We start from the raw sequence: 55,543 nt of genomic DNA on the forward strand, positions 1-55,543 counted from the left end.
CTTGTCGGGGTGTACTGAGATCAAATGCCATGTCACGGTTTCCTTTTTGGAGCGAGCCATCGGGGCGAGTCCACCTTCGGCCGCCACTGTGTGTCATCTACGACACACACTTAGTTCCATGACAGCCGACATATCGTGTATGCGCCATTCGGAACAGTCCGGCGTCGCACGATCGGAGCATCGCCTCGTCGCCTCATCGGCTCGTTGCACCGCGGCACCGCGGCACCGGCACCGGCGCCGGTGATCGCGCGGGCGGGTGCGCGGCCGTACGCGGGCGCCGTCAGGAGGCGGGCGCCTGCCGCAGTCCCCGCAGGAGCAGTCCGACCAGTCGGCGGGGGTCGTAGCGGGGATCGCCGTCCCGTCCGATGCAGAGGTTGCCGATGCCGCGCATCAGCTCGTAGGCGTGCGTACCGGGGGCGATCTCGCCGGCCGCGACGGCGGCGTCGAGCAACTGCGTGCAGACGGGCACCAGGCGGTCGAGGAAGTAGCTGTGGAGCGCCTCGAAGCCGCTGCTGTCCGAGTGCAGGGCGTTGGCGAGTCCGTGCTTCGTGACAAGGAAGTCGACGAAGAGGTCGACCCACCGACAGAGCGCCGGGTACGGCGAGTCGGCATCCGCCAGCAGGGTCGGACCGGCCTCGGCGCAGGCCTCGACCTGGTGGCGGTAGACGGCGACGACCAGGTCCGCCCGGGTCGGGAAGTGCCGGTAGATCGTCCCCATCCCGACACCGGCCCGCGCGGCGATCTCGCGGATGGGCGCGTCGACGCCGGAGCTGACGAACACCGCGGCGGCGGCGTCGAGCAGCGTCTGGTGGTTGCGCCGCGCGTCGGCCCGCTTGCTGCGGGCCGGCACCTCCCCGGAGGGGCTTGCAGTGGGCACCGCGCTCTCCTTCAGCCGTCGTTGACAAAGCGGAACAGCGCTCCGTATATTAATCGGAACGACGCTCCGCTTCGAGTCTAGCCGAAGCGGGACGCCTCACACCGCCTCGCCCCGCCGGTCCCCCGGGACCCCTCGCCGAGGCCATCGAAGGGATACCCGCCATGAGTGCATCAACCGCGCCGACCGCCCGCACCGCCCCGCCCGCGCCCGTCCTCTCGGTCGCCCCGGTCGTACTGCCGGCACCCGGCCGCGCCGTGGACCTGCAGCTGCGTGTCTCCGCGCCCGTGACCGGGGACGACCTGCCGGTCATCCTCCTGTCGCACGGCCAGGGGCACTCGCACCACCTCTCCTCGCTGAACGGCTACGCCCCCCTGGTCAACTTCTGGGCGGCGCACGGCTTCGCGGTCATCCAGCCCACCCATCTGAGCTCCACGACGCTGACCCTGGACCCCGCTACCCCCGGCGCGCCGATGTACTGGCGTTCGCGCGCCGAGGACATGACGCGCGTCCTCGACCACCTCGACGCGATCGAGACCGCCGTCCCGGCCCTGCGCGGGCGCCTGGACCGCGACCGGGTCGCCGTGGCCGGGCACTCGATGGGCGGAAACACCGCGAGCCTGCTGCTGGGCGCCCGGCTCACCGATCCGGAGACCGGAACCGAAGTGGACCTGACCGAACCCCGCATCAAGGCGGGGGTGCTGCTGGCCGCGCCCGGCCGCGGCGGTGACGCCCTCACCCCCGCCATGGCCGAGCTCTTCCCCTTCCTCCTGACGCCGGACTTCTCCCGGATGACGACCCCCGCGCTCGTCGTCGCCGGCGACAAGGACGCCTCGGCGCACCTGACGGTCGCGGGTCCCGAGTGGCACACCGATCCCTACGTCCTCGGCCCCGGCCCCTCCTCCCTGCTCACCCTGTTCGACGCGGAGCACGGGCTGGGCGGGATCTCGGGCTACGACGTCGCCGAGACCACGGACGACAACCCCGACCGCGTGGCGGCGGTCCAGCAGCTCACCTGGGCCTACCTCCGCACCCAGCTGCACCCCGGCGACCCCGCCTGGCAGACGGCGTGCGACGCCCTGGCGGCGGCCCCCGCCCCCTTCGGGCGCGTCGAATCCAAGTAGCCGAAACCAAGTAGGGGCCGAGTCGGTTCCGAGCAGATCCCGGTCAGACGCGCCCGCCCCCGGTCTCAGGCCGAGGGAACGGCGGTCGGCCGCCGGGGCGCCGCCTCCGGCATCGCGGGCTCGTCCAAGGTGCGCAACAGGAGCCAGCCCAGGGCCGGCAGGGCGATCAGCGGCGTGAGGGCGATCCGCAGGGACGTCGCGTCGGCGAGGGCGCCGATGAACGGGCCCGCGACGCCGCCGGTGCGCTCGCGCACGAACAGGGAGATGAACGCGCTGAGGCCGACGAGGACGACCGAGCGGCACACGATGGCCCCCGTCAACTTCGTGAAGGACGCCCAGTCGTCCCCGCCCCGGACCGCCCGTGCGGCCGCCGCCCCGGCACCCACCTCCGGCCCTGAACCGGGCGCACACCGGGGTGCGCCGCCGGGGCGCGGGTCCGTGCGTCAGCGGTGTCCGGCGAGCCAGGTCGCGATCGCCCCAGCGGGAAGCCGGTTGACGGCCGCCGGCCTGGACGGCACCGGTATTCTGCGGGCCATGATCAACACAACGGGGGACCTGGACGACGCCGCGGTGGCGGCAGCCGCGGCGCGGGCCGGCGCGGACGTGGTGCGCGAGCTGTACGGCCGGCGGCTCACCCGCGTCGACAAGGGCGGCGGGGACTTCGCCACCGCGGCCGACCTCGAGGCTGAGAAGGCGATCCTCGACGTCATCCGTTCCGCCCGGCCCGACGACGCGGTGCTCGGCGAGGAGGGCGGGCAGCAGGGCGCCGCCGGGGCGGCCCGCCAGTGGCTGGTGGACCCCCTGTGCGGCACGCTGAACTACGCGGTCGGCACCATGCTGGTGGCCGTCAACGTGGCCCTGCGCGACGGGCCGGCGGCCGTGGCCGATCCGTTCAGCGGCGAGGTCTTCCGCACCGACGGGGCGACCGCCTGGGTGCGGCGGGACGGGACCGACGTAGCGCTGACGCCCACGTCCGCGACCCGGCTGGTGGACGTCAACCTCGATCCGCCGTTCCCCGGCGCGCCCGGCTTCCGGGCCGTGGACCTGCTGGCCCACCCCGGGTTCGTCGAACGCTTCCGGCCCCGCGTGGTGTCCACGACCCTGGCGCTGGCCTGGGTCGCCGCGGGCCGGCGGGCCGCGTACGTCACCGACGGCGGCGACCTGTCGGAAAGCGTGCACTTCGCCGCCGGCATCGCTCTGTGCCGGGCCGCCGGCTGCGTCGTCACCGGGATCGACGGCGCCCCGGTCGGGCGGACGGGCCGCGGGCTCGTCGCGGCCGCCGACGCCGAGACCCATGAGGTGCTGATGTCGCTGATCCGCGGCGGGCGTTAGGGCCCCGGCCGGATCAGGCCAGCGAGCCGCCCGTCGCGTCGAGCCACTGCCCGGTGACCCACCGGCCGTCGTCCGAGGCCAGGAAGGCCACCGCGTCGGCGATGTCGGCCGGGGTGCCGACCCGGCCGAGGGCCGACAGGGCGGCCGCCCCCGCCCACGCCTCGTCACTGGCACGCAGCCAGGCGGCGTTGACGTCCGTGTCCACGATGCCCGGGGCCACGGTGTTGACGGTGATGCCGCGGGCGCCCACCAGTTTGGACAGGTTCTTGGTGAACACGTCCAGCGCGCCCTTGGTCATGGAGTAGGCGATCAGCTCCGGCATCACCGCGGCATGGGTGAGGCCCGTCGAGATGTTGATGACGCGACCGCCGTCGCGGAGCCGGCCGAGTCCGAGTCGGGTCAGGAAGAACGGCGCCTTCGCGTTGACGGCGAACAGCCGGTCGTACTCGGCCTCGCCGATCTCCGCGAGCGGCTTCGACGTCCCGATGCCCGCGTTGTTGACGAGGATGTCCAGGCCGTCGGCGTGCTCGTCGAAGGCCGCCCAGAGCGCCGCCGCGTCACCCGGCACCCCCAGCTCGACGCCGAGCGCGAAGGCGGTGCCGCCCGCCGCCTCGATGGCCTGCACGGCCTCCTCGGCCGCCGCCCGGTTGCTGCCGTAGTGCACCCCCACGACGGCCCCGTCCCGGCCCAGCCGTTCGGCGATCCCCCGCCCGATGCCCCTGCTGCCGCCGGTGACCAGTGCCGTCTTTCCCGTGAGCGCGCCCATGGCCGCTCCCCCTTCTTTCCGTAGTGACTGCTACAGAAAGGAACGGTAGCACGTTCTCTAGCGAGCGCTATAGAATTGCGGCATGACGACGAAACAGCGGGGCAGGCCGCGGTCCTTCGACCGGGAGGCGGCGCTGCGGCAGGCCACCCTCGCCTTCTGGGCGCAGGGATACGAGGCGACCTCGATCGCGGATCTGACCCGCGGGATGGGCATCGGGGCGCCGAGCCTGTACGCCGCCTTCGGCGACAAGCGCGCCCTGTTCGAGGAGGTCGTCACGGCATACGGCGCCACCCACGGCGCCTTCATGGAACGCGCCCTGCGGGAGGAGTCGACCGTCCGACGCGGCGTGGCGCGACTGCTGCGCGAGGCCGCGGGCGAGTACACCGACCCCGGCCACCCGCGCGGATGCCTGGTGATCAGCGCCGCGGCGAACTGCACCTCCCCCGACGTCGTGGAGTCGCTGCGGGAGCGGCGCAACGCGAACGTGCGGGAGATCCGGCGCAGGATCCAGGCCGACACCGACGCGGGCGTCCTGCCGCGCGGCACCGACGCCGGAGCGCTCGCGCGCTACACCGGAGCCATCGTGCAGGGCATGTCCCAGCAGGCGCGGGACGGGGCGAGCCGGGAGGAACTGGCGGCGGTCGCCGAACTCGCCATCGGAGCCTGGCCGGACGAGTCCGCCCCGGCGTGAGCGCGGCCGGGGTCACCGCTCCGGGCGGGCGGGTGTGACACCCACCTGGCGACGACCCCCGTACGTCACCAGGTGGGTAGCTGTGGTGTGCCGTTCGTCGAATCGAAGTTATCTTGTTTCAACGAACCGATCAAGTGGTTAAGGTTTTCCTGTTACGACAACCAGCAGTCGGAGAGCAGCTGAATGCCTTCACGTCACTTCGACGGCCGCCGCGTCCGCGCGGTACGCCGCGCTGCTGACCTGACCCAAAGTCAGGTCGCGAAGGCCCTCGGCGTCGCCGACCCGACCGTCGCCAGCTGGGAGACGGAGCAGTCCTGCCCCGACGGCGACAGGCTGCCCGCGCTGGCGGCCGCCCTCGGAGCGGACCTGGACGCCCTGTTCCCCCGCGACGGCCTGCCCGACCTCGCCGACCTGCGGTGCGACGCCGGCTACTCGCAGTACCAGACCAAGGACATCCTGGGGACGAAGAGCGCGGGACCCGTCGCCAACGCGGAGCGGGGCGTCCGCCGCCTGCAGCCGGCCTTCGCCGAAGCGCTGGCCGACGCGTACGGGGTGGGCGTCGAGGAGTTGCTGGCGGCCCAGGAACGGTCGTTCGGCAACGACGTGCCCCTCCCCCCGGCCACGGCACCGGCGCCGGAACCGCCGGACGAGCGCCGCCGCGACCCGCGCACCCTGTCCGAGAAGATCGCCTTCATGGTCGAGCACACGTATCAGGGAGGGCAGTCACCGCCGGCCGACGCGGAGATCGCGCAGATCATCAACGCCCAGCCCGGCGGTGCGGTGGTCGCCGAGAGCGATGTGCACGACCTGCGCACCGGTGTGCGCACGGACGCGTCGCCACAGGTCCTGGCGGGCCTCGCGGCGGCCTACCACGCGCCGCCGCAGTTCTTCCGGCCCGACGACGAGGCCGTGCGCGAGCTGGCCGCCAACCTGGAACTCATCGCGTCGTTCCGCCGCGGCGAGGTCGGCACCATGGCGACGCGCGGCGGCGGGGGCGCGCTCAACACCCGCCTCGTGTCCTTCCTCAACGACCTGCTGGACGACATCGAGGACGGCAGACTGCCGGGCGTGGGCACCGACACCGATCTGGACTGAGGCATGACGCGCCGACACCGGGGCCGGTGACGGCGCAGCCCGCAGCGCACGGCGCTCTACTCCTTGGCCGGGTGCTCCAACTGGGAGGCCAGCACCGCGGCCTGGATCCGGCGCTCCACCCCGAGCTTGGCGAGCAGCCGGGAGATGTGGTTCTTGACGGTCTTCTCCGACAGGTACAACTGCTTGCCGATCTGCCGGTTGGTCAGCCCCTGCCCGATGAGTCCGACGATCTCCACCTCACGCGGGGTGAGATGGGACAACGGGCTGTCGGCGGGCGGTCCGTCCTCCTTGGGACCGCCGCGCAGGCTGCTCATGAGGCGGGCGGTGGTGGCCGGGTCGAGCATCGACTGCCCGGACGCGACGGTCCGCACCGCCGAGACGAGGTCGGAACCCCTGATCTGCTTGAGGACGTAGCCGGAGGCGCCCGCCATGATCGAGTCCAGGAGCGCGTCGTCGTCGTCGAACGAGGTGAGCATCAGGCAGGCGAGGTCGGGCATCTGGGACCGGAGTTCCCGGCAGACCGTGATCCCGTCCCCGTCCGGGAGCCGTACGTCCAGGACCGCCACATCGGGACGCAGGGCGGGACCGCGGGCCAGCGCGTGCGCGGCTGTTCCCGCCTCTCCCACGACCTCGATCCCCTCTTCCGAGTCCAGCAGGTCCACCAGCCCGCGCCGCACCACCTCGTGGTCGTCGACCAGGAACACCCGAATGGGCAGTACGCCTTCAACCATGTCCGCTCCCCGTTCCGTTGCAGGAATTGTGATCCACCGGGAGCGAGCGGCGACAGGGGCCGAACGGACCATGTCCTCCCGACCCTGCCCATCGCGGGGACGCGCGGCGGACGCGGCGGGCGCCCTTCCCCGAGGTGCGGGGCGAGGCGCTAGCGTAGGCGGGCACCAACCCCTTCACTCGGTCGATACGGCGGGAGTCGTCATGGGCAAGGACAAGGCGGCGCGGCCCGAACCGCTCCCCCGGCTTCGACTCGATGATCTGCTCGAGGAACTCCAGGTCCGGATCAACGCGGTGCGCGGGACCAGGGACCGGGTGCACGAGCTGCTGGAGGCCGTGCTCTCGGTGGGCCAGGAGCTGGAGCTGGCCCAGGTCCTGCGGGGGATCGTCGAGGCCGCCGTCGTGCTGGTCGACGCCGAGTACGGGGCGCTGGGGGTCATCGGCGACGAGGAGCGGCTCGCGCAGTTCCTCACCGAAGGGGTCAGTCCCGAGCAGATCAGCGCCATCGGCCCGCTGCCGTCCGGGCACGGCCTGCTCGGCGAGTTGATCCGCCACCCGGAGCCGCTGCGGCTGGCGGAGCTGTCCGAACACCCGTCGTCGGTCGGATTTCCGGCCAATCATCCGCCCATGCACTCCTTCCTCGGGGTCCCGATCCGTATCCGCCAGGAGGTCTTCGGGAACCTGTACCTGACGCAGAAGCGCCGGGCGGCGGAGTTCGACGCCGAGGACGAGGCGGTGCTCTCGACGCTGGCCGTGGCGGCCGGCGTGGCGATCGAGAACGCGCGCCTGTACGAGGAGACGCGCCGCGGGGCACGGTGGATCGCAGCGAACGCCGAGGTGATCAGCGGCCTGCTGTCCGGCATGGCCGAGGCCCAGGTGCTGGAGCTGATCCTCTCCCGGAGCCGCGAGATCACCGGTGCGGATCTCGGGGCGGTGGCGCTGCCCGTCGCGGGTTCGGACGACCTGCGGGTCGTGCTGGCGATCGGCCTCGACGCGGAGCAGCACCAGGGACTGGTGCTGCCGCGCGTCGGCACCTTCGTGGGGGCGTGCCTCGCCGCCGGAGCGCCGGTGGTGAGCGCGGACATCGACCACGATCCGCGGGTCAGCGTCGGCCCGCCGCGCTGGCAGGGGCTGGGCCCGGCGGTCTCGGTGCCCCTGGGGGCGGGCGAACGGATCCGCGGGGTTCTGCTGCTGGCGCGGGCGAGCGGCGAACCCGCGTTCACGTCCGCCGAGGCCGATCCGCTCTCCGGCTTCGCGGCACAGGCCGCGGTCGCCCTGGAGCTCGCCGAACGGCGGCGGGACGCGGAGCAGATGAGCCTGCTGGAGGATCGCGACCGGATCGCGCGGGACCTGCACGACGTGGCGATCCAGCGGCTGTTCGCCACGGGGATGACCCTGCAGAGCGCGCTGCGCTTCGTCTCGCACCCGGAGGCCACCGACCGGCTGACCCGGGCGGTGGACGACCTCGACGACACCATCAAGATCATTCGCTCGACGATCTTCGGACTCCGCGCGCACGCCGGCCCCGGCCGGGGGCTGCGCGTGCTCACCGCCCGCACCGTCGCGGAAGCAGCTCCGCTGCTGGGGTTCACCCCGTCGGTGCGCACCGACGGCCTGGTGGACACCGCGGTGCCGCGGAGCGTCGCGGACGATGTGATCGCGGTGCTCGGCGAGGCCCTGAGCAACATCGTCCGCCACGCGAAGGCGACCTCCACGGAGGTGGCCGTCGGCGTGGCCGACGGCACGCTGACCCTGACGGTCACCGACAACGGCGTGGGCCTGGGCACCGACGGGCGGCGCAGCGGGCTGCGCAACCTGGCCGAACGGGCCGAGAAGCTGGGCGGCCGCATGGAGCTGGCCTCCCCCGACGGCGGCGGCACCCGCCTGCTGTGGCGGGTGCCGCTGAGCGGCTGATGCGCGGGAGACCGCCTGCCGTCCACTCCCCTGACGTCTGCGGCCAGTGGCTACACGCCGGAGCCGGAGCCGTTCTGCCGCAGGACCTCACGGGCCGGGATGCGCGGGCTCGCCGCGCTCTGCGGGCCGTAGCCCAGCCGCAGCAGCATCTGGACATGGCTCGGGCCGCCGGAACTGTCCCGCAGAGGCCAGCGCAGGTCGGGCCACTCCAGCGCCTGGTGCAGCAAGGAGGAGCTCAGGCGCTCGGCGGTGGCGACCAGCAGGACGTGCTGCAGGGCTTGGCCGGCCCGCAGCCAGTCCGCACGACGGTCGTGCGCGGTGGACAGGACCGCGATCACCGGGTTCTCCTCGAACGGCTGGGCAGGCAGCAGGCCCGGCCGGCGAGCGGCGCCGAAGTCGCGGACCGGGAGGTGGCCGGTGGCGTCCTGCGGGCCGAGCGCCGCGGCGGGAATCCCCACCGGGCCGGCTTCCGGCCGGTGGAGCCACCGACGGCTCTCGTCGCGCCGGGCGGGATCGCCCGTGGTGCGGCGCTCCGCCTCCGCGGTGAGCTGCAGCAGCCGCCGGGCCTCCCGGCCGTCGGGGAACCACAGACCCGCCCCCTCGCGGTGCGCGGCGTCCGACAGCTCGGCCCGTACCGCCTCGGGCACCGGGCGGGAGGAGAACGGCTGACGGCTGGTGTGCCGGCGCCAGATCGCCTCGTACAGATCGGTCCGGTGCGCCGCTCCGTTGCGGGGCGGCCCGGCGAGGCGCACGGAGGCCAGCAGGCCGGGATCGGCCGGGTCGGGCAGGAGCCGGAGCACCGGTTCCCAGCCGAGGTGGGCGACCGCGACGCGCAGGTTGAACACCGCGGTGCCCACGGACAGGTGCAGTGCCCGGCCCGTCGGGTCGATGTGGCGCAAGGACCGCTCCGGGGCGGCCCGGACCTCGATGGTGACCGTGACCGGGTCGAGGCGGTAGCGCCAGGGCTGGGTGTTGTGGATCGACGGGGCGGCGATCGCGGCCGAGATCAGCTTCTCCAGCGTCACGGCGTCCAGTTGGCGCAGCGCGGGGGATCGGGTTCGCATGACGGGTCTCCTTCCGGCACGTGTGCTGCCGTTGGATCGAGCCTGGCCCGGCCGGTGCCGCGGGCACAGAGGCCACCCGGTCCGGAGAAGGGGTCGGATGGCCCCACTCCGGGCCGCCGCAACCACTGGGCAGGCCAGGGACGGCGGCCCCGGTCCGGCGTTCCGCACCACGTGCGGCGTCCGCCGGGCACCGCGTCAGAACTGCGGCCCCACGACGGGCGGCTCGCTGCGCCTGGGGTGCCCGGTGAGCCGGATCTCGACGTTGACCACGCCCTCGACCGCCCGCACCAGCCGGGCGACGACCGGGACGAGCGAGGTGTCGGGGAGCGATCCGGTGAGGGTGACGACCCCTTCCTGCACGGCGATCTCGATCGTGGGCCGCTCGTTGGGGAAGAGGTGGCCGATCACCTCGCTGCGCACCTCCCCGGCGATGTCCTCGTCCTCGCGCAGGAACACCTTCAGCAGGTCGGAGCGGCTGACCACTCCCGTCAGCCGGCCGACCTCGTCCACCACCGGCAGCCGTTTGACGTTGCGCCGGACCATCAGCCGTGCGGCCTCGGCGAGTGTGGCGCCGGCGTGGACGGTCACGGCCGGGGCGGTCATGAGCTCCTCGGCGGTGCCGGCCCCGGCCTTCACCAGGTCGTCCAGGCGGCGCAGTTGTTCTAGGCGCGAGGGATCGCGGTCCTTGAACTCCTCCTTGGCCAGCAGATCGGCCTCGGAGACGACCCCGACCACCCGCGACTCGCCCTCCAGCACGGGCACCGCGCTGACGTGCCACTGCTCCAGGGTCCTGACGATCTCCTTGAACGGCGCGGTGCGGCTGACCGCGACGACCGTCTCGGTCATGACGTCACTGACTGTGTGCGGGGTGTTCTTCATGATCAACTCCTGCGGTTCTGGCGGCGGTTCTCGGTGGCGGGCGACGCGGCCGCACGGGCGGCGCGAGGCTGGGGTCAGGACCGGACGGCGCTGTGCGGCCCGTACAGGTCGAGCAGCCGGGTGCGCGACGCCGTCAGCCGGTGGGCGATGACCTCGGCGCACGCCAGCACCAGCTCCCGGCCGAGCACCGGATCCTCCTCGCACAGGGCCCGCACCTGCTCGGCGTCGAACTCCCGCGCCCGCACCGGGCTCAGCGCCTGGGCTCCCAGGTGCCAGCGGTACGGTGCGAACAGCCAGGACCAGCCCAGCAGATCCCCGGGCCCGAGCGCCTCGACGGTGGGGGCGCGGCGGCCGGGCACGTGCAGGTCGAGGTAGACCGCCCCGGTGCGGATGATCCAGAAGTGCTCGGCCCGGCCGCCTTCCTCGAAGATCCGCTCTCCGGCGGGGAAGGAGACCTCCCGCGACAGGGCGAGAATCCGTTCGCGGTTCTCGGCCGACAGCGAGTGCAGCAGACCGTGCGTGCGGTTCATGACGGATCTCCCCATCTCTCGTGTGCGCGGCGACGCGGTGGTCGGCTCGGCGCTGCCCCCGGTCGTCCGCTGCTCCGGGTCCCCCGGGCGAGGCTCAGGGGCCGGTGCGCCGCCGTGGGCTGCTCGTGGCGTTCCCCACCTCCCCCAGCGTGCGGCGGGTGCCTCACCCCAGGGCAGGGGCCGTGCGGCCCTCCCCCTGGGACGGTCGGGCCACCTCGCCGTGGCCTCCGCTCCCGCAGGGGACGGTCACCACCGGGCACGGTGCTCTGCGCACGCAGTCCCGGGCGACCGGTCCCAGGGCCGGCCGCAGGGGCGAGGAGGACGGGTGGTGGCCCAGGATGAGCAGGACGGCGCGCTGCGCGTGCGCGAGCAGCACGGGGCTCGGGCGGCCTTCCGTCAGCACCAGCCGCACCGCGACGGCGGGCCGGGGTCCCAGGGCCCGCCGTACGGCGGTGCGCAGCCGGTCCTGGGCCCGGGACCGGTCCTCGGTCCGGGACCGGACGCCGGGGTTCGGCGCGTACGGCGCATGGTGGGCACCGCTCGGCTCCCAGACATGGACCACGACGAGATCCGCCCGCCGGGTGGCCGCCTCCGCGGCGGCCCAGCGCAGGGCCGCGCAGGAGGAGTCGCTGCCGTCGACGCCGACGACGATGCGGTCACGGGCCGCCGGCCGGTTCAGGCCCGTCTCGGATGATGCGTACGTCATGTCCGTCGCCGTCCCCAGGTGTCCGCGATGTGGTCCCAGTCCCGTTCCCACTCCGCCATCCGGTGCCGGTCGGAGACCCTCCGGACCGCGCCTCGGGCAGTGATCACAAGGGCGAGGGCGACCGCGGCCCCGCCGGTGACGCCGATCGCGGTCCAGGACGCCACCTGGTCGGCCGACGCCGGCGCGGCGACCTGGTGCCCGGACCGGTCCAGCCACACCGTCGTCGTGGAACCCCGCGCGCTGCCGGCGTCGGCCTTGGCCCTCCCGGTCGCCACCACCCCGGCGGGTGTGGTCCAGCGGACCGCCACGGCGAACCGGTCACCGGTGGTTCCGTAGCCGGGGAGCGCCGGCGCGTCCTCCAGCAGCACCGCGGACACCGCGTGCCGCGTCGCCCGCTGGCGCTCCGCCGCGTCGACGGCGGCGTCATGGGCCGCGGCCCCGGCCGCCATTGCGGCCGCCGGCACGCCGAGAAGCAGCACCGCGGCCGTCACCACGTTCACCCATCCCTCGACGATGTCCGAGCGGCGGCGCAGCGGATTGGACCGCCAACGCCACCACCTCAGGGTTCCCTTCATGGTCCCCATGCCTCCCCGGCCCGTCAGCGGGTCTTCACAGCTTGCGGATCCAGTCGTCGGCCACGCCGTGCAGTTCCTGTTCCGCGGGCTTGAGGTGCGTGTCGTCGAGCCGGAACGTGAGCTTGTCGACGACGGCGACCACCCCGTCGATCTGCCGGGTCAGGCGGACGGCGATGTCGATCTCGCTGCGCCGCTCCAGGCGCCCTTCCAGCGTCACCACCCCGTCGTAGACGTTGACCGCGATGGACTGCGGGGTGAGCCACAGCGTGCGCACCAGCACCTCGTCGATCACCTCACGGCGGATCTCGCTGTCCGGCCGCAGGAAGACGCGCAGCAGGTCACGGCGGGTGACGATGCCCACCAGGCGGTCCTGCTCGTCGATGACCGGCAGGCGCTCCACCCGGTGCTGCACCATGGTCCGGGCCGCCTCGGCGATGGACTCCTCGGCCCGCACGGTGATCGGCGGCTGGGACATCAGCTGCCCGGCGGTCCTGGCCCGCGCCTTGTTCCGCTCGCGGCGCGCGGAACCCGACAACCGGCCCCACCACGATCCACCGCCCGCTCCCCCGCCGTCGGCCGCCGCCGCCTGGCGCATCATCAGATCCGTCTCGGAGATGACCCCGATGACCTGGTCGTCGGCGTCCACGACGGGCAGACCGCTGATGCGGTGCCGCGACAGCCGTTCCGCGACCGTCTTGAACGGCGTGCCGTAGACCGCCTTCACGACCTCGGTCGTCATTACGTCGGTGATCCGATTGTGCCTCATCATGAACACTCCTTCCGCGGCGCGAACGGCCCTCTCTCGCTGATGGCATCAGCGTCCGCCCGGGAAGCGCGCGGTTCCAGATGCTGCCCGGCCCCACCCCTTGGGCCGGATGACCCTCACAGGGGCCGGTCCGCCCCTGTCCTGCCGGCGTTCGCCCTGCGAACGTGCCGACAGGAGCGCCCCGGTCGTCGGTGCGCGGCACAGCAGGAGGTGTGCACCGTGGAACTTCCGGTGATCGTGGGTGTGGACGGATCCGAGACCGCCCTGGAGGCCGTCGACTGGGCCGCCGATGAGTCGGCGCGGCAGGGGCTGCCCCTGCAGGTGATCTTCGCGTCGCTGTGGGAGCACTACGAGGGCATGTCCCCCTCCTTCGGTGACCACCGCCCGTCCGAACGCGTGCTGGCGGAGAACATCCTCGGCGCGGCGGTCGCGCGGGCCGAGGCCAGGCAGCCCGAACTCAAGGTGAGCGGCACCGTCGCCGTGGAGGGTGCCGTGACCGCTCTGGTCGAGGCGGGCCGCCGCGCCTCGTCGGTGGTCGTGGGCCACCGGGGGCGCGGGGAGCTGGCCGGCCTGCTGCTCGGCTCGGTCGGGCTGGGCGTCGCCGCCCGCGTGCGGTGCCCGGTGATCGTCGTTCGCGGCGCGGAGCAGAACCGCCTCGGCGCCAACCGGCGGATCCTGCTGGGCCTGAGCGGGGACGCCACGGCCCAGGCCGCGTTGGAGTTCGCCTTCCGCACCGCCGAGCGGCGCGGGGCCCGGCTGGAGGCCCTCCACGCCTGGCGCTGCCCGGCCCACGAGGAAGCGGCGAGCGTGGACGCCGCCCACGAGCACCGGCGCCGGGCCGAGGAGGTCATCGCGGAAGCCCTGCGGGAGACGTCAGGTCTCTATCCCGGTGTCACGGTGGACCGCGTGCCGGTCGAGGGATCAGCCCGCGCGGCCCTGCTGGGCGCCGCCGCCACGGCGGACCTGCTGGTCGTCGGTGCCCAACGGCGCCAGCCGGGCGCCATCGGCCTGCATCTCGGCCTGGTCAACCACGCGCTGCTGCACCACGCCGCCTGCCCGGTGGCCGTCGTTCCGCAGCCCTGACCCTGCCTGACAGGGCCGCTCCTATGACCTCCTGGGACCGCGGCTTCTGTCTGCACGGCACATCAGGCGGTGGCAGGGCCGGGATCGCTCCCGGCCCTGCCACCGCTGTCCCGCGTCGCCCCTGACTCAGCGCGGGACGAACACCACCGGGCTCTCCGCGAACTCGGCGACCGCGTGCCCCACCGGGCCCAGCCCGTCGGGACCGCGCCCCAGCACGACCATCTCGGCCCGCGCCGACGCGTTCACCAGCGCCCAGGACGCGGTGAACAGCCGCACATCCGGGATCACTTCGACCTCGGGGTACTTCTCCCGCCAGCTGCGCAGCGCGTCCGCGAGGGTCTGCACCTCCTCGTCCTCCCACTCGGCACGGTCGTCCTCCAGCACGGGGTACGGAGTGCGGCCCTCGTACGGCAGGGGCAACTGCCAGGCGTGCACCGCGCGTAACCGGTGGCCGTCGCGCCGGGCGACCTCGAAGGCGAAGCCGGTCGCCGTGTCGTCCGGGCGCCGCGCGTCCAGTCCGAGGACGACCTCGCCGGCGTGCGCCATGCGCACCATCGCCACGGGGCACGGCGCGCCCCCGGCGAGTTGCATGGCCTCACGGTGCAGCGCGCTCACGACCAGCAGCTCCCCATCGGCGCCGGCCGCCATCAGGGCCGGCAGCGGATGGTCGACCCGCTCCGTCGCCACCGTCAGCCCGGGATGCCGCAGGCGCACGACGACGAGCGGCCGGTCGAGTTCTCCCGGGGCGCGGGTCCCCAGCAATCGCAGGGCGCAGCCCCGTCGTACGGCTTCCGTGGCGGCCCAGCGCGCGGCCCCCATCCCCGGGCCCGATCCGTCGACCCGGGCGATGACCCAACGCTCCTTCATGAAGTCCACCTCCTGCTGTCACTGTCCGGTCGCCTGACGCGATCCCCAAGGGGCCGACCGGGTCGCGGCCCCGGGCCCATCGGCCCTGGGCCAGGTGGCCGAGCCGCGCACCCGGCCGCCCTGTCACCGGCGGGGCGGGTCGTCCCCATGAGGCCCGTCGTCGGCGCGTACCGGCGGCAGGTCGAGCCAGCGGGAGCGGCCGGGCAGCACGGTGGACGTCCGCCCGGCGAGCACCACCCGCACCGAGGCGCCGTCCGACGCCGGGACACGGATCTGCACCCGCTGTGCCCGCACTCGCACGCCCAGCCCCCAGTGGCCCCGGTAGCGCAGGGTGACACCGAACTTCGACAGCTGCGGCAGCGGCGCGGGATCCAGCCACAACGCGTCGTCACGGGTCTCCAGCCCCGTCAGCCCGCGCTGGACGAGGTCGAGCGTGCCCGCCATCGCTCCGAGGTGAATGCCCTCGGCCGTGGTCCCGCCCTGCACGTCGGCGACGTCACCGATCAGCGCCTCGTGGCAGTACGTCCACGCCTCCGCGCGCCGGACCCGGGCCAGCACCCAGCCGTGCACCAGCCCGCTGAGCGTCGATCCGTGGCTGGTGCGGGCCAGGTAGTAGTCGACGGTGGCCCGCCAGGCCGCCTCGTCGAGGTCGTAGCCGAGCCGCTGGAACAGTCCCTGCAGTTCCGCGGGCGAGAAGAGGTAACCGAGCATCAGCACGTCCGCCTGTTTGGACGCCCGGTAGCGGTTGACGGTGTCGCCCTCGGCTTCCAGGATGCGGTCCAGGCGCCGGATGTCGCCGTACCTGGCCCGGTAGCCGGCCCAGTCCAGCTCCTTCAACTCCCCGTAGCCCTCGAACTGGCTGATGACACCGTCGTGGAAGGGCACGTACAGCTTTCCGGCGATCTCCGACCAGCGCTCGACCTCGACCTCGTCCAGGTTCCTGGCCTCGGCGAACTCCGTCCGGCGCACCACCGGCAGGGCCCGGTACACCTCGGCGGCCCGGGCCAGCACCCAGGCGGCGGAGACGTTGGTGTACGCGTTGTCGTCCAGCCCCGGGCGGTCGGCGTCCGGGTACGCGTCGTGGTACTCGTCCGGGCCGACGACGCCGCGCAGGTGGTAGCGGCCGGTGCCGGCGTCCCAGCGGGCGGCGTCCGCCCAGAAACGCGCGATCTGCAACAGCATCTCCGCGCCCTTGGTGTGCAGGAACTCGGTGTCGCCGCTGGCCTGGCAGTACTGCCACACGTTGTACGCGATCGCGGAGCCGACGTGGTGCTGGAGGTGGGAGTGGTCCGGCAGCCAGCGTCCTGAGCGGGGGTTCAGGTGCAGCGTCTGCGTCTCCTCCCGGCCGTCGCTGCCGCTCTGCCACGGGTACATCGCACCCCGCCGCCCCGCGTTGGCGGCCGAGCGGCAGGCCTGCGGCAGCCGTCGCCAGCGATAGGTGAGCAGCGCCCGCGAGACCTCCGGCAGGTGCAGGTTCAGGTACGGCAGGACGAACAGTTCGTCCCAGAACACGTGGCCGCGGTACGCCTCCCCGTGCAGCCCGCGGGCCGGCACCCCCACATCGAGTTCGGCGGTGTGCGGGGAGAGGGTCTGCAGCAGATGGAACAGGTGCAGCCGCAGGATCGGCCCGGCCCGGCCGGGGACGTCCACCGAGGCCCGGTTCCACAGGTGACGCCACGCGGTGCGGTGGGAGTCCAGCAGGTCGGGGAAGGCCGGCGCACGGCGCACCCGGTCGATCGCGGCCCGCAGCGGGTCGCTGATCGCCCGGTCCCGCGAGGTGTGCAGTGCCACCGTCTTGTCGACCACGACCGTCTCCCCCGCCGCGAGGGGGATGGTCAGCAGGCTGGCCGCCCGGTGCTCGGAGCAGTGCGGGACGGAGGCGGTGTCCGCGACGGGGGCGACCCGGGTGCGCGCCGCCAGCGCGACGCGGATGTCGGAGGCCGTGGTGCGGCAGCGCAGCCACACCGTGTCGGGTCCTCCGGTGCCGGTCCGCCACCGCGTCAGGTGCCGGTCCGCGAGGTCCCGGTACCGGCTGACGCCGGTGTTGCGGACCTCGCCGTCCAGCGCGGACTCCACCTCCAGCTCGCCCTGCCACCCCTCGGCGGTGAACCGGGTGCGCAGCGCCGCCAGATGCGGGTCGCCCATGTGCGCCAGGCGCTGCTGTTCCACCCGCAGCCGTCGGCCGGACGGATCGGCGTACACCGTCTCCCGGGTCAGGACACCCCGGCGCAGGTCCAGGCTCTGCCGGTGGGAGACCAGGTCGCTGTGGTCGGGGCTGAGCCACGCGCCGGCCTCCGCTCCGGCCGGGCGGATCCGGTAGCGCAGCGGCAGCCAGTCCGGGAGGTTGACCATGTCCTCGTTCTCGACCTGCCGGCCGGCCACCGTGGACACCAGCCGGTTGTAGACCCCCGCGGCGTACGTGCCCGGGTAGTGGTGCGGCCCCGCGGCGGTCTCCGCAGCGGCCCCCCGGGTGGCGAAGTAGCCGTTGCCCACCGTGCACAGGGCCTCGCGCAGCCGCTCCGTTGCGGGGTCGTAGCCCTCGTAGGACCAGGTCCAGCTGTCCATGGTCAGCCCTCCGGGACGGTCAGCAGCTCGGCCAGGTCCTGGACCACGACGTCGGCGCCGTGGTCCAGCAGGTCGGCGGCGCTGGCCGCGGTCGCGGTGCGGTCCACCCCGATCACCAGGGCGAAGCGGCCGCGCCGGCCGGCTTCGACGCCCACCAGGGCGTCCTCGACGACCGCGCACTCCGCCGCGGGCACGCCCAGGCGGCGTGCCGCCTCCACGAAGAGCGCGGGGTCGGGCTTGTTCGGCAGACCCAGCCGCCGTGCCTCGCTGCCGTCCACCACCACCCGGAACAGGTCCCGCACCCCGGCGGCGCCCAGCAGCTCGGTCGCGTGCCGGGAGGCGGAGACCGCCGCGCAGGGCACCTGCTCCCGGCCGAGGACCCGCAGCAGTCGGACCGTGCCCGGCCACGCGGTGATGCCGTGCTCGCGCAGCCGGGCGGTGAACAGTTCCTCCTTGCGCGCCGCCACCGCCCGGACGCTGCCGGTGCCCGGCGGATCCAGCGGATCACCCTCGGGCAGGGTCAGACCCCGGGAGACCAGGAGGGCCCGCGCGCCGTCGAGCCGCGACTTGCCGTCGACGTACCGGCGGTACTCCTCCACCGGGTCGAACGGGCGCTCGTCCCCGGCCGCCCGCGGACAGGCGTCGAAGGCCTCCTTCCAGGCGGCGGCGTGCACTCGGGCGGAGTCGGTGATGACCCCGTCGGTGTCGAAGACCACCGCCCGGACGGCCTTCAGGAGCGGTGCGGAGCACGGCGCGGTCACCATGGGCGGAGCCCCCTCCCGGCCCCCTGGCCTCACAGGCGGGCCGCGACGTATTCGGTCAGATCGAGCAGGCGGTTGCTGTAGCCCCACTCATTGTCGTACCAGCCGAACACCTTCACCAGCTCGCCCTTGGCCTGGGTCAGCGCCGCGTCCACGATGCAGGACGCCGGATCCCCGACCACGTCCCGGGACACGATCGGCGCGGTGCTCACCCGCAGGATGCCGCTCAGCGACCCCTGCGCCGCCTCGGTGAAGGCCTCATTGACCTCAGCCGCCGTGACCGGGCGGCGCAGCAGCACGGTGAGGTCGGTCAGGGACCCGTCCTCGACGGGGACGCGGACCGCGATGCCGTCCAGCGCCCCGGCCAGCTCCGGCAGGACCAGCCCGACCGCGCGGGCCGCGCCGGTGCTGGTGGGGATGATGCTCACGGCCGCCGAGCGGGCCCGGCGCAGGTCCTTGTGCGGGCCGTCCAGCAGCGCCTGGTCGTTGGTGTAGCCGTGGATGGTGGTCATCAGCCCCTTGTCGATGCCGAAGGCGTCCTGGAGGACCTGCACCATCGGTACGACGCAGTTGGTGGTGCACGAGGCGTTGGAGACGATGTGGTGGGCGCCGGGGTCGTAGTCGGTCTCGTTGACGCCCATGACCACGGTCACGTCCACGCCCTTGGCGGGCGAGGAGATGAGGACCTTGCGGGCGCCGGCCTTCAGGTGCAGGGCCGCGTCGTCGCGGGTGCGGAAGCGGCCGGTGGACTCGATCACGATGTCCACGCCGCGGTCCGCCCAGGCCAGGGCCGCCGGGTCACGCTGGGCGCTCACCGCGATGCGGTGCCCGTCCACGGTGATCGACTCCGCGTCGTGCGTGATCGGACGGCCCAGCCGCCCGTAGGTCGAGTCGAACTCCAGCAGGTGCGCCATGGTCGCGATGGGCGCGATGTCGTTGATCGCCACCACCTCGACGGGCGTGGTGTCCTCCGCGGAGCGCGCCAGCACGCTGCGCAGGTAGTTGCGGCCGATGCGGCCGAATCCGTTGATGCCGACCCGTACGGTCATGACAACCCCTTCTGCTGTGCGAGTGCTTGTGGTTGGTGGTGGCTTCACTGTCTCCCCGTGCGCCGTGCTCCGGCAGGGGCCTGAGGGGTCACCCCGGGGGCCGAACGGCACCCGGGGCCGGCCCGGTCGGTGCGCCCGCGACGCCACGGGGTCCCGTCGCTCAGTACGCCCGCAGGCCGTGCTCGCGGAACTGCCCCCGCACGCGCTCCACCAGTTCGGCCGGCGGCGTCGGGCTGTGGCACAGCGGGAACGGGATGCCCAGGGCTTCGTATTTGGCGGCACCGAGCTTGTGGAACGGCAGGACGTCGACGCATTCGACGGTGCCCAGCCCGGCGGCGAAGGCGGCCAGGCCGTCGACGGCCGCCTCGTCGTCGGTCCGGCCGGGGACCAGGACGTAGCGGAGGCGGATCGGCTTGCCGAGCCGGCTCAGCCGGGTGGCGAACGTCAGCGTCGGCGCGAGGTCGCCGCCCGTCAGGGCCCGGTAGGCGGCGATGTCGAAGACCTTGATGTCCAGCAGGACCAGGTCGGTGTCGGCCAGCAGCCGGTCCGTGGCGCGGGCGCCGAGGAAGCCGGAGGTGTCCAGGGCGGTGTGCAGCCCGAGCTCCCGGCAGCGGTGGAGCACCTCGGCGGTGAAGGCGGGCTGCAGCAGCGGCTCGCCGCCGGTGATCGTCACTCCCCCGCCGGCCGCGGTGATGAAGGAGCGGTACCTGCCGATCTCCGCCAGCACCGCGTCGGCCTCGCTCTCCCGCCCGTCCCGCAGGTGCCAGGTGTCGGGGTTGGCGCAGTACTGGCAGCGCAGCGGGCAGCCGCTGAGGAAGAGCACGAAGCGCGTCCCGGGCCCGTCCACCCCGGTGGACAGGTCCCAGGAGTGCACGCGGCCGGTGGTCACAGCCGGCCGTGGAAGGTACGGCTGATCACGTCGAGCTGCTGCTCGCGGGTGAGCCGGACGAAGTTGACCGCGTAACCGGAGACCCGGACGGTCAGGGCCGGATACGCCTCCGGGTGCTCCATGGCGTCCTGCAGCGTGGCCCGGTCCAGGACGTTGACGTTGAGGTGGAAGCCGCCGGCGGCCATGTAGCCGTCCAGGATGCCGACCAGGTTGGCGGCGCGTTCGTCCGGGTGGTGGCCCAGCCCCTCGGGCGTGATCGTCGACGTCAGGGAGATGCCGTCGAGGGCCTCGTCGTAGGGGATCTTGGCGACGGACAGCGCGGAGACGGCCATGCCGTGCCGGTCGCGGCCGTTCATGGGGTTGGCGCCGGGTGCGAAGGGCTGCCCGGCCCGGCGGCCGTCGGGGGTGTTGCCGGTGTGCTTGCCGTAGACGACGTTGGAGGTGATCGTCAGCACCGATTGGGTGTGCTCCGCATCCCGGTAGGCCGGGTGCCGGCGCACTTTGGCCATGAACCGGCGCACCAGGTCCACCGCGATCGCGTCGGCCCGGTCGTCGTTGTTCCCGAAGGCCGGGTACTCGCCCTCGACCGTGTAGTCGACGGCCAGCCCCGAGCTGTCCCGGGCCACCTTCACGCGGGCGTGCTTCACCGCCGACAGGCTGTCCGCGGCCACTGACAGCCCGGCGATCCCGCACGCCAGCGTGCGGTGGACGGGGTGGTCGTGCAGGGCCATCTCCAGCCGCTCGTAGGCGTACTTGTCGTGCATGTAGTGGATGACGTTGAGCGCGTTGACGTAGGTGGCGGCCAGCCAGTCGAGCATCCGGTCGTACGCGGCGAGCAGGGCGTCGTACTCCAGGTACTCGCCGGTCAGCGGCTCGGTGGCGGGAGCGATCTGCTCACCGGTGATCTCGTCCCGGCCTCCGTTGATCGCGTAGAGCAGCGCCTTGGCGAGATTGACCCGGGCGCCGAAGAACTGCATCTGCCGTCCCACCGCCATCGCCGACACGCAGCAGGCGATCGCGGTGTCGTCCCCGGTCCGGGGGCGCAGCAGCTCGTCCGACTCGTACTGCAGGGCGCTGGTGTCGATCGAGACCTGCGCGCAGAACCGCTTGAAGCCGGCGGGCAGGCGGGGCGACCACAGCACGGTGAGGTTCGGCTCCGGGGCGGGCCCCAGGTTGTACAGGGTCTGCAGGAAGCGGAAGGATGTCCGGGTGACCAGGGTCCGGCCGTCCTGCCCGATGCCGCCCAGCGACTCGGTCACCCAGGTGGGATCGCCGGAGAACAGCTCGTCGTACTCCGGGGTGCGCAGGAACCGCACGATCCGCAGCTTGATCACGAAGTCGTCGATCAGTTCCTGGGCGCGGGTCTCGTCGATCCGCCCCTCCGCGAGGTCGCGGGCGAGGTAGACGTCGAGGAACGTCGAGGTCCGGCCCAGCGACATCGCCGCGCCGTTCTGCTCCTTGACCGCGGCCAGATACCCCAGATACAGCCACTGGATCGCCTCGTGGCCGGTGGCGGCCGGGCGGGAGACGTCGCAGCCGTACGCGGCGGCCATCTGCTCCAGTTCCGCCAGCGCGCGGATCTGCTCGGCGAGTTCCTCCCGGTCGCGGATCACCTCGGCCGAGGACGACTGCCCGTCCAGCGCGGCCCGCTCGGCGCACTTCGCCTCGATGAGCAGCGCCGTGCCGTACAGCGCGACCCGGCGGTAGTCGCCGATGATCCGGCCCCGGCCGTAGGCGTCCGGCAGCCCGGTGATGATGCCCGCCTTGCGGGCCCGGCGCATCTCGGGGGTGTAGGAGTCGAAGACGCCCTGGTTGTGGGTCTTGCGGTAGGTGCCGAAGACCCGGGAGACGAACGGGTCGGGCTCGAAGCCGTAGGCACGCAGCCCGCTCTCCACCATCCGCAGCCCGCCGTTGGGCATGATCGCCCGCTTGAGCGGGGCGTCCGTCTGCAGACCCACGATGAGCTCACGGTCCTGGTCGATCCACCCGGGCCCGTGCGCGGTGATCGTGGACGGGGTGGCGGCGTCGACGTCCAGCACGCCCCTGCGCCGCTCCTCGGCGCGCAGCTCGGACACCGTCTCCCACACCGCGCGGGTGCGTTCGGTCGGGCCGGCCAGGAACGCGGCGTCGCCCTCGTACGGCGTGTAGTTGTCCTGGATGAAGGCCCGTACGTCGATCCGCCGGTGCCAGGCACGACCCGAGAATCCTCGCCACGGGTCGGCGGCAGCGGGGGCGTCGGTCCGGATGGCCTGTGTCATGGCGTTCACTCCCTGGTTCCGGCCGCGGCAGGGTGTCCGGCGGCGGGGCGGCCGTTTCCGGCACTGTCGCACCGGGCCGGCCGGGCTCGCGAGGGGCGCTTCGGCCCTCGGTGGGACCGGTCGGCCCTCGCGCCCCGGCGACCGGCCGGCAGGGCCGACCGGCCCCGGACCCGGCCCCGTTCAGCCCCTGCGGCGCGGGAGGGTACGGCCGCATCGTGTGGGTGGAACGATCCGCAGGAGAGAGGTTCGCCATGACCGCCACCGCCCACCACGACGGGCAGACCCACGCGCTGCTGACCGACGGCCGGACCGTGGAGATCCACCGCGCACGGCCCGAGGACCACGACCAGGTGCTGCGGTGGTACGAGGGGATGTCGTCGGAGAACCAGCGGCTGCGCTCCTTCGGTGTGAGCCGGCGGTCAGGACCGCAGGCCGCCGACCGGGCCTGCTCCGGCCCCCGGCGCGGCCACCACGCACTGATCGCCCGTTGCGACGGCGAGGTCGTGGGGGTCGCCGAGTACGAGAGCGGCGCCGACGCCGCCTCCGCCGAGATCGCGCTCGCGGTCGCCGACGCCTTCCACCACTGCGGGGCGGGCACCCTGCTGCTGGAACACCTGGTGCACGCGGCCCGGCAGGACGGCATCACGTCCTTCACCGCAGACGCCCCCGCGGAGAACCACCTCATGCTGAAGGTCGTCGCCGATCTGGGCCTGCGGACCACCCGCCGCTTCGTCGGCACCGAAGTGCACTGCGCGATCCGGCTCGACCCCGACGAGCACTACCTCGACGCCGTGGACGAACGCGGCCGGACCGCCGACACCGCCAGCCTGCGACCACTGCTGCGCCCGGGCTCCATCGCCGTGGTCGGGGCGGGCACGAAGGCCGGGTCGATCGGACGGGCCGTCCTCAAGAACATCCGCGACGCCCGGTACTCCGGTCATCTGTACGCGGTCAATCCGCACGCCCACGCCATCCTGCGGGTCCCGTGCTATCCGACGGTGGCCGCCCTCCCGCACCCGCCGGATCTCGCGGTGCTGGCCGTGCCCGCGCACGTCGTACCCGAGGTCGCCGAGCAGTGCGGCGCCGCCGGGGTGCGCTCCCTGGTCGTGCTCACCTCCGGCCTCGACAGCCGGCAGGCGGCGTCCCTGCTCGCTTCGTGCCGCCGGCACGGCATGCGGCTGGTCGGCCCGAACTGCCTCGGCATCGCCAACACCGAGGACACCGTCCGCCTCGACGCCACCTTCGCCGCCGACCGGCCGCGGCCGGGCAGCGCCGGCGTCGCCGTCCAGTCCGGCGGCGTCGGGATCGCGCTGCTCGGCGGGCTCGCCCGGCTCGGGATCGGGGTGTCGAGCTTCGTCTCGCTCGGCGACAAGTACGACGTCAGCGCCAACGACCTGCTGCAGTGGTGGGAGGGCGACGACCGCACCGACCTGGCCCTGCTGCACGTGGAGTCGTTCGGCAATCCCCGCGCGTTCTCGCGCACCGCCCGCCGGGTGGCCCGCCGCATGCCGGTCCTGACCGTCGACGCGGGCCGGTCCACGGCGGGCCGGCGCGCCGCCGCCTCGCACACCGCCGCCGCCGCGACGCCGACGATGACGCGGCAGGCCCTGTTCCGCCAGGCCGGGATCACCGCCACCCGCACCATCGGTGAACTCCTGGACACCGCGGCGCTCCTGCACTCCCAGCCGCTTCCCGCCGGCCACCGGGTGGCCATCGTGTCCAACGCGGGCGGCGCGGCCGTGCTGGCCGCCGACGCCTGCGCGGAAGCGGGGCTCAACATGCCCACCCTGCCCGCGGACCTGATCGCCGAACTGCTGCGGCTGCTGCCCGACGGGGCCACCGCCACCAATCCCGTGGACGCCACCGCCGCCGTGGGCGAACGGGAACTGAGCGACTGCATCGACCGGCTCACCGCCCACGGCGCGGTCGACGCGGTCCTCGTCGCCCTGGTCCCCACCGCACTGACCGCGGCGACCGGCGACGATCCAACCGGGGCCCTCACCCACGCCGTCCCGGATCGTCGTCCCCGAACGGTCGCCGCGGTCCTGCTCGACCAGGAGGAACGCGTCCGTATGCTGCCCGTCCCCGCCGGGGGCCAGGTGCCCGCCTACGCGGACCCGCAGGCCGCCGCGCGTGCCCTGGCGCACGCCGCGGACCGGGCCCGCTGGCTGGCCCGGCCGCCCGGCACCGTGCCGCCGCCGCCCACGGCCGACGTCGAGGCGGCCCGGGCCCTGGTCGCGGACTTCCTCGCACGGAACCCCGAAGGCGGCTGGCTCGATCCGCGCGAATGCATGGCTCTGCTCGACCACTACGGCATCCCGCGGCAGCCCTACGCCTGGGCCGAGAACGAGCAGGATGCCGTCGAGGCGGCGGAGCGGCTGGCCGGCCCCGGCCGGTCGGTCGCCCTCAAGGCCTACTGGCCCGGTTCGGTGCACAAGAGCGATCAGGGCGCCGTGCGGCTGGACCTGGCCGACGCAGCCGCGGTGCGCGCCGCCTACCGCGACTTCTCCGCCCGCTTCGGCGACATCATGACCGGTGTCCTCGTGCAGACGATGGCCGAGCGCGGCACCGAACTCGTCGCCGGTGTCGCCCAGGACGCGGTCTTCGGTCCGCTGGTGCTGTTCGGCCTCGGCGGTACGGCGACCGACCTGCTCGCGGATCACGCCGCCCGCCTCGCCCCGCTCACCGACCACGCCGTCCACGAGCTGATCACCGCGCCCCGCTGCGCCGCGCTGCTGTTCGGGTACCGGGGCGGCGGGCCCGTCGATCTGGAGGGGCTGGAGCAGCTGCTGCTGCGGCTGTCCCGGATGGCCGGGGATCTGCCGCAGCTCGCCGAGGCCGACCTCAACCCGGTGATCGCGCGGCCCGACGGCGTCACCGCCCTCGACGTCCGGGTCCGCCTCGTGCCGCGTGCCGCGCACAACCCGTATCTGCGCCGGCTGCGCTGACGGCGGTCGGCCGCGGCATGCCGCGACGCGTCCGCCAGTCCCAGGAAGAACCGGCCGTCAGGCCGAGGTGTCCGAGGAGGGAAACCGATGAATGCCACGCACGCGCCCCACACTCTCGTCGCCTACAGCAGCAAGAACGGATCGACCGCCGAGATCGCCCGGTGGATCTGCGAGGTGCTGCGGGAGGAGCACCTCGATGCCGAGGTCGCGCCCGTCTCCGACGTCCCCAGCCTCGCGCCGTACGACGCCGTGGTCCTCGGCGCCGGCCTGTACGCGGGCCGCTGGCCGGCAGAGGCGACCCGCTTCGCCCGTCGTCACCGCCAGGCGCTGAGCGAGCAGGACGTCTGGCTGTTCAGCAGCGGCCCCCTCGACAGCTCGGCCGCCGAGCGCTCCATTGCGGCCGTGCCCGGGGTCGCGCGTATCGCAACCCGGGTGAACGCCCGCGGCCACATCACGTTCGGCGGGCGGCTGGCCGAGGGCGCCCGCGGCCTCATCGCGCGGCAGCTCCTGAAGAACGGCAAGGGCGGCGACTTCCGCGACCGTGAACGGGTCCGCGCCTGGGCCCACGAGATCGCCGCCGCCCTCGCCGGCGTTCCCGGCAAGCGCTGACGGGAGGAACGCTCATCGGGCCAGGGAATCGCGGCATAGGCCGCTGGCAAAACGACAAGTCCGGCCGATCGGAACCAGAATCGGTCTCCGAGGCGTACAGCGGACATGAAGGACTAATGTCCTACAAATCCCGTGCCACCCAAGCGGGCGGTAGGGGAGGCCCGACATGGCGTACACGGTGCCGGACGGGAGCACGGCCGAGGCGATGTTCCGGGCCCTGCTGGAGTCGGCGCCCGACGCCATGATCATCATCGACGGCAGGGGCACCATCCGACTCGTGAACGCCCAGACCGAGACCCTGTTCGGCTATGCCCGCAGCGAGCTGCTCGGGTCCCCCGTCGAGATCCTCGTTCCGGAGCGGTTCCACGCCGACCACCGCCGCCACCGCCACGACTACGCGGCCAACCAGCAGGTCCGCCCCATGGGAGCCGGGCACGAGCTGTACGGACGGCGCCGCGACGGCCGGGAGTTCCCCGTGGAGATCAGCCTCAGCCCGCTGCAGACCGCGGACGGGCTGCTGGTCTCCGCCGCCGTCCGGGACGTCAGCGAACGCAAGGCGGCCGAGGAGCGCATCAACGAGCTCGCGGTGCTCGTCGAGTCGTCCCAGGACGCCATCCTCGCCAAGACCCTGGACGGCACGATCACCTACTGGAACGCCGCGGCCCAGCGCCTGTACGGGTACACCGCGGAGGAGGCCATCGGCCAGCCCGTGGTGATGCTCGCCCCCGCCGACCGCAAGGAGGAGATCGCCGGCCTGCTGGAGACCCTGTGCAGGGGCGAACACGTCGAGCGTTTCGAGACGTTCCGCGTCACCCAGGACGGCCGCCTGCTCACTGTCGACGTCACCCTGTGGCCGATCACGGGACGGGACGGCACGATCACCGGCGCCTGCTCGGTCGTCCGGGACATCTCCGACCGCAAGCGCGCCGAGCGCGAACTCACCGATCTGTACCGCCAGCAGCGCCACATCGCGCTGACCCTGCAGCGCAGCCTCATGGGCTCCCCGCCGGAGCTGCCCGGCATGCGGACGACGAGCCGGTACTTCCCGGCCACCCAGGGCGCGGGGGTGGGCGGCGACTGGTTCGACCTCATTCCGCTCGGCGCGGGCCGGGTGGGCGTGCTCATCGGCGACGTGATGGGCCGCGGCCTGGAGGCCGCCGCCGTCATGGGGCAACTGCGCTCCGCCGCCCGCGCGCTGGCCAAGACCGGGCTGTCACCACGGCAGCTGGTGGAGGCGCTGGACGCCTTCGTCGGCGATCTGCCGGACCAACTGGTCACCTGCTGCTATCTGGTGGTGGACCCGGACGCCGGCGAGGTGACGATCTGCTCGGCCGGGCATCTGCCCGTCCTGCTGGTCGCCCCCGACCACACCATCACGCCGCTGCCCGCGCCGGTGTGCGTTCCGCTCGGCGTCGGCGACATCCCGTACCAGCAGATCTGCGTCCCCGTCGCCGCCGGGTCCACCCTGGTCCTGTACACCGACGGGCTGGTGGAGACGCCGCGGTCCGACATCGACGTCCAACTCGCCCTCCTCGCCGCCGAGCTGCGCACCGCGTTCGCCACGGCCGCGAGCCTGGAGGAGGTCGCGGACCGGGTGCTGACCGCGCTCCGGCCGGACGCGGACGGGCACGCCGACGACGTGACCCTGCTCCTGGCCCGGATCCCGGCGGCACCGGTCGCCGCGGCCTCGACGGAACTGCCGGCCGAGCCGGTCTCGGTCGCCGGCGGCCGCCGCTTCGTGCGGGCCACGCTGCGCGCCTGGGGGTGCGAGGAGACGGCGGAGACCGCTTGCCTGCTGACCTCCGAGGTCCTCACCAACGCGGTGAGCCACGCCGAGGGGCCGCTGACGCTGCGCCTGCACCGCACCGCCCGGGAGATCACCGTCGAGGTCACCGACCGCAGCACCCGCGCCCCGCAGCGCCGGGTCCCCGAGCCGGGCGACGAGTCCGGCCGCGGCCTGCTGCTGGTGGACGCCCTCGCCACCCACTGGGGCACCCGCCCCACGGACACCGGCAAGACGGTGTGGTTCACCTGCACCCAGAAGCCCGGCGGCCCTCCGCGGACGCCCGCCTCCCGGCACCCCCAGTCGGCGGGGGCCTGACGGCGTACACGTCCTCCCGGTCAGCCCGCGGTGATGGGGGGCTCGGCGCCCCGGGGCCGGGGGGCGGAGGTGATGCGCAGGCCGAAGCGGGCCCACAGCAGGCGTTGGAGCAGGAGGGTGAGGACGCCGGCGATGACCATGCCCGCGAGGTTGACGCCGAGTTGCACGAGCGACGCGCCGACCTCGTGCCAGTGCGCGAGCGGGAGCGCCACCGCGATGTTGCCCGCGGCCGGCACCGTGGTGACCGAGATGAAGACGCCCACCAGGGCGGACGACTTGCCCGCGGTCAGCGACAGGATGCCGGCGATGCCGGCCAGGAGCGCCACGATGAACGACCAGCGGTCGGGGTGCACGATGAACTCCGTCATCGGCCGGTCGTCCAGCATGTCCGGTGTGATCCACCCCAGCAGCCGGCTGACCCCCGCGCAGGCCGCGGTCACCGCGATCGCCGCGGCGAACCCGACGACGAGCGTGCGCACGGCCGTACCGAGCAGACGGGGCTGCCGGCGCAGGATCCCGAAGCAGAACGCGGCCACCGGGCCGAACTCCGGTCCCAGCACCATGGCGCCGACGATCAGAATCGGCTGGTCCGCGAGCACGCCGATGGCCGCGATCTGCGTGGCCAGCGCCAGGAACGCCAGGTACGACCAGCTCAACCGGGTGTCCGTGGTGACCCGGGCGGCCAGCTCCTCCCAGACGACGGCGTCCTCGGGGTCGCCCGGCGCGGCCTCCTCCGCCTTCTCGGCCGCCGTCGAGATCGACAGGTCGATCTGCTCGACGGTGATGGCGCCGCTGTCCTTCAGGCCCAGCGCGCGCAGCTCGTCGAGTACCGCGTTGGCGGCCTCCCGCGCCAGGCTGAACTCGACCACGTCCCCCGGTGGCGAACACGCCGCCCCGGGGAACCTGACCGCGTGGGCGGCCCCCGGGCACTCCAGGACGATACGCAGTACCTCGTCGGTCCGGTCGGCGGGCGTGATCACTCGTACATGCAGCACCTGCGCATTGTGCCCTGCCCCGTGATGCTCGGGAAATCGCCGTCCCGTGCCCCGACCGGCCCGCCCCGCGGCCGAACGGGTATCAGACGGTGACCTCCAGGTACGCCACACCGCCGCCGGCCCGGGCGCGCAACGCGCCCCGCAGGACGCCGAGCAGGTGCGGCGGGGCGACCGCCGGATCGATGTCGTCGGTGGGGAAGAAGGCGTGCTCGCTGAGTTCGCTCTCCTGGACCGTGATCGCCGCCTGCTGCTCCGCGCTCAGCTCTCCGCCGTCGAAGACGTACAGCACCTGCTCGCCGCGGCCGGGCACCGTGATCCAGGCGGTGGCGAGCAGCGGGCCGAGCTCGACGTCGATGCCGAGCTCCTCGCGGCCCTCGCGCACGGCGGCGGTCCCGGGGGTCTCGCCCTGCTCGACATGGCCGCCGGGCAGGTTCCAGAACGGCTTGTAGGTCGGGTTCACGAACAGGGCGTGCCCGTGTTCGTCGAAGCACAGCAGGCCCGCGGAGACGGTGGGGCGGGCGTTGTTGTCGGTCATGTCGGTGCTGTTCACGCTTTCTCTCGCGGTACGGGGTTCCGTTACACGGTCACATTGCTCTGCAGCAGGGCGCGGGCGGTGTCGGGGTCGGTGCGGCCGAAGGCCGCCCGGGTCCGCACGTACCGCTCCACCTGCACATCGAAGTCGTCGTCGGCGGGCGGCACGTCGACCGGAGCGCTGTGGGCCGCGCTGCCGGCGGCCATGGCCGCCAGCGCGCTCCTGATCCAGTAGGCGTCGGCGACGGCTCGCGCCGCGTCCTCGGGGTGGCCCTGCCGGTCGGCGAGTGCGGTGGCCCGCTCGTACAGGCCCGGGGACGCGTAGTGGCTCAAGGTGCGCTGCACGTCGCTGATCTCGGTGACGTAGCGCTCCAGCCGCAGCGACGGCGGCGGGGAGAGCCGCATCAGGTCCCGGGCCCGGTTCAGGGGCGCGGAGAAGCCGTGGCCGGGCAGGACATTGCTCGGGGCGCGCAGGATGACCGAGGGGACGGCGAGGGCCAGTTCGCGCCACAGCGGGTACAGGGCGGTCAGCGCGCGCTTCGCCCGCCGGCGGTCGACCAGGGCCTGGGTCGCCGGGGCGATCGCGCCGACGGCCCACAGCAGGAACACCAGGTACAGCATGGTGTCGGTGATGTTCTCCTGCACGCTGATGACGTGCGCGGAGACCGTGCGGACGGTGATCAGCGCGCAGTAGGCGGTGCGCACGACGGCGTACAGCACGGCCAGCGCCATCGCGACGGCCATCATCGTCAGGCCGGTCCGCAGCGTCCAGCGCCGTGCCCGGCGCGCGGAGCCGCCCCACTGGTAGGCGCAGACCGCGGCGGCCACGGCGGTGTAGAGGTAGAACAGGCCCATGTAGAGCGCCAGTCCCACCTCGCCGGCGTGCCGGGCCATGAAGTACGGGCTCTCGGTGTGCGTGCGGTCCAGCACGAGGAAGAACACCGCGGCCATGACGAGCACGGTGGCCAGCGACGCGCGGGTCGCGATGCGGTGCACGGCCGCGGTGACGCGCACCCGCCGCAGGACGGCGGGGTCGGACGCGGCGCCGTCGCCGTCGACGGCGGTGACGTAGCGCAGCAGCACGCAGATGCCGGCGATGGTGATGACGTGCTTGAGCAGCGTCGCGAGGTCGACGACGCCCAGGCCGTCGATGACCGCCCGGCCCAGGTCGGTGCGGAGCAGCCACGCGACGGCGAGCGCCGCGAAGGCGCCCCACAGCGACCGTTCCCGGGACTGCCCGCGCAGCGCGGCCGGTATTCGCCACACCGCCTGGAAGAGCAGCAGGGCGATGATGGCGTAAGCGATGGCGTCAGTCATGAGGCAGCACCTTCTTGCGGCGCGGACCCGCGATGGGCCGCGACAGGCTTTCGTCGAGATTGCGCAGCGTCACGTCGCCGGTGATCGGGGCGTGGCGGGTCTCGTGGTGCAGCAGATCGGCCAGCGTCTCGGCCCGCGCCTCGGCGTGGGTGGCGTAGCCGCCGCGGGCCAGGACCTGGCCGGTGGCCAGCAGCCGGTCGAGCATCTCCGCGGGCATGCCGGGAAAGAGCAGGGCGAGTTGCTCCCGCTCCGCGCCGGAGCCGTCCTCGCACCACAGATGGCACAGCTCATGGAAGATGATCTTTTTCCGGTGGAACTTCGTCGCCCCCTGGACGTGCAGGATCAGGTCCAGGGGACGTCGATGGTGCTTCACCCACAGGCCGCAGGCCCCGGTCTGGCCCGGGACGTCGGCGGGCAGCTCGACCAGGCGGATCTCCCGGCCCCGTTCGGCCTCGATGTTCCTGATGAACGCGGCCACGGTGAAGGGGTCGGGCACCGGCATCTCGCGCAGGATGCGGCGGCACTCCCGGCGCAGGGCCCGCGGTGCCATGGGATCGCGGCGCTGCCACCACATGGCCGCTCCTCCTCGCAGGTGCCGTGGGCAGGACCGGTGGGGTCCTGTCGGCGGGCACGCTCACGTCGCAGCGGCCGTCGGGTTCGCCTGGTCGAGCAGTAACGGTACGCCACCCCTTGGACACCGCGTGCACCGGCCGCCCCCGCGGCACCCCCCGGAACGCGCCGCGCGGATGTCTGCGCCCGTCAGTGGCCCAAGGTGGCCCGCAGGGAGGGCTGCAGCAGCTCGGCGTGGGCGCGGACCATGTCGTCGCACAGGTCCCAGATGCGTTCGACGGGCAGGGCCGCCGCGGTCGCCGGGTCGGTCATGGCGGCGTGCCGGATGTGGCGCGGCTCGTCGTGCAGGGCGGCGCGGACGACGAGGTCGTTCATGCTCAGGTACGTGCGGTTCAGCGCCGCGCACTGGGCGGGCAGCGCGCCGACGCGGGTGGGCTGCACGCCCAGCGCGTCGACGAGGCACGGCACTTCGACGGTGCCGGCGGCGGGCAGGTTGTCGATCAGGCCGTGGTTGGGCACGTTGCCGTAGACGGTGCGGGGGGTACCGGTGGTGATGCTGTGGATGATCTGCGGCGCGTACTCCATGGTCCCCTCGACCGGCAGCGGGGCCCCGGAGGCCAGGGCGGCGCGGGTCTTCTCGTACTCGGCGGCGTTCTCGTCGACGATGTCCAGGTAGGCGCCGACCGGCAGCCGCAGCCGCTCGATCTCGTCGTCGTGGTGCAGGTACCACGGCACGTACTCGCAGGAGTGCTCGCTGGTCTCGGTCGGGTAGTAGCCCAGCCGCCGGTACATGTCCACGCGCACGCGGCGGCGCAGTTGCGCGTCGTCGGCGATCAGCGCGTCCAGCCGGGGGTACAGGTCGGTGCCGTCGTGTTCGAAGCGCAGCACCCAGGCCTGGTGGTTGACGCCCGCGGCCTGGTAGGAGACCTCCTCGTACGGCACGCGCAGCAGGTCGGACAGGTCGCGCATCGTCCAGTACACCGAGTGGCACAGGCCGACGACCCGCGTCAGACCGGTGGCCTGGGTGAGGTACTGCACGTTCATGGCCATGGGGTTGGTGTAGTTCAGCAGCCAGGCGTCGGGGCACAGCTCCTGGATGTCCCGGCCCAGCGACCGCAGCAGCGGGAAGGTGCGCAGCGCGCGGAAGATACCGCCGATGCCGAGGGTGTCGCCGATGGTCTGGCGCACACCGTAGGAGGCGGGCACGGCGAAGTCGGTGCGGGTGGATTCGCGCATGCCGACCTGGACGATGTTGATGACGAAGTCGGCACCGTCCAGGGCCGCGCGCCGGTCGGCGTGGGCGGTGATCCGCGGGGCGGCCCCGCGCTCGCCGGCGATGTGGCGGGCCGCGCCGTGGGCGGTCGCCAGCCGGCCGGCGTCGATGTCGTGCAGCGCGATGTGCGCGTCCTTGAGCTCGGGAAAGGCGAAGAGGTCCGCCAGCAGACCCTGGGTGAAGACGACGCTTCCGGCACCGATGAACGCGATTTTGCAGGTGGTCATGCGGGGTTCTCTCCATTGCGGGTGGTGGCCGCCAGGGCTTCGTCCCAGGTCGGCTGAGCGGCGGTACCGCCGTGGGCGCGGGTGGACAGGGCGCCGCAGGCGGCCGCGAAGTCGAGGGCCGCGGCGGCCGGCAGGCCGGCCAGGACGGCGGCGACGTAGCCGGCGTCGAAGCTGTCGCCCGCGCCCACGGTGTCCCGGGGGGTGGCCGGGGTCCCGGCGGTGCGCAGCAGGGTGCGGCCGTCGTGGGCGAGGGCTCCGTCGGCGCCGTCCTTCACCACCACCAGCGGTCCGCGGGCGGCGAGCCGCGCGGCGGCCTCGTCCGTGGTGGCCGCCGCGGGGCCGGCCAGGGCGCGGGCCTCCTGCGCGTTGGGCAGCAGGATGTCGGTGGCGGCCAGGACGGTCTCCAGGCCCGGATGCGTCCAGCGCCCGGCCGGGTCGTCGTTGGTGTCCAGCGAGGTGGTGGCGCCGTGCTCGCGCGCGGTGCGCAGCAGGCCGGGCAGGGCGTCGGCGAGTCGGGGCAGCAGGAAGTACGAGGCCGCGTGCACATGGCGGCAGTCGGCGAGCAGCGCTGCGGGGACGTCGTCGCCGCCGGTGGCCGCCAGGGTGCCGGGGGCGGTGAGGATCGCCCGGTCGCCGCCGCGGGTGAGCACCGCCGTCAGTGGTGTGGGCAGGTCCGGGTCGAGGCGCAGCGCCCGGGTGTCGACGCCCCGGGCGGCCAGGGCGGCCCGCACGAAGCGCCCGGAGTCGTCGTCCCCGATCCGTCCGGCGAAGGCGACCTTCAGCCCCAGCCGGGCCGCGCCGCAGGCCATGATGGCGGCGGAGCCGCCCAGGGTGAGCAGGCCGCTGTCGACGAGTTGCTCGCGCTGGCCGAAGGCCAGGGGGGCGTCGAGCGGGCCGAGGATCACGTCGGGGTTGGCGTCCCCGATGACGAGCAGGTCGAACGTGTGGGGCATGGGAGCTTCCTGGGGTCGCGGAGCGGGGTGCGGTCGCGGGTCGGGTCGGGTCGGAACGGGCAGCGGGCCGGGGGCCCGGCGTTCAGCCCTTGAGGCCGCTGGAGGTGACGGAGGTGATGAAGGACCGCTGCGCGCAGAGGAACGCCAGCAGCACCGGCAGCACGGTGATGACGTTGCCCGCCATGACCGCGGCCCACTGGGTGTGGTGCTGGCCCTGGAAGGTCGTCAGTCCCAGCTGCAGGGTGTAGTGGGTGTCGTGGTTGATGGCGATCAGCGGCCAGGACAGGTCGTTCCACGTGGTCAGGAACGTCAGCACCGCCACCGTGCTCAGCGCGGGGCGGGACAGCGGCAGCACGATCAGGAACAGCACCCTCAGCCGTGAGCAGCCGTCGATCCAGGCCGCTTCCTCCAGTTCGCGCGGCAGCGACAGGAAGAACTGCCGCAGCAGGAACACCGCGAACGGGGTGACCAGGGACGGGACGATCAGCGCGCCCAGGGTGTCGATGAGCCCCAGGCGCTTCATGACCAGGAAGGTCGGGATCATGGTCAGCTGGAACGGGATCGCCATCGTCGCCAGCATCAGCGCCAGCAGGGTGCGCGAGCCGGCGAACCGCATCCGGGCGAACGCGTAGCCGCCGAGCGACCCGAACACCAGGTTGGACACGACCGCGACCGACGAGACGATGAACGAGTTGGCGAACCAGCGGGGGAACATGGCGTTGCCCAGCACGTAGCGGTAGCCGCCCAGGTCGAGGTGCGAGGGCCACAGGGCCGGCGGGAAGCGGTTGATCTCCGCGTTGCTCATCACGGAGCTGAGCAGCAGCCAGATCAGCGGGATCGCGAAGAGCAGGGCCAGCGGGGCGAGCAGCAGGTGCCAGGCGCTGAACGGCAGCCGCGCCCGCCGGCGCCGGGCGGCGCCCGGCGCCGCCTCGGAGGGGTGCCCGGTGGCGGCGGGGAGGGTGGTGGTCGCGGTCATCGGGCAGCTCCTTGCAGGCGGGCAGGCCCGCGGCGGCGGATCACGTGCAGCGCCCCGGTGGCCAGCAGCAGGGCCACGGCCAGGACGTAGGCGGCCGCCGCCCCGTAGCCGGCGGTGAAGTTCTTGAAGGCCTGCTCCCAGATGAAGTAGACGATCACGGTGGTGGAGCCGAGCGGCCCGCCCTTGGTCGTCACGTACACCAGGTCGAAGACCTGCAGGGCGTTGATGGTCTGCCACAGCAGCAGGAAGACGTTGACCGGCGTGAGGGTGGGCAGCACGACGTGGCGCAGCAGATGGCGGCGGCCGGCTCCGTCCAGCCGGGCCGCTTCGAGCAGCGACGGCGGGACGTCCTGCAGGGCGGCGAGGTAGACCACCACGCAGAATCCGGTGCCGCTCCACAGGGAGATCGCGACGAGCACGAGCAGCGCCTGGCCGGGGTCGGTGAGGAACCCCTGCGGGGAGATGCCCAGCGCGTGCAGGGCGGAGTTGGCCGCGCCGAACTGCGGGTCGAGGATGAAGGAGAACAGCACGCCCTGGGCCGTGGCCGAGATGACGAACGGCACGAAGATCAAGGTGCGGTACAGCCCGACGAGCCGGATCCGCCGGTTGAGCACCAGCGCCAGGGCCAGCCCCAGGCCGATGCTCAGCGGCACGTACAGGGCGGTGTACAGCACGGTGTTGCGCACCGCCTGGCTGAAGTGCGGGTCGTGCCGCAGCGCCCGGTAGTTGTCCAGGCCGACCCAGCGGCTGGGGGTGACCAGGTCGTCCGCCTGGAAGGACAGCAGCAGCGACCAGGCGACGGGCACGATGCTCAGTCCGAGGATGACCAGGACCGACGGGGAGATGAACGCCCAGGCGGTCGCGGACTCGCGCAGGCGTCCGCGGCGGCGCGGGCGCGGTGTGCGGGCGGCGTCGGAGAGCGTGAGGGGGGCGGGTAGACGGGACATGCGGGGCTCCTCAACGCGGAATGAGCAGGGCGGCGTTGGCCTGGTCCGCGCAGCGGCGCAGGGCGGCGGCGGGGCTGCTCCTGCTGAGCAGCACGGCCACGACGGCCTCTCCCAGGGCTTCGGATATCTGCGGGTAGGCGGGGTGCGCGGGCCGGACCCGCGCGGACTCCAGGGCGTGGGTGAACACCGGCAGCCCTTCGGTCCCGGCGGCCCGCGCCGTCCACTCGGGCAGGCTCTGGGTGCTCCGGCTCAGCGGCAGGCTGCCGGCCTGGATGTCCCAGCGCACGTCCTGGCGGGGCTGCATGAGCCAGCCCACGAAGGTGCGGGCGGCCCGCACCCGGGCGGCACCGTTGTCGAACACCGTCCAGGTGTCGGGCCCGGAGATGGTCATCGGGCGGCGGCTGTAGCTGGGCAGCGGAACGACGTGGTAGTCGATGTCCGCCTGGGCGATGTCGGGCAGCTGCCACGGACCGGTGGCGACCATGGCCATCCGGCCGGACGCGAAGACCTGGTACATCTGCTCGGTGCCGGGCTTGGGATCGATGTACACGCTCCGGTCGCGGGCGAGTGCCTGCACCGTCTCCAGCGCGCGCACCCCGGCCTCGGCGAACCCGATGCCGCGCCCGTTCGCGGCGATGACCTCGCCGCCCAGGTCCCACACCATCGGCCACAGCCGCCACACGGTGTCCTCGTCGCCCACGCCGGGCCACCCGGTGCCGAAGACGCCGCGGGACGGGTCGTTCAACCGCTTGGCGGTCTCCTGGAACTCCTGCCAGGTCCAGCCCGGTTCGGGCAGCGGCACGCCCGCGGCGCGGAACAGCTTCTTGTTGCACACCACGGCGAGCGCGTCCAGCAGGGCGGGCGCCGCCCGCACCCGCCCGTTGACCGTGACCGCCTCGCGGGCCGGCGTCCAGTAGTCGGACCACGGGACGGGGCCGGAGCGGACGGTGTCGGTCAGGTCCACCACCTGCGGGCTGCGGGCGATGCCGGCCAGGTCGGAGCCGAAGACGTAGGCCACGTCGGGGTAGGACCCGGAGGCGAGCGCGGCGGTCACCTTCTGCAGCATCACATCGGCCAGGACCCCGCCGCCGAAGTCGACGCGGATGTCCGGATGCGTGCGGTTGAACTCCTTCACCAGCGCTTCGATCGCCGCCCGGCCGGTGTCGGTCTGCCCGTGCCACAGTTCGATCGTGACGCGCCCGTCGGGTCCGACGCCGTCGCCGGACCCGGCGCCGCAGCCGGGCACCAGTGCCGCGGCGGCGGCGCCGACGGCCGCACCGCCCCCGCGCCGCAGAACGCTGCGCCGCGACGGCCGGGCGGGACGGTGAGGGCCGACGGCCATCGATACCTCCAGGAAGAGCGAGCGGGTCGGGCGGTGAGGGCACGGTGCGGCGCGGGCCGTACCGGGTCTGCGACGCGTCAGCAGGTCTGGCGGACGTATCCGCTGCTGCCGGGCGCTGAGACGTCCACGTCACGGCGCACGATGCTCAACTGGCCGCCCCACCCGGCGCAGGCCTTGCTCAGCCCCTTCTTCGAGTACTCGATGACGATCACGTTGCTGCCGAAGGCGTCGGTGAAGTCACCGCACTCGGAGTAGGTGCCGCACTCCTCGGCGACGGCGAAGTCCAGTCCGAGCTGGGTGCGGGAGCCCGCCAGGGCGGAGGTGTTCTTCTGGGCGATCGCCAGCCCGCGCGCGTGGGAGCGCGCGGCCAGCAGCGTGATGTAGGACTTGGCCGCGCCGGCGGTCAACAACCCGTGGGAGCGGGTGTAGCTGTCGTAGTTGTCGGGCTCGACGCCCTGGAAGCCCTTGGTCGCGCACCCGTCGATCCAGCCGCCGACCTTCGCGGCGACCCGCTGCCGCTTGTCGGCGGTCCGCAGGTCGAGCAGGGCCTCGCCCCAGCCGTCGTCGTAGACGACCTTGCCGCTGCCGTCCCGCAGCAGCAGGTCGGCGTCCCACTGGCCCTCGGCGCCCGGCTGGACCTGGAAGGCGTTGACGTAGCAGATGTTGTACAGCCCGGCGGCCGGGGACGCGTCGTGGTCGCGGGTGACGACCCGCACCCCGGCCGGCGGGGTGTAGGCCTGTCCGATCTGGTAGTCGAATCCCGCGTGCACCGGCGGCAGGGACACCGCGGCGGGCGCGCCGACGGCCTCGGGGGTCGCCAGCAGGGGGGTGATGATCGCGGCGGCGGCGGCCGTGAGCACGGCCAGCCACCGACGGGAGGAGAAGCGGGTGCTGCGCATCATCGGGCTCCAGATGATGGGGGGGTACGTCCCCGCCTCGGACGCTGACAGCGATCCTGGCGACTTTGTCCGGGCTCTCGGCTCGTGGGCCGTCTACCGGCTAGGCGTACCTCTGGCGCCGAATACTCCGTTCCGGCGTTGCCCGGAAGTAAATCGAGCAGAATTAGTCATGTCAAGAGCTCAAACATGCGCGAAATGATTGAACGCGAAGCGTAAGCGCTCAGATACGCAGCGAAGCAGGGCTCTGCGGCAGTTCAGCGGCGATGACGGACGGGTAGTCAGCCGCGCATGAGACGTTTCGAGGGATACGGCGTACTGATCACCGGAGCGGGCCGCGGCATCGGCGCGGCCACCGCCCGACGGCTGGCCGCCGAAGGCGCCCAGGTGCTGGTCACCGACCTGGACGGGGACCTCGCCGAGACGGCGGCGGCCGCCATCCGCACGTCCGGGGGCGCGGCCGAAGCGCTGGCCTGCGACGTCGGCGACCGCACCGCGATCGAGGCCGCCGTCGCCCACGCGGTCGAGCGGTTCGGCACGTTGGACGTGCTGGTCAACAACGCCTACGCCTGCCATCCGGACACCCCGCTCTTCGAGGACGAGGAGGACGAGGGATGGGCGCGCGACCTCGACATCACCCTGACCGGCGCCTTCCGCTGCGCCCGCGCGGCCCTCCCGCACCTGGCGGCCGCTCCCGGCGGGCGGGGCGCGATCGTCAGCATCGGCTCGGTCAACGGCGAGCAGGACTTCGGCAACCACGCCTACAGCGCGGCCAAGGCGGGCCTGGCCAGCCTCACCCGCACCCTGGCCGGCCACGCCGCCCCCCGCGGGGTCCGGGTCAACCTGGTCGCCCCCGGCACGGTCCACACGGACGCCTGGGCGGGGCGCGAGGCCGACCTGCGGGCCATCGCCGCGCACTACCCCCTCGGCAGGGTCGGCCTGCCCGACGACATCGCGGCCGCGGTGGCGTTCCTGGCCTCCTCGGACGCCGCCTGGATCACCGGTGTGAGCCTGCCCGTCGACGGCGGCATCCTCGTCGGCCAGATGGGCCCGCGCCATGCCGTGGGCAGGCGGTGAAGGACCGTACCGACCGCCGCTCAGCGGACCTGCGGGACGGTTCGCCCACCGCACCCGCGCCGCAGGGGCCCGGCGGGTGCGGGGCCCCTGCGGCACAGGTGGCGTGCCGAGGTGTCAGCAGTGCGGGTGCAGGCGGGCGGTGAGCAGGTTGGGGTCCTGCCGGGTGAGGTAGGCGGCCGAGGTCACGTGGACAGTGTCGCCGCGCACGGCGACGGCGGTGGGGTTCTGCAGGCCGTCCCGGGCGCTGAGCACGATGGTGTGGGTGCCGCCGGGTTCCACCAGGGCGACCTCGTTCGACTGGTCGAGCGCGGCCACCAACTGGTCGCCGCGCCCGGTGAAGGCGAAGTCGTCGATGCCGGGCAGATGGTCGGCCCGGGTCTCGGCGGGGCCCGCGGTGCCGTCCTTGCGCAGCCGGAAGCGGAGCACGGTGCCCTGGTCCATGTTGGACGCCCAGACGGCGCCGTTGTGCACCTTCAGGCCGTTGGCCCCGAGGAACCCGGTCGACGCGAGCTCGGCGCCGCCCGCCCACACCGTCGCGTCGCCGCCGCCGGCCGGTACGCGCCAGATGACGCCGCGGACCGAGTCGGTGATGTAGAGCCGCCGGCCGTCCAGGGCCAGCCCGTTGGGCAGGCCGTCGGCCGGCAGCGCGGCGATCCGCTCCGGGACTCCGCCCGGGGTGAGCCGCCAGACGCCGGTGAGGTCGGCGGTTCCCGTGGCGTAGAGGAAGTACAGCGTGCCGTCACCGCCCCTGACCAGGCCGGTGACCAGCGGGAAGCCGAGCGCCGGCGTGTGCACGCCGCCGTCGGCCGGCGCGGGCAGCGTCGCCAGCACCCGGACCGTTCCGCCGCGGGTGACCTGGGCGATCTGGCGCGCGGCGGAGAAGGAGAGGTCGAGGCTGCCGTCCGGTTCGAGGACGATGTTCTCCGGCATCTGGCCGCCGGCCAGGTCGAAGTGGTGAGTGAGGTGCGTGCCGGACACCGGCGCGGCGGAGGCCGTGGCCGCGGCGGGCCAGCCGATGGTGAGTGAGGTCGCTGCGAGGCCGGCCAGCAGTACGTTCCTTGCGAACTTCGTTGACACGTTTCTTCCCTGCGTCGTGGTCGGTGTCGTGGTGCCGGTCCCACAGTGGGCGCGCCCGCCGCGGGCAGCCAGCCCCGGCTCTGCCTATCCCCGGCGGGGGCAGGCTGCGCGGGCCGTCGCCGCCGCATACTCGTGGCCATGGACGCACATGGACAGCTCGGAACGTTCCTGCAGGCCCGGCGGGCGCAGTTGCGGCCGCAGGACGTCGGGCTGCCGACCTACGGGGAGCGCCGCCGGGTTCCCGGGCTGCGCCGCGAGGAACTGGCGCTCCTGGCGGGCGTCAGCGCCTCGTACTACACGCGCCTGGAGCAGGGCGCCTCCTGCCACGCCTCCGTGGAGGTACTGGACGCGATCGCCGGCGCGCTGCGCCTGGAGGAGACGGAGCGGCTGCACCTGCGCGACCTCGCCACGTGCTGCCGGCACCGCGGCACAGCCCGCCGCCCGCCGCCCGAGCGCCTGGCCCCGGCCGTGCGCGACCTGGTGGACGCCCTGGACGACGTCCCGGTCGTGGTGACCGGGCGGCGCAGCGACGTGCTGGCCTGGAACGCCCTGGGGCACGCGCTGCTGGCCGGCCACATGGACCCGGCCGGCCCCGAGCGCCCGGCGGACCGTCCGAACATGGCGCGCCTGGTCTTCCTGGACGCCCACACCCGCGAGCTGTACGCGGACTGGCCGGCGAAGGCCCGCGCCGTGGTCGGCAATCTGCGGCTGGTGGCGGGGCGCCATCCGCGAGATGCCCGGCTCACCGCGCTCATCGGCGAACTGACGACCCGCAGCCGCGAGTTCGCGGGCCTGTGGGCCGACCACCGGGTGCGGGCCTGCGACACCGCCGAGTACGAGCTGCACCACCCCCTGGTCGGCTCCCTGACGATCCGGCAGCAGACGCTGACCGGCTCGTCGGACCCCGAGCAGTCCGTCGTCATGGTCACCGCCGCCCCCGGCTCGCCCTCCCGGGCCGCCCTGCGCCTCCTCGCGCAGGCGACGGCGGACCCGGGCCGACGCACCCTGCGGCATTCCGCCGACGCATGAGGGGCATGCGATCCGGTCGCGGCTCGACCCCGGTTCGCCCGTTCCAACGCCGCCCTCGCAGGCCCGGCGCGGCATATCGTCGGCCGGGAAAGGGAGTTGGGCGAGAGGGGAACCATGGGACAGGACCGGGGACGGCACTTCGTGCCGCGCGACCACATCGACGGGCTCGGGCTCGGGACGGCACACGGCAGTCACCCGATAGCGGGGCTGGCGGGTGGGCTGGCACAGGTCGGGCGGCGGCTCCTCGTGGGGCTGGCGGTCGCCGCAATGGCCCTCCTGATCTACCGGCAGCCCTCGAACGCGTTGGTCAAGGGCGTCGTGACGAGCGGTGTGGTGCTCGCCCTCTACACGCTGCGGCTGGTCTGGCGCCGTGTCTCCGCCGCGTTCGGGCTCTGCCGGTGCTACCTGTTCGCGGACGGCCTGCTCGTCACGAACCTGTTCGGCGGGACGCGGGCGGTCGTCCGATGGAGCGAGGTGTCGTCGCTGCACCGGATGGTCAGTCAGTCACTCCTGATGTCCTTCCACCGGGTGGAGATCGTACGGCGCGGCTCCGCGACCCTGGCCTTCCTCGCCCTCGGAGCGGAGCCCGCCCTGGTGCCGGCCCTGCTGGGTGAGGCGACCAGGAACGGCATCTCCTGACGCCATCCGGCACCCCGCCTTCGACCGGCCCGCCGGCGGCGGCTCAGCCGTCGGCGGCCAGGCGGTCCAGCCACTCCCCCAGCAGATGCTGCTCGCCGGCGCTGAGCGTCGTCCGGTCGGGCAGCGCGGCGCGCAGGGCGCGGGCGGCGCCGGCCGGGCCCGCGGCCGTCACGGCCGGCTCCTGGTAGGTCACGGCGGCGACCATCGACTCCCGCAGGATGGTCAGCAGCGCCGGGTTGCGCCGGTCCTCCGGCAGCGAGAGCCAGGTGAGCACCGCGCCGCGTGCGGTGGCGTGGATGAGGGTGGCCGCGAGCTCCTCGTCGACGCGGAGCCAGCCGGCGGCGGCCAGGCGGCGGATGCGGCCCATCAGGATCTCCATGCCGGCCTCGAAGGCGGGCGACGCGGGCCTGGTGGGCTCGCTGTACATCAGCGTGTACAGCGCGGGATTGCGCAGTCCGAACTCCACCGCCAGGTCCCAGCCGGCCCGTAGGTCCTCGATGAGGTCCGGCGGGTCGGGGTCGACGTGCTTGGTCGCGAGGAACGCGGCGAAACCGTGTTCGGCCACCGCGTCCAGCAGCCCGTCCTTGTCGCCGAACAGCCGGTAGATGGCCGGCGGCTGCAGTCCCGCCGCGACCGCGACCGCGCGGGTGGTGACCGCGTCGCGGCCCTCGCGCGCCAGCAGGTCGGCGGCGGCCTCGATGACCCGCTGACGGGGGTCCGCCGCGGTCGCGGGGTCGGATTCGCCGGCGGGAGCGCCCTGGCCGGCGCGTGAACGTGGTGGCATATATCAACGATACAGGCTCAGTGGTTCCGTCGTTAATATCAGTGATACGCTCTTGCTGATTCCATTGGAACCACAGCGTTGGAGAACACCATGATCATCGTGACCGGAGCCACCGGACAGCTCGGCCGTCAGATCGTCGAGAGGCTGCTCACGCGCGTCCCGGCGGACCGGATCGGCGTCAGCGTCCGCGACCCGCAGAAGGCGCGGGGCTTCGCCGACCAGGGCGTGCGGGTGCGCCACGGCAGCTTCACCGACGCCGGCAGCCTCGCGCACGCCTTCGAGGGCGCGTCCCAGGTGCTGATCGTCTCCGTCGACAAGATGGGGGACGAGGCCGTCCGGCAGCACCGTGCCGCGATCGACGGAGCCGTCGCGGCCGGCGCCCGCCGCATCCTCTACACCAGCCACATGGGCGCCGGCGCCGCGTCACGCTTCCAGCCCTGCCGCGACCACGCCGCAACCGAGGACGCGCTGCGCGCCTCGGGCGTCGCGTTCACCTCGCTGCGCAACGGCTTCTACGCCGCCAACGCGCTGCAGTTCCTCGGCGACGCCCCCACCTCCGGCAGTGTCGCCCTCCCCGCGGACGGACCCGTCAGCTGGACCGCGCACGCCGACCTCGCCGACGCGGCCGCCGCCGTCCTGGCCGACGAGGGCCGCTTCGACGGCCCCACGCCGCCGCTCACCGCTGCCCAGGCCCTCACCTTCGACGACCTCGCGGCCATCGCCGGCGAGTGCACGGGCCGCACCGTCACCCGGACCACCACCACCGACGAGCAGTTCCGCGAGCAACTGGTGGGCCACGGCGTCCCCGCCGAAGCCGCGGCGCAGCTCCTCGGCGTCTTCACCGCCGCCCGCGCCGGCGAGTTCGCCGCCGTCGACCCGACCCTGGCCACGCTGCTCGGCCGCGAGCCCACCACCTTGAGCACACTGCTGCGCGAGCAGTTGGCCACCGCGGCCTCGCACTGACCGCGTCCGGCCGCTCGCGTCCGCCGGGCAGCGTGCGAGAGTGACGGCCATGGCCGACCCCGCTTCGCACCCCCGCCGCCCCGGCGACCCGGGACCGCTCCTCCCCCGGCTCCCGGCGCACCTGTGGACCGTTCCCTACGCCGCTTCCCGCTTCCCCGGGTCGGCAGCCGTGGCCCGGCTGCCCGACCTCGCGGCGGGCGCCAACTGCCAGCTGTTCGCCTACGCGGTACTCCGCCATTTCGGCCTGACCCCACCACCGCTGCGCTCCAGCGACCTGTGGGAGGACACGGAGGCCACCGTGCGCGTGCAGTCCTTCGAGCCGCTCGACCTGCTCCTCTTCAACGCCACCGATGACCCGTACGGCGCCCACGTCGGTGTCTGGGTCGACGACGACGCGGTCCTGCACCTGTGTGCGGAAGCCGGCCGCCCCGCCGTCTGGACCCTGGCCGACTTCGCGGCACGCGACCGGTACCGCATCCTGATCGGCGCCAAGTCGGTGGCAGCCGCCTGACGGCCCGTCCGACGGTACGGTTCGACGGCACGGCTCGACGGCCGGTTCGTGGTCGAGTCGGCAACATGCCGTCACAAAGCTGTGAACATTCTGCGGGACGGTTGTTCTCAGCCAAGCGCACCTTCGCGCTTCTCATCGGGGGGAACACCACATGAGCACCGTTCGCAGAGCCGCCGTCGTCCTCGCCGCCGTGGCCGCACTGGGTCTGACCGCCTGCGGGCCTTCCGACGACGACGCGAAGGGCGGGCCCGGCGGGGCGACCGCGACCCCCACGAAGCCCGCGGGCCCGGGGCCGTCCGCGACGCCGTCCAAGCCGGCGAAGCCGGTCGCGACGCCCGGCAAGGGGTCCTCCGGCGGCAGCGGCGGCTCGTCGTCCGACCCCGACTACGACGTCTTCCCGTGCAGCACGCACGACCTCAAGTTCACCGCGAGCCTGGCGGAACCCACGACCAGCAGCTACCTGCTGAAGATCACCAACAAGGGCAGCAAGGCGTGCAAGGCGCTGGGCCACCCGAGCGTGACCTTCGGCGATCTGGACGGTCAGGCCACGCAGCGCGGCGCGGCCCCGGGCATCGAGCACGCGCTCCGGCTCGAGCCGGGCAAGTCGGCCTACGCCGGGCTGATGGGCGGTGTGAAGGACGGCAAGGGCAAGACCGTCAACTCGATCGCGATGACCATGGACACCGAGTCCGACCTGACGCAGACGCCGCTCAAGGCCGCGACCCCCGGGCTGTACGTGTCCCCCGACAAGAACTCCGTGACCGCGTGGATGAGCAACGCGGAGGACGCACTGAGCCTGTGAGCACCCGGCATGGCCGGGGCCCTACCGGGCCCCGGCCCTGCCGGTCCGTCAGCCGAACTGGCCGGGCTGGTAGTCCCCGGCGGGCTGCTGGATGATGACGTTCACGCGGTTGTACGCGTTGATGAGCGCGATCAGGCCCACGAGGGCGGAGAGCTGGTCCTCGTCGAAGTGCTTGGCGGCGTTCGCCCAGGCGTCGTCCGGCACGCCGCCGGCCGCGTCCGCGATGCGGGTGCCCTGCTCCGTCAGTTCCAGCGCGGCGCGCTCGGCGTCGGTGAACACCTTCGCCTCGCGCCAGGCCGCGATCAGGTTGAGGCGCAGCGCGGTCTCGCCGGCGTGCGTCGCGTCCTTACTGTGCATGTCCGTGCAGAAACCGCAGCCGTTGATCTGGCTGGCGCGGATCTTCACCAGTTCCTGTGTCGCGGCCGGCAGCGTCGAGTCCGAGATCGCCTTGCCCGCTGAGTTGATGTACTTGAAGAACTTGGCCGCGACCGGGTTGGCGTAGAGGTTCAAGCGAGCTTCCATGATGCACTCCTGTGCCGTTGCTGCGGTGGTGGTTACCTCTCTCTGACGGATCGGCCCGACCGGATGTGACCGGAACGGCTGTGACCCGCGTCACCCACCGCGGCCTGCCGCTCAGGGGTGCAGAACGATCTTCCCGGCGACGGTTCCGGACTCGGCCAGGCGCATCGCGTCGGCGACGCGGGCGAGTGGCAGCCGGGCGGCGATCTGCGGGCTGATGTCGCCGCGCTGGAGGGCGCGGAAGACCTGGGTGAGGTCGGTGCGCAGCCGGCCGCGGAACCGGTTCTTGGCCAGCGCCCGCCCGGCCCAGACGTTGAAGAAGTAGGCGCGGCGGCGGTTGGGCAGCGCGTTCCACAGCCACACGCGGCCGAGCAGCTTCAGCACGGGCAGTTGCTTGGAGCCCTCGTCGTCGCGGGTCGAGGCGCTGCCGTAGCAGACGAGCGTGCCGCCGGGCGCGAGCAGACTCCAGGAGTCGACGGCGCTGCGGCCGCCGACGTGGTCGAAGACGGCGTCCACCCCGGCCGGTGCCAGTTCGCGGATCCGCGCGGCGACGTCCTGGGTGCGGTAGTCGACGGGGGTGACGCCGCGCTCGCGCAGGGCGTCGTGGTGGCGTGCGGAGGCCGTGCCGATCACCCGCACGCCGGCGGCGTGGGCGAGTTGGACCAGGACCGAGCCGACGCCGCCGTTGGCGCCGTGGACCACGATCGTCTGGCCGGAGCGGACGCGTGCGGTGCGGTGCAGCATCTGCCAGGCGGTGATGCCGTTGACGACGAGGGCCTCGGCCTCGTCCGCGTCGATGCCGTCGGGCACCGGCACCGCGTCGGCCGCGTCGACGAGCACGTGGCTGGCCCAGCCGCCGACCTTGAGCAGCGCGGCCACCCGGGTGCCCGTCAGCTCCGGCGCGACACCCTGGCCGGTCGCCAGGACGGTGCCGACCAGGTCGTAGCCGGGCACGAAGGGGAACGGGGGCTGGTCGTAGTACCGGCCGCGGCGCATCTGCTGCTCGGCGAACGAGACGCCGGTGGCCTCCATGCGGACCAGCAGCTGACCGGGACCGACGGCGGGCACGGCGCCGTGCCGGATCTGCAGCCCTTCCGGCTCGACCTTGCCCGGCAGTACTACCTCGACGAGTCCTTCGGCGTTCATGACGACCTCCACGGTTACGTACTTTCGTGTTCGTTAGAAGTTATAACGCACGGCGGAAGCGAGCGTCAAGCACTTGCGTGATAGCTTCTAACGAGAAGGTGAGCATGTAACCCCTGGAGTGCGGACGGTGACCGGCATGACGGAGACGAGCACGACGACCCCGCGCGAGCGCTACCGCGCCCAGGTGCGGGCGGACATCAAGAAACACGCGTGGGAGCAGATCGCCGCGTCGGGCGCGACCGCGCTGTCGCTCAACGCGATCGCCAAGCAGATCGGCATGAGCGGTCCCGCCCTCTACCGCTACTTCGCCGGGCGCGACGAGCTGATCACCGAGCTCATCCGGGACGCGTACCGCAGCCTCGCCGACGCCTTCCGCGCCGCCGCGGCACCCGGCCCCGACGTCGCCGCCCTGGCGCACGCCCTGCGCGCCTGGGCGGTGGCCGACCCCCAGCGGTACTTCCTCGTCTACGGCACACCCGTGCCCGGCTACCACGCGCCCGAGGACGTCACCGAGATCGCGTCCGCGACGATGGCGACGCTGCTGGGCGCCTGCGCCGCACTGCCCGCGCACGGCACCGCCACCCCGTTCGACGCGCATCTCGACGACCACCGCCAGTGGGCCGAGGGCCACCCCGCCCCCGCCGCCGCCCTCCACCGCGCGCTGGCGTTCTGGAGCCGGCTGCACGGCGTCCTGTCCCTGGAACTCGCCGGCCACTTCACCGGCATGGGCTTCGACCCCGCGCTGCTCTACGAAGCCGAACTCGACGACCTGCTCTCCCGCTGACTCCCCCGAGCAGGCGCGGGGCCGCCGCCACGACGGCGTCAGCACCCGCGCGGCGACCGACCCGGCGTTCCGGGTCGAGATCGAGGCGCTGGCGGCCGTCTGACCGGCAGTCGCCGCGCCGCCGCGCCAGGACAGCGGAACGGGCCGGTCCGACGCCCGAGGCGCCCGGCCGGCCCGTTCCGTGGCTGGTCAGTCCGTGCCGAACTCCATCGCGGCGCGGTCCAGCATCTGGTCGTCGTCGGAGACGTCGCCGCGGGAGGCGATGGCCTCGGCGCCGCCCTCCGGCATGCTGCCGATCAGCCCGGTCGCGGCCGCCTGGGCGGCGCCGATGGCGGGGTTCGCGGTGCCGATCAGGCCGAGCGCGGCGTACTGCTCCAGCTTGGCGCGCGAGTCGGCGATGTCGAGGTTGCGCATCGTCAGCTGGCCGATCCGGTCCACCGGGCCGAACGCGGAGTCCTCGGTGCGCTCCATGGACAGCTTGTCCGGGTGGTAGCTGAACGCCGGGCCGGCGGTGTTGAGGATCGAGTAGTCCTCACCGCGCCGCAGCCGCAGCGTCACCTCCCCGGTGACGGCCGCGCCGACCCAGCGCTGCAGGGACTCGCGCACCATCAGCGCCTGCGGGTCCAGCCAGCGGCCCTCGTACATCAGCCGGCCCAGGCGCCGTCCCTCGTTGTGGTACTGGGCGACGGTGTCCTCGTTGTGGATGGCGTTGACGAGGCGCTCGTAGGCCGCGTGCAGCAGGGCCATGCCGGGCGCCTCGTAGATGCCGCGGCTCTTCGCCTCGATGATCCGGTTCTCGATCTGGTCCGACATGCCCAGGCCGTGCCGGCCGCCGATGGCGTTGGCCTCCATGACCAGGTCGACGGGGGAGGCGAACTCCTTGCCGTTGATCGTCACCGGGCGGCCCTGGTCGAAGCCGATCGTCACGTCCTCGGTGGCGATCTCGACGGAGGGGTCCCAGAACCGCACGCCCATGATCGGCTCGACGGTCTCCACGCCGGTGTCCAGGTGCTCGAGGGTCTTGGCCTCGTGCGTGGCGCCCCAGATGTTGGCGTCGGTGGAGTACGCCTTCTCCGTACTGTCGCGGTAGGGCAGGTCGTGCGCGACCAGCCACTCCGACATCTCCTTGCGGCCGCCCAGCTCGGTCACGAAGTCCGCGTCCAGCCAGGGCTTGTAGATCCGCAGGTGCGGGTTGGCGAGCAGGCCGTAGCGGTAGAACCGCTCGATGTCGTTGCCCTTGAAGGTCGAGCCGTCGCCCCAGATCTGCACGTTGTCGTCGAGCATCGCCCGCACCAGCAGCGTGCCGGTGACCGCGCGGCCCAGCGGCGTGGTGTTGAAGTAGGCCCGCCCGCCCGAGCGGATGTGGAACGCCCCGCAGGTCAGCGCGGCCAGTCCCTCCTCGACCAGCGCGGCACGGCAGTCGACCAGGCGCGCGATCTCGGCGCCGTAGGTCTTCGCACGACCGGGCACCGACGCGATGTCGGGCTCGTCGTACTGGCCGATGTCGGCGGTGTAGGTGCAGGGGACGGCGCCCCTGTCGCGCATCCAAGCGACCGCGACCGAGGTATCGAGGCCGCCCGAGAAGGCGATGCCGACGCGCTCGCCGGCGGGGAGGGAGGTGAGGACCTTAGACATAGGAAGATTATGCATAATCGCGCATGTTCATGCAAGAAGGGTTCGAGCGGCCTGCCCTCCGGGCCCGGAACCGGCCTCAGGCGGGCAGGACGAGGACCACCTCGTCGATCTCCTCGCCGCGGGCGTTCGCGAAGCCCCGGTCGCGGCCGGTCGGCACGAATCCGCACTTCTCCAGGACCCGCAGGGAGCCGGCGTTGTCCGCGGCCGCGGGCGTGCAGCGGTCGGGCCGCGACGACGGCGAGCAGCTCGCGCAGCGCGGCGGTGGCCGCGCCGCGGCCCCAGTACGCCCGCCCGATCCAGTAGGTGACCTCGCGCTCCTCGGGCGGTCCGTAGACGGCCACGTTGCCGACGATGTCCCCGTCGCCCCCGCCCGCCACGACCGTGCGCATGACGACCGCGGGGTCGTTGCGGATCCGGGCCCAGTGGGCGTCGAAGTGCGCGCGGTCGGCCGGGTCCTCGGCCGTGAACGCCGCCATCCGCACGCCCTCGGGATCCTGCATCTGGGCGAAGAAGGTCGGCAGGTCGCTGTCGCGGACCTCTCTCAGCGTGACGTCCATGAGGCGCTCCGGAAGGTGGTCGTGAGCCGGTGCGGAAGCCAGGATCCTCACACGGCGCGCTGCATGCACACCAGATCATCGCGGGCGTCCCAGGACTCCGTGACGGTGAAGCCGAGCCGCTCGTACAGGGCGATGGCGCCCGTGCGCCACTTCCACACCGACAGCCCCACCAGGCTCACGCCGTCCTCCGCGCAGCGCTCCAGCGCGGCGCCGATCAGCGCCGAGGCGACGCCCCGGCCCCGGGCGGCCGGAGCGGTCCAGAGCCGCTTGATCTCCGAGCGGCTCTGGACGGGGGCGGTGAGCACCAGGCAGCCCACGGCCGCGCCTTCGCCCGCGTCGCGGGCGACCAGCACCACGTCGTGCGCGAAGGCGGTCCACGGCGCCAGGATCTCCGCCCGGTAGCGCTCGGGCAGCTCGCCCACACCGGCCACGGGCCTGCCCTTCTCCTCCTCCGTGCGCAGGTGGTAGGCGGCCAGCAGCCCGGACAGCTCGCCGTTCGAGCGGGAGTCGTGGCTCTGGGCGGACCGGCCCGGGGCGGGCCGGCGAACGATGGTGATCCCGTGGTGATCCGTCACGCTGCCAGTCCTATCACCCGACAGGCCGGGGAACCCGCCACGGGTCCGAGGAGACGACGCCGCGAGGCAGGCCGCACGGCCTGGACGCGGTCGAGGCGCGGCCGCCAGGGAGCACCAACACTTTACCCGTGCCTGATGGCATGCTCCGGTCACATCTGCCAAGCTGCCCGCAGCCGTCGTCCCGACCCGGGGACGGACGGCCGCAGCACCGCTCCGCGATCCACCAGCACCGCCGCACAGCCCGCGGCCTCCCCCGGCCCACCCACGCCGCCCGGGAGGCCATCGAGCAGGCCGGAATCCCGGCCGCCCCAAAGGAGTTCCGTGTGAGACCCTCCCCCCACAAGGCCCTCACCGCGACCGCGCTGGCCGTCGCCGCGCTGGCCGCCGCTTCGCTCCCCGCCGTCCCGGCGTCCGCCACGGCCCGCTCGGCCGCCGCGTGCACACCGGCCCAGGTGGTCGCCAACGGCGCCTTCGAAAGCGGCACTTCGCCCTGGAGCCAGTCGTCGACCAGCGTGATCACCAATCGTGCCGGCCAGAGCGCCCACGGCGGCACGCACTTCGCCTGGCTCAACGGCGTCGGCACCACGCACACCGACACGCTCTCCCAGAGCGTGACCATCCCGTCCGGCTGCAGCACCGCCACCCTCACCTTCTGGCTGCACATCGACACCGCCGAGACGACCTCGTCCACCAAGTACGACAAACTCACGGCGAAGATCGGCACGACGACGCTGGCGACGTACTCGAACCTCGACAAGAACACCGGCTACGCGCAGAAGTCGTTCGACGTGTCGGCGTTCGCGGGCCAGACCGTGAACGTCGCCTTCACCGGCACCGAGGACTCCAGCCTGCAGACGAGCTTCGTCCTCGACGACGTCGCCCTCGACACCTCCGGTGGCACGACCCCGCCCGCGGACTCCACCCGCACCCCGGCGTCGCCCTCGTACACCGCGAGCCTGAGCAGCAACACCAGCGGCACCGTCTGGACCGGCCACGAGAGCGCGACCTTCACCAACGCCTCCGCCACCCCGCTGAGCGAGGTCTACCTGAGGCTGTGGGACAACTACCACGGCACCTGCTCCGCCATGCCGATCACGGTCAGCAACGTCACCGGTGGCACCGCGGGCGCCCTCTCGGTCGCCTGCACGGCGCTGCGGATCGACCTGCCGTCGCCCCTGCCCCAGGGGCAGACCGCCACGATCGGCTACGACCTGGCCATCACCGTTCCCAGCGGCGCCGACCGCTTCGGCCACGACGGGGCCTTCAACATGATCGGCAACGCCCTGCCGGTCCTCGCGGTCAAGGACGGGGCCGGCTGGCACCTGGACCCGTACACCAACAACGGTGAGTCGTTCTACTCCCTGGCCTCCGACTTCAAGGTGACCCTGGACCACCCGAGCACCCTGCTGGCACCGGCCACCGGCGCCTCGGTCGACACCCCCGGCTCCAGCGGGCGCACCATCACCACGGCGACCGCGACCAAGGTCCGGGACTTCGCCTGGGCGGCCGGCCCCTTCACCAAGATCTCCGGCACCTCCCCCGCCGGCACCCCGATCAACATCTACTCCGTCTCGGGCATCACCTCGGCCGACTCGCAGTCGATGCTCAGCACCGCGAAGAGCGCCGTGGACGCGCACGCGGCCCGGTTCGGCGCCTACCCGTACGGCGAACTGGACGCGGTGATCGACAACAACTTCTGGTTCGGCGGCATGGAATACCCCGGGTTCGTCCTCGACCTGGTCAGCACCACCGCGCTCACCCACGAGATCGGGCACCAGTGGTTCTACGGGATCGTCGGCGACGACGAGTACAACGCCCCGTGGCTGGACGAGGCGTTCACCGACTACGCCACCGACCTGGCCCAGAACAAGACCGGCACGAACTGCTGGAACAGCGTCTCCTGGGCCTCGACGGCGGAGAGGATCACCAACTCGATGGCCTACTGGGACGCCCACTCCTCCCGGTACTCCACCGTCATCTACGGGTACGGCAAGTGCGCCCTGCACGACCTGCGGCGCGTCCTCGGCGACAGCGTCATGGCCAAACTCCTCAAGGACTACGCCACGTCGCACTGGTACGGCGTCTCGACCACGGCCGAGTTCAAGGCCGCCGCCCAGGCGGCCACGGCCACGGACCTGACCTCGTTCTGGACCCAGCACCGCATCGACGGCTGAGGTGACGCCGGTTCGCCGCGGGGAACGCCGACCGGCACCCCCGCGGCGGACGGCCGCCGAATCCGTTCGCGGACCGCCGACCCGGTCACTACGGTGTGGGGCCATGCCTCCACTGATGAAACTGACGGCGGTCACCCTCGACTGCGCCGATCCCCGAGCGCTGGCCGCGTTCTACCAACAGGCCACCGGCTTCGCCCCGCACCCCCGGTCCGACGCCGACTTCACCGGCCTCACCCGCGAGGACGGGCTCTTCCTCGGCTTCCAGCGCGTCGACGGCTACCGGCCGCCGCAGTGGCCCGGCCAGATCGTGCCGCAACAGAGCCATCTGGACTTCACGGTCGACGACCTCGACACGGCGGAAGCCGCGCTGCTGGCGCTGGGCGCGACCAGGCCGCAGGCGCAGCCGGACGAGCAGGGCTGGCGGGTCCTGCTCGATCCGGCCGGCCACCCCTTCTGCCTGACCACGAAGTGACGTCCAGGGCCGGGCCGCGCACCCGGCCGCACGTCCCGCCACCGCGCCGCGTCCGAACCGGTCAGGAATCGAGAAGCGCCGGTCGCCGGGGTCACCTACGGTGACGATCAGAGGCGATTCCCGGGGCACCCCGGGTCGCCGTGACCCCCGACGTCTGGAGCGACCATGACCGACTCTGCCACCCAGGGCATCAAGACCGTCCTGCACCCCGTCGCCGACCTGGCCAAGGCCAAGGCCGTCTACGCCGCCCTGCTCGGCGTGCAGCCGACCACCGACTCGTCCTACTACGTCGGCTTCGAGGCCGCGGGACAGCACATCGGGCTGGTGCCGGCCGGCGGGCCGCAGTCCGAGACCTCACCGGTCGCGTACTGGCACGTGCCGGACATCGAGGCGAAGCTGGCCGAGGTCACCGCGGCGGGTGCCACCGTCAAGGAGGCGGCGCACGACGTCGGCGGCGGCCGCCTGGTGGCCACCGTCACCGACCTCGACGGCAACGTCCTGGGCCTGCTCCAGGACCAGTGAGCACCGGCCCCGGCCGCGCCGGGGGGCGGCGGAGCGTTGCCCCGGCCGCGCCGACCCAGTACAACCGGACGTACCGCCCCGGCCGGCCGGATCGAGCCAGGTGACGCCGACGGGGGCCGCGCACGCGGCCCCCTCACAGATGGAGAGACGCACAGCATGGCCAAGAGGACGGACCAGCAGGCGCCCGAGCCGCACATCGCCGACAGCCACGGCTTGATCCGCGTGCACGGCGCCCGCGTGAACAACCTCAAGGACGTCAGCATCGAGATCCCCAAGCGACGGCTGACGGTGTTCACCGGGGTCTCCGGCTCGGGCAAGAGCTCGCTGGTGTTCAACACGATCGCCGCGGAGTCGCAGCGCCTGATCAACGAGACCTACAGCGCCTTCGTGCAGGGCTTCATGCCGACACTGGCACGGCCGGAGGTCGACGTCCTCGACGGGCTGACGACCGCGATCATCGTCGACCAGCAGCGGATGGGGGCCGACCCCCGCTCCACGGTCGGCACCGCCACCGACGCCAACGCGATGCTGCGCATCCTGTTCAGCCGGCTCGGCAAGCCCCACATCGGGCCGCCCGGCGCGTACGCCTTCAACGTCCCCTCGGTCAGCGCCAGCGGTGCCATCACCGTCGAGCGCGGTGCCAAGAAGGCGGTCAGGGCCACCTTCAATCGCACCGGCGGCATGTGCACGCGCTGCGAGGGCCGGGGCAGCGTCTCCGACATCGACCTCACTCAGCTCTACGACGACTCCAAGTCGCTCGCCGAGGGCGCCTTCACCATCCCCGGCTGGAAGTCCGACAGCTTCTGGACCGTCCGGGTCTACGCCGAGTCGGGTTTCCTCGACCCCGACAAGCCGATCCGCAAGTACACCAAGAAGGAGATGCAGGACTTCCTGTACCGGGAGCCGACCAAGGTGAAGGTCGAGGGCGTGAACCTCACCTACGAAGGGCTGATCCCCAAGATCCAGAAGTCGTTCCTGTCCAAGGACAAGGAGGCCCTGCAGCCGCACATCCGGGCCTTCGTGGAGCGGGCGGTCGCCTTCAGCACCTGCCCCGAGTGCGAGGGCACCCGGCTCAGCGAGGGCGCCCGGTCCTCGAAGATCGACCGGGTCAGCATCGCGGACGCCTGCGCGATGCAGATCAGCGACCTGGCCAAGTGGGTCGGCGGCCTCGCCGAGCCGTCGGTGGCCCCCCTGCTCACCGCGCTGCGCCAGACCCTGGACTCCTTCGTGGAGATCGGCCTCGGCTACCTCGCGCTGGACCGGCCCGCGGGCACCCTGTCGGGCGGTGAGGCCCAGCGCGTCAAGATGATCCGCCATCTCGGCTCCTCGCTCACCGACACCACCTACGTCTTCGACGAGCCGACCGCGGGCCTGCACCCCCACGACATCCAGCGGATGAACAACCTGCTGCTGCGCCTGCGGGACAAGGGCAACACCGTGCTCGTCGTGGAGCACAAGCCGGAGACGATCGTGATCGCCGACCATGTCGTCGACCTCGGCCCCGGCGCCGGCGCCGCGGGCGGCACGGTCTGCTTCGAGGGCACCATCGACGGGCTGCGCGCCGGCGACACCATCACCGGCCGGCACCTGGACGACCGGGCCGCCCTCAAGGAGAGCGTGCGCAAGCCGACCGGGGCGCTGGAGATCCGCGGCGCGACCGCCAACAACCTGCGGAACGTGGACGTCGACATCCCGCTCGGCGTGCTCGTCGTCGTCACCGGCGTCGCCGGCTCCGGCAAGAGCTCGCTCGTGCACGGGTCGATCCCCGCGGGCGAGGGCGTGGTGTCGGTCGGCCAGGGGCCCATCCGCGGCTCACGGCGCAGCAACCCGGCGACGTACACCGGCCTGCTCGACCCGATCCGCACCGCGTTCGCCAAGGCCAACGGCGTCAAGCCGGCGCTGTTCAGCGCCAACTCCGAGGGCGCCTGCCCCGCCTGCAACGGCGCCGGGGTCATCTACACCGACCTGGCGATGATGGCGGGCGTCGCCACCCCCTGCGAGGACTGCGAGGGCAAGCGGTACCAGGCCTCCGTCCTCGATCACCACCTCGGCGGCCGCGACATCAGCGAGGTGCT

The 55,543-nt window shown here is 73.0% G+C and carries 51 protein-coding genes and 2 pseudogenes (1 of these 53 running past the window's edge); 20 read left to right on the plus strand and 33 right to left on the minus strand.

The annotated features are described in order from the left end of the window. Window positions 1-280 precede the first annotated feature (280 nt). Complete coding sequence (locus ABZ721_RS05085; protein WP_358787181.1) at window positions 281-877, minus strand: TetR/AcrR family transcriptional regulator; 597 nt, start codon at window positions 875-877, stop codon at window positions 281-283. 161 nt (window positions 878-1,038) lie between these two features. Between ABZ721_RS05085 and ABZ721_RS05090 the strand changes: the two genes are divergently transcribed. Then, a complete protein-coding gene (locus ABZ721_RS05090) occupies window positions 1,039-1,998 on the plus strand; it encodes a chlorophyllase (protein WP_358787182.1) in 960 nt (319 codons plus the stop codon). Window positions 1,999-2,063: 65 nt separating this feature from the next. On the opposite strand, the pseudogene ABZ721_RS05095 reads toward ABZ721_RS05090, so the two are convergent. Further along, a pseudogene (locus tag ABZ721_RS05095) lies at window positions 2,064-2,363 on the minus strand (hypothetical protein); the annotation flags it as partial. Between the two features lie 169 nt (window positions 2,364-2,532). On the opposite strand from ABZ721_RS05095, the gene ABZ721_RS05100 reads away from it, so the two are divergent. Continuing rightward, the gene (locus ABZ721_RS05100) at window positions 2,533-3,330 is read left to right on the plus strand and encodes an inositol monophosphatase family protein (protein WP_358787183.1); all 798 of its coding nucleotides are present in this window, start codon (window positions 2,533-2,535) and stop codon (window positions 3,328-3,330) included. A 13-nt stretch (window positions 3,331-3,343) separates the two neighbouring features. Here the strand turns inward: ABZ721_RS05100 and ABZ721_RS05105 are convergent, their stop codons facing one another. Then, window positions 3,344-4,096 (minus strand): SDR family oxidoreductase, encoded by a 753-nt coding sequence (locus ABZ721_RS05105; protein WP_358787184.1) that lies wholly within the window; start codon window positions 4,094-4,096, stop codon window positions 3,344-3,346. A gap of 82 nt (window positions 4,097-4,178) precedes the next feature. Between ABZ721_RS05105 and ABZ721_RS05110 the strand changes: the two genes are divergently transcribed. Next, window positions 4,179-4,787: a TetR/AcrR family transcriptional regulator gene (locus ABZ721_RS05110; protein WP_358787185.1), complete on the plus strand. Its 609-nt coding sequence runs from the start codon at window positions 4,179-4,181 to the stop codon at window positions 4,785-4,787. 183 nt (window positions 4,788-4,970) lie between these two features. Continuing rightward, complete coding sequence (locus ABZ721_RS05115) at window positions 4,971-5,882, plus strand: helix-turn-helix transcriptional regulator (protein ID WP_358787186.1); 912 nt, start codon at window positions 4,971-4,973, stop codon at window positions 5,880-5,882. A gap of 56 nt (window positions 5,883-5,938) precedes the next feature. Here the strand turns inward: ABZ721_RS05115 and ABZ721_RS05120 are convergent, their stop codons facing one another. After that, a complete protein-coding gene (locus ABZ721_RS05120; protein ID WP_358787187.1) occupies window positions 5,939-6,613 on the minus strand; it encodes a response regulator transcription factor in 675 nt (224 codons plus the stop codon). 202 nt (window positions 6,614-6,815) lie between these two features. On the opposite strand from ABZ721_RS05120, the gene ABZ721_RS05125 reads away from it, so the two are divergent. Then, window positions 6,816-8,525, plus strand: a complete 1,710-nt coding sequence (locus ABZ721_RS05125; RefSeq protein WP_358787188.1) for a GAF domain-containing protein — start codon at window positions 6,816-6,818, stop codon at window positions 8,523-8,525. Window positions 8,526-8,575: 50 nt separating this feature from the next. On the opposite strand, the gene ABZ721_RS05130 is transcribed toward ABZ721_RS05125, so the two are convergent. The 6 genes from ABZ721_RS05130 to ABZ721_RS05155 form a co-directional block, all read right to left on the minus strand. Continuing rightward, window positions 8,576-9,589 carry a nitroreductase family protein gene (locus ABZ721_RS05130; protein WP_358787189.1) on the minus strand — a complete coding sequence of 338 codons (1,014 nt, stop codon included), beginning with the start codon at window positions 9,587-9,589 and terminating at the stop codon, window positions 8,576-8,578. A gap of 195 nt (window positions 9,590-9,784) precedes the next feature. Then, window positions 9,785-10,468, minus strand: a complete 684-nt coding sequence (locus ABZ721_RS05135) for a CBS domain-containing protein (RefSeq protein WP_358787190.1) — start codon at window positions 10,466-10,468, stop codon at window positions 9,785-9,787. A gap of 74 nt (window positions 10,469-10,542) precedes the next feature. Then, a complete protein-coding gene (locus ABZ721_RS05140; RefSeq protein ID WP_358787191.1) occupies window positions 10,543-10,998 on the minus strand; it encodes a cyclic nucleotide-binding domain-containing protein in 456 nt (151 codons plus the stop codon). A gap of 163 nt (window positions 10,999-11,161) precedes the next feature. Then, on the minus strand, window positions 11,162-11,704 hold the full coding sequence (locus ABZ721_RS05145) for a universal stress protein (protein WP_358787192.1): 543 nt from the start codon (window positions 11,702-11,704) through the stop codon (window positions 11,162-11,164). Continuing rightward, window positions 11,701-12,279 carry a hypothetical protein gene (locus ABZ721_RS05150; protein ID WP_358787193.1) on the minus strand — a complete coding sequence of 193 codons (579 nt, stop codon included), beginning with the start codon at window positions 12,277-12,279 and terminating at the stop codon, window positions 11,701-11,703. Before ABZ721_RS05150 ends, ABZ721_RS05145 begins: the two co-directional genes overlap by 4 nt. A 34-nt stretch (window positions 12,280-12,313) precedes the next feature. Then, complete coding sequence (locus ABZ721_RS05155; protein ID WP_358787264.1) at window positions 12,314-13,045, minus strand: CBS domain-containing protein; 732 nt, start codon at window positions 13,043-13,045, stop codon at window positions 12,314-12,316. Between the two features lie 219 nt (window positions 13,046-13,264). On the opposite strand from ABZ721_RS05155, the gene ABZ721_RS05160 reads away from it, so the two are divergent. Further along, window positions 13,265-14,128, plus strand: coding sequence for a universal stress protein (locus tag ABZ721_RS05160; RefSeq protein ID WP_358787194.1), 864 nt, complete (start codon window positions 13,265-13,267; stop codon window positions 14,126-14,128). Window positions 14,129-14,254: 126 nt separating this feature from the next. On the opposite strand, the gene ABZ721_RS05165 is transcribed toward ABZ721_RS05160, so the two are convergent. The 6 genes from ABZ721_RS05165 to pflB all read right to left on the minus strand — a co-directional run bounded on the left by ABZ721_RS05165 (window position 14,255) and on the right by pflB (window position 22,517). Beyond that, window positions 14,255-14,995, minus strand: a complete 741-nt coding sequence (locus ABZ721_RS05165; RefSeq protein WP_358787195.1) for a universal stress protein — start codon at window positions 14,993-14,995, stop codon at window positions 14,255-14,257. 123 nt (window positions 14,996-15,118) lie between these two features. Further along, window positions 15,119-17,560, minus strand: coding sequence for a glycosyl hydrolase family 65 protein (locus tag ABZ721_RS05170; RefSeq protein WP_358787196.1), 2,442 nt, complete (start codon window positions 17,558-17,560; stop codon window positions 15,119-15,121). A 2-nt stretch (window positions 17,561-17,562) separates the two neighbouring features. Further along, window positions 17,563-18,324, minus strand: coding sequence for an HAD-IA family hydrolase (locus ABZ721_RS05175; RefSeq protein WP_358787197.1), 762 nt, complete (start codon window positions 18,322-18,324; stop codon window positions 17,563-17,565). Window positions 18,325-18,353: 29 nt separating this feature from the next. Further along, complete coding sequence (gap, locus tag ABZ721_RS05180; protein ID WP_358787198.1) at window positions 18,354-19,370, minus strand: type I glyceraldehyde-3-phosphate dehydrogenase; 1,017 nt, start codon at window positions 19,368-19,370, stop codon at window positions 18,354-18,356. Between the two features lie 160 nt (window positions 19,371-19,530). Next, window positions 19,531-20,259: a pyruvate formate-lyase-activating protein gene (pflA, locus tag ABZ721_RS05185; RefSeq protein WP_358787199.1), complete on the minus strand. Its 729-nt coding sequence runs from the start codon at window positions 20,257-20,259 to the stop codon at window positions 19,531-19,533. After that, window positions 20,256-22,517 (minus strand): formate C-acetyltransferase, encoded by a 2,262-nt coding sequence (gene pflB, locus ABZ721_RS05190; RefSeq protein ID WP_358787200.1) that lies wholly within the window; start codon window positions 22,515-22,517, stop codon window positions 20,256-20,258. The genes pflA and pflB overlap by 4 nt, the downstream gene beginning before the upstream one ends. 251 nt (window positions 22,518-22,768) lie before the next feature. Between pflB and ABZ721_RS05195 the strand changes: the two genes are divergently transcribed. The 3 genes from ABZ721_RS05195 to ABZ721_RS05205 all read left to right on the plus strand — a co-directional run bounded on the left by ABZ721_RS05195 (window position 22,769) and on the right by ABZ721_RS05205 (window position 28,175). Then, window positions 22,769-25,465, plus strand: coding sequence for a GNAT family N-acetyltransferase (locus ABZ721_RS05195; RefSeq protein WP_358787201.1), 2,697 nt, complete (start codon window positions 22,769-22,771; stop codon window positions 25,463-25,465). A gap of 87 nt (window positions 25,466-25,552) precedes the next feature. After that, window positions 25,553-26,074: a flavodoxin domain-containing protein gene (locus ABZ721_RS05200; protein WP_358787202.1), complete on the plus strand. Its 522-nt coding sequence runs from the start codon at window positions 25,553-25,555 to the stop codon at window positions 26,072-26,074. Between the two features lie 166 nt (window positions 26,075-26,240). Next, entirely contained in the window at window positions 26,241-28,175 is a 1,935-nt protein-coding gene (locus ABZ721_RS05205; RefSeq protein ID WP_358787203.1) for a PAS domain S-box protein, read from the plus strand. Between the two features lie 20 nt (window positions 28,176-28,195). Here ABZ721_RS05205 and ABZ721_RS05210 read toward each other — a convergent pair whose 3' ends face one another. The 10 genes from ABZ721_RS05210 to ABZ721_RS05255 all read right to left on the minus strand — a co-directional run bounded on the left by ABZ721_RS05210 (window position 28,196) and on the right by ABZ721_RS05255 (window position 38,208). Further along, the gene (locus tag ABZ721_RS05210; RefSeq protein WP_358787204.1) at window positions 28,196-29,170 is read right to left on the minus strand and encodes a DUF389 domain-containing protein; all 975 of its coding nucleotides are present in this window, start codon (window positions 29,168-29,170) and stop codon (window positions 28,196-28,198) included. Between the two features lie 82 nt (window positions 29,171-29,252). Further along, the gene (locus tag ABZ721_RS05215) at window positions 29,253-29,720 is read right to left on the minus strand and encodes an NUDIX hydrolase (protein WP_358787205.1); all 468 of its coding nucleotides are present in this window, start codon (window positions 29,718-29,720) and stop codon (window positions 29,253-29,255) included. A gap of 26 nt (window positions 29,721-29,746) precedes the next feature. Further along, entirely contained in the window at window positions 29,747-31,018 is a 1,272-nt protein-coding gene (locus tag ABZ721_RS05220) for an MAB_1171c family putative transporter (RefSeq protein ID WP_358787206.1), read from the minus strand. Continuing rightward, window positions 31,011-31,592 carry a hypothetical protein gene (locus ABZ721_RS05225; RefSeq protein WP_358787207.1) on the minus strand — a complete coding sequence of 194 codons (582 nt, stop codon included), beginning with the start codon at window positions 31,590-31,592 and terminating at the stop codon, window positions 31,011-31,013. Before ABZ721_RS05225 ends, ABZ721_RS05220 begins: the two co-directional genes overlap by 8 nt. 185 nt (window positions 31,593-31,777) lie before the next feature. After that, entirely contained in the window at window positions 31,778-33,088 is a 1,311-nt protein-coding gene (locus ABZ721_RS05230) for an alpha-glucosidase/alpha-galactosidase (protein WP_358787208.1), read from the minus strand. Further along, the gene (locus tag ABZ721_RS05235; protein WP_358787209.1) at window positions 33,085-34,041 is read right to left on the minus strand and encodes a carbohydrate kinase family protein; all 957 of its coding nucleotides are present in this window, start codon (window positions 34,039-34,041) and stop codon (window positions 33,085-33,087) included. Before ABZ721_RS05235 ends, ABZ721_RS05230 begins: the two co-directional genes overlap by 4 nt. 82 nt (window positions 34,042-34,123) lie before the next feature. Beyond that, a complete protein-coding gene (locus ABZ721_RS05240; RefSeq protein ID WP_358787210.1) occupies window positions 34,124-35,017 on the minus strand; it encodes a carbohydrate ABC transporter permease in 894 nt (297 codons plus the stop codon). Beyond that, complete coding sequence (locus tag ABZ721_RS05245) at window positions 35,014-35,964, minus strand: sugar ABC transporter permease (protein ID WP_358787211.1); 951 nt, start codon at window positions 35,962-35,964, stop codon at window positions 35,014-35,016. Before ABZ721_RS05245 ends, ABZ721_RS05240 begins: the two co-directional genes overlap by 4 nt. 10 nt (window positions 35,965-35,974) lie before the next feature. Beyond that, the gene (locus ABZ721_RS05250; RefSeq protein ID WP_358787212.1) at window positions 35,975-37,306 is read right to left on the minus strand and encodes an ABC transporter substrate-binding protein; all 1,332 of its coding nucleotides are present in this window, start codon (window positions 37,304-37,306) and stop codon (window positions 35,975-35,977) included. Window positions 37,307-37,383: 77 nt separating this feature from the next. Continuing rightward, a complete protein-coding gene (locus ABZ721_RS05255) occupies window positions 37,384-38,208 on the minus strand; it encodes an endo alpha-1,4 polygalactosaminidase (protein WP_358787213.1) in 825 nt (274 codons plus the stop codon). Between the two features lie 285 nt (window positions 38,209-38,493). Here ABZ721_RS05255 and ABZ721_RS05260 point away from each other — a divergent pair, with 285 nt between their 5' ends. Further along, the gene (locus tag ABZ721_RS05260) at window positions 38,494-39,279 is read left to right on the plus strand and encodes an SDR family NAD(P)-dependent oxidoreductase (protein WP_358787214.1); all 786 of its coding nucleotides are present in this window, start codon (window positions 38,494-38,496) and stop codon (window positions 39,277-39,279) included. Window positions 39,280-39,393: 114 nt separating this feature from the next. On the opposite strand, the gene ABZ721_RS05265 is transcribed toward ABZ721_RS05260, so the two are convergent. After that, window positions 39,394-40,356 carry a hypothetical protein gene (locus tag ABZ721_RS05265; RefSeq protein ID WP_358787215.1) on the minus strand — a complete coding sequence of 321 codons (963 nt, stop codon included), beginning with the start codon at window positions 40,354-40,356 and terminating at the stop codon, window positions 39,394-39,396. Between the two features lie 138 nt (window positions 40,357-40,494). On the opposite strand from ABZ721_RS05265, the gene ABZ721_RS05270 reads away from it, so the two are divergent. Together ABZ721_RS05270 and ABZ721_RS05275 are read left to right on the plus strand one after the other, a co-directional pair. Beyond that, window positions 40,495-41,385, plus strand: coding sequence for a helix-turn-helix transcriptional regulator (locus ABZ721_RS05270; RefSeq protein ID WP_358787216.1), 891 nt, complete (start codon window positions 40,495-40,497; stop codon window positions 41,383-41,385). Between the two features lie 114 nt (window positions 41,386-41,499). Then, window positions 41,500-42,024: a hypothetical protein gene (locus ABZ721_RS05275; protein ID WP_358787217.1), complete on the plus strand. Its 525-nt coding sequence runs from the start codon at window positions 41,500-41,502 to the stop codon at window positions 42,022-42,024. A 43-nt stretch (window positions 42,025-42,067) separates the two neighbouring features. On the opposite strand, the gene ABZ721_RS05280 is transcribed toward ABZ721_RS05275, so the two are convergent. Then, window positions 42,068-42,808: a TetR/AcrR family transcriptional regulator gene (locus tag ABZ721_RS05280; RefSeq protein WP_358787218.1), complete on the minus strand. Its 741-nt coding sequence runs from the start codon at window positions 42,806-42,808 to the stop codon at window positions 42,068-42,070. 90 nt (window positions 42,809-42,898) lie between these two features. On the opposite strand from ABZ721_RS05280, the gene ABZ721_RS05285 reads away from it, so the two are divergent. From ABZ721_RS05285 to ABZ721_RS05295, 3 genes are all read left to right on the plus strand, one after another. Next, window positions 42,899-43,771: an NAD(P)H-binding protein gene (locus tag ABZ721_RS05285; protein WP_358787219.1), complete on the plus strand. Its 873-nt coding sequence runs from the start codon at window positions 42,899-42,901 to the stop codon at window positions 43,769-43,771. A 49-nt stretch (window positions 43,772-43,820) separates the two neighbouring features. Further along, window positions 43,821-44,282 (plus strand): hydrolase, encoded by a 462-nt coding sequence (locus tag ABZ721_RS05290; RefSeq protein WP_358787220.1) that lies wholly within the window; start codon window positions 43,821-43,823, stop codon window positions 44,280-44,282. 151 nt (window positions 44,283-44,433) lie between these two features. Continuing rightward, window positions 44,434-45,084, plus strand: coding sequence for a DUF4232 domain-containing protein (locus ABZ721_RS05295; protein ID WP_358787221.1), 651 nt, complete (start codon window positions 44,434-44,436; stop codon window positions 45,082-45,084). A gap of 48 nt (window positions 45,085-45,132) precedes the next feature. Here ABZ721_RS05295 and ABZ721_RS05300 read toward each other — a convergent pair whose 3' ends face one another. Beyond that, on the minus strand, window positions 45,133-45,606 hold the full coding sequence (locus tag ABZ721_RS05300) for a carboxymuconolactone decarboxylase family protein (protein ID WP_358787222.1): 474 nt from the start codon (window positions 45,604-45,606) through the stop codon (window positions 45,133-45,135). Window positions 45,607-45,717: 111 nt separating this feature from the next. Beyond that, on the minus strand, window positions 45,718-46,749 hold the full coding sequence (locus ABZ721_RS05305; protein ID WP_358787223.1) for a medium chain dehydrogenase/reductase family protein: 1,032 nt from the start codon (window positions 46,747-46,749) through the stop codon (window positions 45,718-45,720). Between the two features lie 136 nt (window positions 46,750-46,885). Between ABZ721_RS05305 and ABZ721_RS05310 the strand changes: the two genes are divergently transcribed. After that, the gene (locus ABZ721_RS05310) at window positions 46,886-47,533 is read left to right on the plus strand and encodes a TetR/AcrR family transcriptional regulator (protein WP_358787224.1); all 648 of its coding nucleotides are present in this window, start codon (window positions 46,886-46,888) and stop codon (window positions 47,531-47,533) included. A gap of 189 nt (window positions 47,534-47,722) precedes the next feature. On the opposite strand, the gene argG is transcribed toward ABZ721_RS05310, so the two are convergent. The 3 genes and pseudogenes from argG to ABZ721_RS05325 form a co-directional block, all read right to left on the minus strand. Further along, window positions 47,723-49,168 (minus strand): argininosuccinate synthase, encoded by a 1,446-nt coding sequence (gene argG / locus ABZ721_RS05315; protein WP_358787225.1) that lies wholly within the window; start codon window positions 49,166-49,168, stop codon window positions 47,723-47,725. A 76-nt stretch (window positions 49,169-49,244) separates the two neighbouring features. Further along, window positions 49,245-49,725, minus strand: a pseudogene (locus ABZ721_RS05320) (GNAT family N-acetyltransferase). 47 nt (window positions 49,726-49,772) lie between these two features. Further along, the gene (locus ABZ721_RS05325) at window positions 49,773-50,300 is read right to left on the minus strand and encodes a GNAT family N-acetyltransferase (RefSeq protein ID WP_358787226.1); all 528 of its coding nucleotides are present in this window, start codon (window positions 50,298-50,300) and stop codon (window positions 49,773-49,775) included. Window positions 50,301-50,623: 323 nt separating this feature from the next. Here ABZ721_RS05325 and ABZ721_RS05330 point away from each other — a divergent pair, with 323 nt between their 5' ends. The 4 genes from ABZ721_RS05330 to ABZ721_RS05345 form a co-directional block, all read left to right on the plus strand. Next, a complete protein-coding gene (locus ABZ721_RS05330; RefSeq protein ID WP_358787227.1) occupies window positions 50,624-52,474 on the plus strand; it encodes a M1 family aminopeptidase in 1,851 nt (616 codons plus the stop codon). Between the two features lie 103 nt (window positions 52,475-52,577). After that, window positions 52,578-52,946: a VOC family protein gene (locus ABZ721_RS05335; protein WP_358787228.1), complete on the plus strand. Its 369-nt coding sequence runs from the start codon at window positions 52,578-52,580 to the stop codon at window positions 52,944-52,946. Window positions 52,947-53,111: 165 nt separating this feature from the next. After that, complete coding sequence (locus ABZ721_RS05340) at window positions 53,112-53,468, plus strand: VOC family protein (protein WP_358787229.1); 357 nt, start codon at window positions 53,112-53,114, stop codon at window positions 53,466-53,468. 156 nt (window positions 53,469-53,624) lie between these two features. Next, window positions 53,625-55,543, plus strand: partial view of an excinuclease ABC subunit UvrA gene (locus ABZ721_RS05345; protein WP_358787230.1) — the 5' portion only. Its footprint extends 490 nt past the window's final position; 1,919 of the gene's 2,409 nt are visible here — the first part of the coding sequence; it begins with the start codon at window positions 53,625-53,627; the stop codon falls past the right edge of the window.

The sequence above is a fragment of the Streptomyces sp. NPDC006733 genome, assembly GCF_040636125.1.
GTDB lineage: Bacteria > Actinomycetota > Actinomycetes > Streptomycetales > Streptomycetaceae > Actinacidiphila.

What these genes read in the sequence shown, in the direction of transcription:
- ABZ721_RS05090 (WP_358787182.1), top strand. Translation starts at nt 1,039, where the DNA reads ATGAGTGCATCAACCGCGCCGACCGCCCGCACCGCCCCGCCCGCGCCC.
- ABZ721_RS05100 (WP_358787183.1), top strand. Translation starts at nt 2,533, where the DNA reads ATGATCAACACAACGGGGGACCTGGACGACGCCGCGGTGGCGGCAGCC.
- ABZ721_RS05105 (WP_358787184.1), bottom strand. Translation starts at nt 4,096, where the DNA reads ATGGGCGCGCTCACGGGAAAGACGGCACTGGTCACCGGCGGCAGCAGG.
- ABZ721_RS05110 (WP_358787185.1), top strand. Translation starts at nt 4,179, where the DNA reads ATGACGACGAAACAGCGGGGCAGGCCGCGGTCCTTCGACCGGGAGGCG.
- ABZ721_RS05115 (WP_358787186.1), top strand. Translation starts at nt 4,971, where the DNA reads ATGCCTTCACGTCACTTCGACGGCCGCCGCGTCCGCGCGGTACGCCGC.
- ABZ721_RS05120 (WP_358787187.1), bottom strand. Translation starts at nt 6,613, where the DNA reads ATGGTTGAAGGCGTACTGCCCATTCGGGTGTTCCTGGTCGACGACCAC.
- ABZ721_RS05125 (WP_358787188.1), top strand. Translation starts at nt 6,816, where the DNA reads ATGGGCAAGGACAAGGCGGCGCGGCCCGAACCGCTCCCCCGGCTTCGA.
- ABZ721_RS05130 (WP_358787189.1), bottom strand. Translation starts at nt 9,589, where the DNA reads ATGCGAACCCGATCCCCCGCGCTGCGCCAACTGGACGCCGTGACGCTG.
- ABZ721_RS05135 (WP_358787190.1), bottom strand. Translation starts at nt 10,468, where the DNA reads ATGAAGAACACCCCGCACACAGTCAGTGACGTCATGACCGAGACGGTC.
- ABZ721_RS05140 (WP_358787191.1), bottom strand. Translation starts at nt 10,998, where the DNA reads ATGAACCGCACGCACGGTCTGCTGCACTCGCTGTCGGCCGAGAACCGC.
- ABZ721_RS05145 (WP_358787192.1), bottom strand. Translation starts at nt 11,704, where the DNA reads ATGACGTACGCATCATCCGAGACGGGCCTGAACCGGCCGGCGGCCCGT.
- ABZ721_RS05150 (WP_358787193.1), bottom strand. Translation starts at nt 12,279, where the DNA reads ATGAAGGGAACCCTGAGGTGGTGGCGTTGGCGGTCCAATCCGCTGCGC.
- ABZ721_RS05155 (WP_358787264.1), bottom strand. Translation starts at nt 13,045, where the DNA reads ATGAGGCACAATCGGATCACCGACGTAATGACGACCGAGGTCGTGAAG.
- ABZ721_RS05165 (WP_358787195.1), bottom strand. Translation starts at nt 14,995, where the DNA reads ATGAAGGAGCGTTGGGTCATCGCCCGGGTCGACGGATCGGGCCCGGGG.
- ABZ721_RS05170 (WP_358787196.1), bottom strand. Translation starts at nt 17,560, where the DNA reads ATGGACAGCTGGACCTGGTCCTACGAGGGCTACGACCCCGCAACGGAG.
- ABZ721_RS05175 (WP_358787197.1), bottom strand. Translation starts at nt 18,324, where the DNA reads ATGGTGACCGCGCCGTGCTCCGCACCGCTCCTGAAGGCCGTCCGGGCG.
- gap (WP_358787198.1), bottom strand. Translation starts at nt 19,370, where the DNA reads ATGACCGTACGGGTCGGCATCAACGGATTCGGCCGCATCGGCCGCAAC.
- pflB (WP_358787200.1), bottom strand. Translation starts at nt 22,517, where the DNA reads ATGACACAGGCCATCCGGACCGACGCCCCCGCTGCCGCCGACCCGTGG.
- ABZ721_RS05195 (WP_358787201.1), top strand. Translation starts at nt 22,769, where the DNA reads ATGACCGCCACCGCCCACCACGACGGGCAGACCCACGCGCTGCTGACC.
- ABZ721_RS05200 (WP_358787202.1), top strand. Translation starts at nt 25,553, where the DNA reads ATGAATGCCACGCACGCGCCCCACACTCTCGTCGCCTACAGCAGCAAG.
- ABZ721_RS05205 (WP_358787203.1), top strand. Translation starts at nt 26,241, where the DNA reads ATGGCGTACACGGTGCCGGACGGGAGCACGGCCGAGGCGATGTTCCGG.
- ABZ721_RS05220 (WP_358787206.1), bottom strand. Translation starts at nt 31,018, where the DNA reads ATGACTGACGCCATCGCTTACGCCATCATCGCCCTGCTGCTCTTCCAG.
- ABZ721_RS05225 (WP_358787207.1), bottom strand. Translation starts at nt 31,592, where the DNA reads ATGTGGTGGCAGCGCCGCGATCCCATGGCACCGCGGGCCCTGCGCCGG.
- ABZ721_RS05230 (WP_358787208.1), bottom strand. Translation starts at nt 33,088, where the DNA reads ATGACCACCTGCAAAATCGCGTTCATCGGTGCCGGAAGCGTCGTCTTC.
- ABZ721_RS05235 (WP_358787209.1), bottom strand. Translation starts at nt 34,041, where the DNA reads ATGCCCCACACGTTCGACCTGCTCGTCATCGGGGACGCCAACCCCGAC.
- ABZ721_RS05240 (WP_358787210.1), bottom strand. Translation starts at nt 35,017, where the DNA reads ATGACCGCGACCACCACCCTCCCCGCCGCCACCGGGCACCCCTCCGAG.
- ABZ721_RS05245 (WP_358787211.1), bottom strand. Translation starts at nt 35,964, where the DNA reads ATGTCCCGTCTACCCGCCCCCCTCACGCTCTCCGACGCCGCCCGCACA.
- ABZ721_RS05250 (WP_358787212.1), bottom strand. Translation starts at nt 37,306, where the DNA reads ATGGCCGTCGGCCCTCACCGTCCCGCCCGGCCGTCGCGGCGCAGCGTT.
- ABZ721_RS05255 (WP_358787213.1), bottom strand. Translation starts at nt 38,208, where the DNA reads ATGATGCGCAGCACCCGCTTCTCCTCCCGTCGGTGGCTGGCCGTGCTC.
- ABZ721_RS05260 (WP_358787214.1), top strand. Translation starts at nt 38,494, where the DNA reads ATGAGACGTTTCGAGGGATACGGCGTACTGATCACCGGAGCGGGCCGC.
- ABZ721_RS05270 (WP_358787216.1), top strand. Translation starts at nt 40,495, where the DNA reads ATGGACGCACATGGACAGCTCGGAACGTTCCTGCAGGCCCGGCGGGCG.
- ABZ721_RS05275 (WP_358787217.1), top strand. Translation starts at nt 41,500, where the DNA reads ATGGGACAGGACCGGGGACGGCACTTCGTGCCGCGCGACCACATCGAC.
- ABZ721_RS05280 (WP_358787218.1), bottom strand. Translation starts at nt 42,808, where the DNA reads ATGCCACCACGTTCACGCGCCGGCCAGGGCGCTCCCGCCGGCGAATCC.
- ABZ721_RS05285 (WP_358787219.1), top strand. Translation starts at nt 42,899, where the DNA reads ATGATCATCGTGACCGGAGCCACCGGACAGCTCGGCCGTCAGATCGTC.
- ABZ721_RS05290 (WP_358787220.1), top strand. Translation starts at nt 43,821, where the DNA reads ATGGCCGACCCCGCTTCGCACCCCCGCCGCCCCGGCGACCCGGGACCG.
- ABZ721_RS05295 (WP_358787221.1), top strand. Translation starts at nt 44,434, where the DNA reads ATGAGCACCGTTCGCAGAGCCGCCGTCGTCCTCGCCGCCGTGGCCGCA.
- ABZ721_RS05300 (WP_358787222.1), bottom strand. Translation starts at nt 45,606, where the DNA reads ATGGAAGCTCGCTTGAACCTCTACGCCAACCCGGTCGCGGCCAAGTTC.
- ABZ721_RS05305 (WP_358787223.1), bottom strand. Translation starts at nt 46,749, where the DNA reads ATGAACGCCGAAGGACTCGTCGAGGTAGTACTGCCGGGCAAGGTCGAG.
- ABZ721_RS05310 (WP_358787224.1), top strand. Translation starts at nt 46,886, where the DNA reads ATGACGGAGACGAGCACGACGACCCCGCGCGAGCGCTACCGCGCCCAG.
- argG (WP_358787225.1), bottom strand. Translation starts at nt 49,168, where the DNA reads ATGTCTAAGGTCCTCACCTCCCTCCCCGCCGGCGAGCGCGTCGGCATC.
- ABZ721_RS05335 (WP_358787228.1), top strand. Translation starts at nt 52,578, where the DNA reads ATGCCTCCACTGATGAAACTGACGGCGGTCACCCTCGACTGCGCCGAT.
- ABZ721_RS05340 (WP_358787229.1), top strand. Translation starts at nt 53,112, where the DNA reads ATGACCGACTCTGCCACCCAGGGCATCAAGACCGTCCTGCACCCCGTC.